This is a genomic window from Phyllobacterium pellucidum (assembly GCF_013327855.1).
In the GTDB taxonomy this organism is placed as follows: Bacteria; Pseudomonadota; Alphaproteobacteria; order Rhizobiales; family Rhizobiaceae; genus Phyllobacterium; species Phyllobacterium pellucidum.
Map to the genome: position 1 here is coordinate 1,124,073 of NZ_JABUMX010000001.1, position 57,671 is coordinate 1,181,743.

A 57,671-nucleotide genomic window follows, 5' to 3' on the forward strand; every position below is an offset into this window, starting at 1 on the left:
GCCGTCCGGCGTTGCAATGTTGAGATTGAAATCGAAACGGGCTGCCGCCTCGACCAGCGAGTGCAATACATTGTTGCCGTCGCCCGTCCAGGCGAACGTCTTGCCCTGCACCGGCCCGCGATGTTCCTCGAACGTCATGATATCCGCCATTATCTGGCAGGGATGCGTGTCGTCCGTCAAAGCATTGATGACGGGCACCGTGGCGTTTTGCGCCATTTCGGTCAGGCGGTCATGCGTCGTCGTGCGCATCATGATGATGTCGACATAGCGCGATAGCACCTTTGCCGTATCGGCAATGGTTTCGCTGCGGCCAAGCTGCATCTCCGAACCGGTCAGCATGATGGTTTCGCCGCCGAGCTGGCGCATGCCGACATCGAAGGAAACGCGTGTGCGCGTCGACGGCTTGTCGAAGATCATAGCCAATACTTTGCCGGCAAATGGCTTTTCGATATTGCCGGCTTTCAGCCGTGTCTTGCGTTCGCGAGCGTCGTCAAGGATCGTGCGCAGATCGCCGGATGAGAGTGCTGAAAGGTCGGTAAAATGCCGGAGGTCCTGCTTGATTGTCATGGCCCGTCCCTCACGCGCTCTTCTGCCTGGCGGCAACCGATAGGCGTTCAGCCGCCGCCTCGATGCGTGAAAGCGCCTCGCGCGCCTCTTCTTCCGATGCAACCAGAGGTGGAAGCAGGCGAATGACGTTGTCACCGGCGCCGACCGTCAGAAAATGCTCGTCGCGCAGTGCCTGCACCAGCGTCGTATTGGGCACGACGCTCTTAAGGCCAATCAAGAGGCCGCGGCCGCGCACTTCCGAAATGACGGCCGGATAGCGGTCGGCAATTGACGCAAGGCCCTGCTTCATCGTGAGGGCAATCCTCTGCACGTGTTCAAGGAAGCCCTCCTCCAGGATGACGTCGAGCACGGCGTTGCCGACGGCCATGGCAAGCGGATTGCCGCCGTAGGTCGTCCCATGAACCCCCGCGGTCATGCCCTTTGCGGCTTCGGCCGTGGCAAGGCAGGCGCCAAGCGGAAAGCCGCCGCCGATGCCCTTTGCGACCGCCATGATATCCGGCCTGATGCCCGACCACTCATGGGCGAACAGCTTGCCGGTTCGACCGACGCCGGTCTGCACTTCATCGAGGATCAGCAAAATACCCTCATCGTCGCAGAGCTTGCGCAGAGCGCGCAGATCTTCATCCGGGACGGGACGTACGCCGCCCTCGCCCTGGATCGGCTCGATCAAGATGGCAGCAGTCTCCGGCCCGATGGCAGCCTTCAAGGCCTTTTCGTCACCGAAAGGCACCTGGTCGAAACCCTCGACCTTGGGTCCAAAACCTTCAAGGTATTTTTCCTGGCCGCCAGCCGCGATCGTTGCCAGCGTGCGGCCATGGAACGCGCCTTCGAACGTGATGATGCGAAACCGTTCGGGATGGCCGTTGACATAGTGGTAACGCCGCGCGGTCTTGATCGCGCATTCAAGCGCTTCCGCACCGGAATTGGTAAAGAACACCTTGTCGGCGAAAGTGGCGTCGACCAGACGCTGGCCGAGACGGCGCTGGCCGGGGATCTCGTAAACGTTGGAGACGTGCCATAGTTTTTCGCCCTGGCTCTTCAGCGCTTCGACGAGATGGGGATGCGAATGGCCGAGCGAATTGACGGCAATGCCGGCGGCGAAGTCGAGATAGCGCTCGCCGGTTTCGGTCACCAGCCAAACACCCTCACCTCGCTCAAAGCGCAAATCCGCACGAGCAAAAGTGTCGTAAAGCGGTTGCGCGATTGCGTCCGTCATGTCGTTACGGGCCTCCAATACCCTGCTTGCCGAAACTGCTGATTACAAAGAAGAAACGGCCGTGTTGAAATCAAAAAGCCGCCCCACAATGCCATTTTGAGGGCGGCCATATGCGAGTAATATCGTCATTCGAACCCCAATTGTCAAATGAACACTTTTGATCCCATTCATCACCAACACGAACCGGATGAGCCGATCCATTAACTACAACTTATGCGCGTATCCGCTGGAATATTTGCCACCGACTCTGCAATTCGTCATTTCTGCAACAGTCTATCGCGCAAGTTGGGGAAAACCCAAAAAAGCACCCCTGGGATCGGCGCCCGACTCTTGTCACAGAGTCATCGCATATTGTAGCTTGGTAATCGAAAAAGCTAGATTTCGTACGGCGTCCTCGTCATCTGAATAGATATGGTATCGAACCAATCTGGAGCAATCCAGATGCGAGGAAGGATTCAGTCCGGAGTCTACACAAACAAGCCCCATATGGAGCTAGGAAAACAATGAACTGGACAGATGAGCGCGTAGAACAGCTGAAGAAACTTTGGGCCGAAGGTCTGAGTGCAAGCCAGATCGCAGCACAGCTGGGCGGTGTCAGCCGCAATGCGGTCATCGGCAAGGTTCACAGGCTGAAGCTGTCCGGGCGGGGCAAGACCACGTCCACCCAGACACGCAGCAAGAAGATCAATACAGGGTCATCCGGCGCCTCGCGCGGCGGCGGCTCCTCGGGGCATGTCGCGACCCGCGTCGTCAGCCGCAGCATCGGCGCGACCGCTTTGCAGACCGAATACAGCACGGAACTCGTGCCGGTCATGAAAACTGTCACGGATGTCGTCGTTCCGATCTCGCGGCGCCTCGAACTGGTGCAGCTCAACGAGCGTACCTGCAAATGGCCGATGGGAGATCCGCTGCAGCCGGACTTCAATTTCTGCGGCAACGATGTCGGCGAGTCCGGGCCCTATTGCGGCTATCACTCCCGCCTAGCCTATCAGCCGGCGTCCGATCGCAGGCGCGTCCGCTAATCTTAGCTCCTTCTGACTGGGGCGCCATTCGGCGCCCTTTTTTTGTTTGCCGTGCGCCAAGCTTAACGATCGGTTGGCGTCAGGCCTTCTGAGGCCCGAAGACGACGGTGAAGGTAGAGCCCTCGCCGACCCGCGAGCGAACGACGAGGCGCGCACGATGCCGCGTCAGTATGTGCTTGACGATCGCGAGCCCGAGGCCGGTGCCTTTCTGGGCCCGGCTGGTTTCAAGATTGACGCGGTAGAAGCGTTCAGTCAGGCGCGGGATATGTTCCTCCGGTATGCCAGGGCCGAAATCCTGGACCATGGCCTTGATGCCATCGTCGCCGCGCTTGAGCTCGACGACGATGCGCTTGCCCGACTGGCCGTATTTCAAGGCGTTTTCGACAAGGTTCTGAAAGACTTGCGTCAGCTCATCCCTATCGCCAAGCACGATGACGGGATCGGGATCGATCTTGCGTTCGATTTCGACGCCGAGATCATCCGCAAGCGGGCGCAACGAATCCACCACATGATTGATCAGCGTCGTCAGGTCCACCTGGTCCTTGACCGCGATATGCGCCTTCATCTCGATGCGCGACAGTGACAACAGGTCATCGATCAGGCGGGCCATGCGCTCGGCCTGCTTCTGCATGATCTCGAGGAAATTGTCACGCGCCGCCTCATCGCGGCGGGCCGGCCCGCGCAACGTCTCGATAAACCCGGTCAAGGACGCGAGGGGCGTGCGCAACTCATGGCTGGCATTGGCGATGAAGTCGCTGCGCATGCGTTCAAGGCGATGCGCTTCGGTTTGATCGCGAAAGGAGAGGAGATATTGCCGGTCCTTGCCACCGGCCCGGTCGAGGAGGAGGACCGTCGCTCGATACCAGCGCTCGACCGGCACCCGTTCGGCAAAGTCCACCGACCGGGCGACGCCATCGGCCATGACTGACTGAACCAGCGCCTGCAGTTCGGGGGCCCGGAAATGCAGGAGCAAAGCCCCGCCGCGCGCAAGCGGCCCGAACGCGCCATTGGCGACGGGATTGACGTAAAGAATCGTCCCGCCATGGTCGAAGATGATAAGCGGGTCGGGCAATTGCGCGGCAAGCTGCTGGCCGGACAGACGGAAAATTGCCGGATCACTGGCGGGAGATTCCGCTGGTGCATCGCTGCGCGGCAGCGTCGCAGAAAGCGCAACGACCGCCAGGAGGACGAGCATGAGGACGGCAAAGCTCAGCCACCATGTCGCCTGAGTGCTGAGGACCAGAGCGGTAATGAAGGCGGCGGCGCCGAGCACGAAGCGTGCCTGGATCACACGCTCGACGGCCTTTTGACGAAACGTACGGCCCTCCTGCCCCAAAATGCTCATGCACTAAACTCCTGGCCCGGCGTCCTTTTTTGGCTCTGGACGATACAACGCTCTCTCAATAACATGCCATTGTGTCAATTGAGGACGATTGCTGTGGGTAAAGATTCGAAAAAGAAAACCGATAAACCCGTAGCGGGCGTAGATACCACTCTCAAACTCAAGATCGACGGTAAGAAACGCACTTTCAATATAGACGATCCCAAACTGCCGGACTGGATCGATGACGGCGATCTTGCTTCAGGGGGCTATCCCTATAACGACAAGATGCCGAACGACGAATACGAGAAGACTGTCGAGCGGCTGCAGATCGAACTCGTCAAAATGCAGTACTGGCTGCAGGACACCGGCAATCGCGTCATCTGCGCGTTCGAGGGGCGTGATGCCGCCGGAAAGGGCGGCACAATCTTCACGCTGCGCCAATATATGAACCCGCGCTCGGCCCGCAATGTCGCCCTGCCGAAGCCCAGCGAGATTGAGCGCGGCCAATGGTATTTCCAGCGCTATATCTCGCATTTTCCGACGACAGGCGAGTTCGTCACGTTCGACCGTTCCTGGTACAATAGGGCCGGCGTTGAAAAAGTGCTGGGGTTCTGCACGCCCGAGCAGCATGAATCCTTTTTGGAAGAAGTGCCGGGATTTGAACGCCTTCTCGTTGCGGATGGCATTCATTTCTTCAAGTTCTGGCTGGATATCGGTCAGCTCATGCAGCTGAAGCGATTTCACGACCGCAGGCACAGTCCGTTGAAGAACTGGAAGTTCTCGCCCATTGACATCGAAGGGGCCAAGCGCTGGGACGACTACACGAAGGCGCGCGACGAAATGCTGGCACGCACGCACACGGCCTATGCCCCATGGACGATTGTCAGGTCCAACGACAAGCGGCGCGCGCGCATCGCCGTCATCCGCAGAATTCTCTTGAGCCTGCCATATAAGGGCCGGGACATGGATGTGGTCGGCAATGAAGACGCGTTGATCATCGGCTCCGGCCATGAGTTTCTGTGAGGGCGCCGGCTGATCGGCTTGGGCAACACTATCCCTGAAGGATCGTGCGGCGTCTTTTCCCAAAGCGAAGGGGCTCTGCCGAGCTGCCAAATGGCACGCCATGAAGCCATGGCGGTAAGCAGCCAATAGAGCGGCAGCCACTGCAGGATCGGTCCGGGAATTGCCTCGGCGACCGGTGTTCTTCGGCCAAGCCTGTGGAATGACAGGAAGCCCATGACAACGCACACGAGATCGATGGCGAGTATCGCATTGTGCCAGGTAAAGGCGTCATCGCGCGCGATGTGGACAATCCCAAAGCCTGTCCAGAGCAGCATGAACGGATAGGCGATCGATGAGACGACGATCCCCGCAACGAGCGTCTGGAACACCATGAAGCGTTGCAATCCTACGTCGCGCAGGAAAGCTCTCGGATTGCGCATTTCAACGAGCCATGTGTGCGCCCAACCTTTCAGCCATCTCGTCCTTTGCCGCAGCCAGATATCGACGCGGACCGGCGCGTCTTCAAGGGTTGGTCGGGAGATCACACCCACATCGTAGCCACAGCGCGCCAAGCGCGCGCCGAGCTCGGCATCCTCGGTGACGTTGTATGGATCCCAGCCGCGAACCGCTTCAAGGCAGTTACGCCTGAAGTGATTGGAGCTTCCTCCGAGCGGCAGAATGAAGCCGTGGCGGGCCAGCCACGGAAGCAAGCCGCCGAAATGGGCCGCATATTCGAAGGCGAACAGCCGCGCCAGCAGACAGCTGCCTGCATTCGAAATGATCAGCGGCGCTTGCAGGCAAGCGAGCCTCTGGTGGGACATGTCGAAGCGGCGCCAGGCCTCCAGCAACTGATCGGGATGCGGACGATCTTCCGCATCATAGACCACGACAAAATCGCCCTTCGCCAATTGCAGCCCATAGTTGAGCGCCTTTGGCTTGGTTCGTGGGCCGAAATTGGCAACAGGGACGATCTTGAAACCCGGCGGTAACGTCTGGTTTGCCAAAGCCTTCAATGTTGCCGTGTCGTCTGCCTCACAGAGAAACAGGACTTCAAGCCTCGACTTTGGCCAATGGAGCCGGTGCATCGCCCTTACAAGTTGGGGTACCACCGCCGCTTCCTTATAAAGCGCGATCATGACGGTGTAGAACGGAAGTTCACCATGTCGTTGTGCAAGGCAGCCGGTTTCGGCGGGAATTTCGCCGGTCCTGCCTGCTGCCAGGAAGCGAAGCGCGATGCATGCAAAGAAGAAGGGCAACGAAAAATAGTGATAGCCATCCCAGAGGGTGGAAAGATGGAAAATCAGTCCGATCATGCCGAGGCTTATCGCAATGCCCAGGATGATCCCCTGAGTGCCGCTCAGGACCACCCGGGACGTACGTTCAAGCCCGCCGATCTCCATCCTGTTCACGCACTTCAGCAACAGTTCGCGCTCGCGGTAGGAACGGATGAATTCATGCAGCTGTGTTGGCGTTGTTATTCTCGTACGGGCTTTCGCGGCCGGATCGAAAGACAGGCTGTGCTTCAGGTCGCCTATCTCGGTAAGCGTCGGGGCCGCAAAATGCAAAAGTTCGCCTTCTGCTGTCACCACCATCAGCCGGCGTGAATGCAGATCCGGTGCAACAGCCGAACTTTTGCCGATGACTATCGCTCCCTCTGGAATTGCCGCAAAGCTCAGCCCGAGTTCCGCCGATATGGCCTGGCCAATTGCCGCCTCGTCCGCTACGCCGGATGCCGCAACTTCTTCGAGCAGCGAGGTGCGGTTGGAAACCGCTTCGCGGAAGGCCGCGATAATGGCGTGTTTCGCCGTTCCCGCCTGGCATAGTCTTGCAGCGAGGGCAGCCTCGATTTGCCGCATGGCGGCGCCCGCCTAAAGTAAAGGCTGATGATCAGGCCGACCGCTCTCGTTTCGCGATACAATTCGCAATATATACAATAATACCATGATTAACTCTTTCAATTATAGATTGAGATTATAAATTGAAGTATACTTATGGTAGTAATATGTGCGATATAGTGCAAGTAATAGAGATCAATGCGTGAACCACGTCAATATACCCTTGAGTTTTTGCTTGCGAAGGCTCAGCCGCCAATTGCGCTTTTTGAGGTGAAGAGATCGTGTTAGCTTGGCCCCAAATCAAATCGCATCACGGTATCGCATGCCTTTCCGCAAGATCGCCTCGTTTCTCGCCGCCTTCATTTTGGCAGTGCTGCCAGCTATGGCCGCGCAATCCGATTTTCCGCACTACTGGGATGGACGCGAGCATGTCGCCAAGCCCGATCTTTCGACCGTCGAGCGCATTCGCTTCGTGACGACCGTCGATTATCCGCCGTTCAACTTCGTCGATGCGACGGGGCGCATCTCGGGATTCAATGTCGATCTGGCGCGGGCACTCTGCAACGAACTCGGCGTGACCGCCATCTGCCAGATTGAGGCTCGTCCGTGGGACGAGTTGCAACCGACGCTTGAAAGCGGCGAGGCTGAGGCGATCATCGCCGGGCTAAAGCCGACCGCAGCGCTGCGCGAGAAGTTTGCCTTTACGGCTCCCTATATCCGCCTGCCTGCGCGCTTCATGGCGCTCAAGGAAACGTCCTTTGCCGAACCGTTCGCAGATACGCTGAAGCAAAAGACTATCGGCGTGATTGCGGGTTCAGTGCACCAGGCGATTTTTGCCGATTATTTTCCAAACAGCCATTGGGTTGGTTTTCCGACGCGCGAACTCATGTTCAGGGACCTGCAGGCCAAGAAGATCGATGCCGTATTTGGCGACGGCTCGGACCTTTCCTTCTGGATCGGCAGTCCCGAGGCAAAGGATTGCTGTGCCTTTGTCGGCGGCCCCTATATTGCGCCGCAGTTCTTGGGTGAAGGGATGATGATCGCAACCACGCTCGAAAATCAAAAGCTTGTCGATGCATTCGATTTCGCACTGAAGGCGATCGAGGAAAAAGGCATCACATCCGAACTTTATCTTCGGTACTTTCCCGTCGATTTCTACTAATCGATCGTCTTAACTCCGAAATCATTGCCGATTGCGCCTCCGCGCGGCCCATGCGATTGACGCGGACGACCCGCGGACGTAGAGCGTTTCATCAAATCCAGCGTTAACAGGAATAACGAATGAACCCGCGCCTAAACACCGAAATCGAACTGACCCCCGAATTGATCGCGGCGGCAGCAGAGGCCAAAGCATGGCCTTTCGAAGAGGCGCAGAAGATCATCAAGCGTTACGCCAAATCCGGCTTTCCTGAAACGGTATTGTTCGAGACCGGCTACGGCCCTTCGGGACTGCCGCATATCGGCACCTTCGGCGAAGTGGCGCGTACCTCAATGGTGCGCCATGCTTTCCGCGTTCTGACCGGCGACAAGGTAAAGACCAAGCTTCTCTGCTTTTCCGACGACATGGACGGCATGCGCAAAATACCGGACAATGTGCCGGATCCAGCATTTCTGGCGCCGTACCTGCACATGCCGCTCTCGGCAGTGCCTAACCCGTTCGGCGGCGACTACAAGAGTTTTGCCGACCACAACAATGTCATGCTGTGCCGGTTCCTCGATACGTTCGGCTTCGACTATGAATTTGCGAGTGCAACGGAATATTACAAAGCGGGCCGCTTCGACGCCGTCCTGCTGCGTGCCGCCGAGCGCTATGACGATATCATGAAGGTCATGCTGCCGACGCTCGGCGAAGAGCGCCAGGCGACCTATAGCCCATTCCTGCCGATTTCGCCGACAAGCGGGCGCGTGCTCTATGTGCCGATGAAGAAGATCGACGCCGGGAACGGCACCATCACCTTTGATGATGAGAACGGTGAAGAGACGACGCTCCCGGTCGCCGGCGGCAACGTCAAGCTGCAATGGAAGCCCGACTTCGGCATGCGCTGGGCAGCGCTCGGCGTCGATTTCGAGATGTTCGGCAAGGACCACCAGACAAATGCGATCATCTATGACCGCATTTGCGAGATACTGGGTGGCCGGGCACCCGAACATTTCGTCTACGAGCTTTTCCTCGATGAGATCGGCCAAAAGATTTCGAAGTCGAAGGGCAACGGCCTCAGCATTGACGAATGGCTGACCTACGCCCCGACCGAGAGTCTCGGCCTCTACATGTTCCAGAAGCCGCGCACGGCAAAACGGCTCTATTTCGACGTCATTCCCAAGGCGGTCGATGAATATTTCACCTATCTTTCGGCCTATGGGCGTCAAAGCTGGAAGGACCGGCTGAACAACCCTGTCTGGCATCTCCATGACGGCAACCCGCCGACCGTGGACCTGCCGGTGCCCTTCGCACTGCTGCTGAACCTCGTAAGCGCCTCCAATGCCGAAAACAGCAGCGTGCTCTGGGGTTTCATTTCGCGCCATGCCAGGAATGTGACTCCGGCAAACAATCCGGAACTTGACGCGTTGGTTGGCTATGCGATCCGCTACTTCAACGATTTCGTCAAGCCGACCAAGAAATTCCGCGCGCCCGACGAGGTGGAACGCGGCGCCCTCGCCGCCATGGACGAGAAACTCGCGACGCTCGCGGACGATGCCGACGGGACCGACATCCAGAACGCCATTCTCGATGTCGCGCGCAGTATCGAGCGCTATCAGGACCACACGAAGAAGAGCCCGGAAGGTGGTCCAGGCGTCTCGGTGTCGTTCTTCCAGATGCTCTATGAGGTACTGATCGGCCAGGAGCGCGGCCCGCGCTTCGGCTCCTTCGTCGCCCTCTATGGCATCCCGGAAACGCGTGCCCTCATTGAAAAGGCCCTGGCCGGCGATCTGTCGTAGTCAGGGGCAAACCAGCGGGAGTCCTCTATGCTTGATCATACTGGAGTTTCAGTCAGCGATTTCGAAAAGAGCAAGGCGTTCTATCGCCAGTTGTTCGCGTCAATCGGCTATGAGTTGATCCTCGAATTCCCGGCCTCCGTGACCGGCAGTTCGGATGTTGCGGGCTTTGGTGAAGGCGGCAAGCCGGATTTCTGGATCGCCAGCGGCGAACCCAACCGGCCAACGGTCCACGTAGCGTTTCGTGTTGGCAGCCGGAACATCGTCGATGCCTTCTATAAAGCGGGAATTGCCGCCGGCGGAACCGACAATGGCGCGCCGGGGCTGCGGCCGCACTACCATCCCAACTATTACGGCGCCTTCGTTCGCGATCCCGACGGGCATAATATCGAGGCTGTCTGCCACGAGGGTTGATCGGCGGGTGGTTATAAAAGCTCGCCGACACCCCCTCATGGCTGCCCCCATTTCCTCACAAGGGTCCTAAGAAAAAATCGAGCCGCAAGTCTTTACCCGGGGGCCTCACGGCTTGATCGACCTTGGATCCCTACTGCTGCGGTGGCGGCGGGAACGGTGCGTCCGGGACCGGCAACGGCGCGGGGACGGCCGGCGCCGCCAATTCCTCCGGCGGTAAATTATCCTGGAGCGCAGGCACCGGCAGTTCCTGCGTAATCGGCAGCGCCGGCGGTGGACTGCCGAATATGCCGAGCTTCGCCTCTTGCGCCTTCTTCATCGTTTCCGACTGGGGCGAACCGTCCGGTGTGCGAGCCCAGCCGTTCTCGACCAGCCATTGCGCAAGATCGACACCACCGAGCCGGCAATGGGTCGCAATGACAGCTTCGGGCGGCTGGCCCGGCACGTCGCATTCGACCGCACGCTGGCGCAGCCAATTGCGAAACGCGGTGCGGGCCGCCATTCCGCAGGGCCAGGTCGTACCCTCGCTGGTGCAAGTCTCGTTCGGCTTGATTTCCTCGATGCCCTCGAGCGTGATGCGATAGCCCGAAACTTCGAGCGAACCGGCCGCGATTGCAACGGGCCGGTAGAGCAAGGTCGGCTTTGCCGTATCGTCTACCGGCACCGGCGGTGGCGGGGGTGTGAGCGATGGCGGCGGTTCCGGTGGCGCAGGCGGTTTAGGGGGCAGGGCTTGGCCGAGTTCGCTCAAGGGTTGGCGCGGCGCGACCCTCTGCAATGGCGTTGCGTCACCGATCGAAGGCGACATTAGGTCCGGCTTGACCGTACGGGCCGCCTTCGGCGCTGCCTTTGGCTCATCCGGCGCCGGGCTCGCCTCATCGCTTTGCGCGTCCTGCATTTCCGAGGGCAATTCGAAATTCTCGGTCGTTACCGTTGGCTCGTCCCCGCTGGCTGGCCGCGCAGTCTCCAGCGCGCCGTTGAATGGGGCAACGAAGGCGTAAACAAGCGTCAGGGCAACCAGAACCGTCAGGATATAAAGCGGCAGCTGGCGCATGCGGATCAGTCCTACTGGCTTGCCCACAGGATCCTCGCGATCCAGTCGATATGGACCGCGTCAAAGGTGCGATTGGGATGTTCGGGATTCATCGACTGCAACTCGATCGTGCGGGCGGTCTGGCGGGCCAGAATCTTGGCCATGACTTCGCCGTCCCTGGTGCGAACCACGACGCGGTCGCCGCGGCGAACCGCAGCACCCGGCGCAACAATAATAGTATCGCCGTCACGGTAAAGCGGCAGCATCGAATCCCCCGACACCTCCAGTGCATAGACGGAGTCGCCGGAGCCCACGGGAAATTCGACCACGTCCCAACCCTGCCCGACCGGAAAGCCGCCATCATCGAAGAAGCCGCCGGCGCCGGCCTGCGCAAAGCCGAGAAGGGGTATCGAGCGGATGGCCGTGCCGCCCGCCCGTACAGCCTTGCCCACGACCAGCATCATGAACTCATCGAGCGAGGCACCCGTGGCCTCCATGATCTTGGCGAGGGATTCGGTCGAGGGCCAGCGAGCCCGCCCGTCGACCGCGAAACGCTTTGATTTGTTGAAGGTCGTCGGATCAAGCCCCGCGCGCTTCGCCAATCCTGAAACGGAAAGCGAATGGCGTTCTGCCAATGCGTCTATGGCCGCCCAAATGCGGTCATGTGAGAACATGTTGGGTCTCGGATAAAAGGAAAAAATACCTTCAGAGGTGTTTTAAGAAGGAATTTTGGAAAAGTCGAGGGGAATTACGGAAAACTTTCTTATTATCCAAAGAAAAGTGGGCATAAGCTGCCCACTCTTTTCAGATTCATGCAGACGCCGTCAAGCAGCCTGCTTTTTCTCCTCGACCGGATAAGGATTGAACCTTTCGTAGAAGGTCTCACCCTTTTCCGCCATGTCGAGAAGGAGTTTCGGCGCCTTGAACTGGGCCCCGTACTTTCGCTGCAGCCCCTTGGCGATCTCGACGAACCTGGCAGCGCCCATCCCGTCGATATAGGAGAGCGTTCCGCCCGTATAAGGGGCAAACCCGAAGGCGAGGATCGAGCCGACGTCCGCTTCACGCGGGTCGGTAACAATGCCTTCCTCCATCACGCGGGCAGCTTCCAGGGCGATCGCAACGAGGAAGCGCTGCTTCAGCACCTCGATATCGATCTTGTCCGGGTCCTGCTGCGGGTAGAGCGTCTTCAGTTCCGGCCAGAGCTGCTTCTTTGCGGGCTTCGCAGGATAGTCGTAAAAGCCCTTGGCGTTCTTGCGCCCGCGGCGGTCGTACTTGTCGACTAAGGTATTGACCAGTTCAACGTGGCGGGGATCGATCGCCTTGGGCCCTAGATCGGCGAGCGTCGCCTTCAGGATCTTCTGCGACAGATCAATGGCCGTTTCGTCGTTGAGCGCCAGCGGCCCGACCGGCATGCCGGCCATGCGCGCGACGTTTTCGATCATCGCCGGCGGCACGCCCTCGATCAGCATGTTGTAGGCCTCGGCCATGTAGCGCAGCACGCAGCGGTTGACGTAGAACCCGCGCGTGTCATTGACGACAATCGGCGTCTTCTTGATGGCACGCACGTAATCCAGCGCCACCGCAAGCGCCTTGTCCGAGGTCTTCTTGCCGAGAATGACCTCGACCAGCATCATCTTGTCGACGGGCGAGAAGAAATGGATCCCGACGAAATTCTTCGGGCGCTGCGAGACCTTGGCAAGCCCGGTGATCGGCAGCGTCGAGGTGTTGGATGCGAATACCGCGGCAGGCTTCAGTACGGCCTCGGCCTTCTCGGTCACCACACGCTTGACCTCACGGTCTTCAAACACCGCCTCGATGACGAGGTCTGCGCCTTCAAGATCGGCATAGTCGGAAGACGGCGTTATCAAGGCGAGAAGCTTCTCCTTTTCCTCGGCTGTCGCCTTGCCCCGCTGCACGTCCTTGGTGACGAGATCGGCGGAATGGGCCTTGCCCTTCTCGGCGGCATCGAGGCTCTGGTCGAGAAGCACCACTGGAATGCCGGCCTTGGCGGTGACATAGGCGATGCCGGCACCCATGAACCCGGCGCCGACGACGCCAACCTTCTTGAACTTTGTGGGCTTCACATCCACCGGCCGGCGCGCGCCCTTGTTCAGTTCCTGCAGCGAGACGAAGAGCGAGCGGATCATCATTCCGGCTTCGGTCGATTGCAGGATCTTGGTGAAATAGCGCTGTTCGATCTTCAAGGCCGTATCGAACGGGACCAGCAGTCCCTCATAGACAGCCTTGAGAATGGAGGCTGCGCCCGGATAATTGCCGTAGGTTTCACGGCGCAGGATCGCAGTTGCGGCTGGCCACAGATTGGCGCCTGCCGGCGAATAGATGGCCCCGCCTGGAAGCTTGAAGCCCTTTTCGTCCCAGGGCTGAACCGGCTTCAGGCCGCCCTTAATCATCTTCTTTGCTGCCTCGACAAGCTTCTTGGCCGGAGCGATCTCGTGCACCAGGCCCATGGCCTTGGCGCGCGATGCGGTGAGGCTGGAGCCAGTGGTCATCATCTGCAGGGCATCTTGCTGGTTTGTCAGGCGCGGGACGCGCTGCGTGCCGCCGGCACCCGGAAAAATACCGACTTTGACTTCCGGCAGCGCCATCTTCACCGACGGATCGTCGGAGACGACACGGCCATGACAGGCCAGCGACATTTCGAATGCGCCGCCCATGCAGGTGCCGTTGATCGCCGAGACCCAGGGCTTGCCACAGGTTTCGAGCTTGCGGAAGAGCCCGCCCATCCTGCCGGTGTTCTCGAACAGCAGTTCGACCGCTTTCTTCGGGTCCCTTGCCTTTTCGGCCTGGAACATCTGGAACATGCGCTTGAGCATGGTGAGGTCGGCGCCGCCGGAAAAGGTATCCTTGCCGGAGGTGATCACCGCGCCCTTGACCGAATCGTCCTTGGTAACGCGATCAACGATCTGATCGAGTTCCTTCATCACCTCTTCGGTGAAGACGTTCATCGATTTGTCAGGCATGTCCCAGGTGACGAGTGCAATGCCGTCCGCGTCGACGTCGAATTTGAAGTTGATGTAGCTCATAAGTCCGTTCTCCCTCAGACGCGTTCGATGATCGTTGCCGTGCCCATGCCCGCACCGATGCACAGGGTAACGAGGGCGACATTGAGATCGCGGCGTTCGAGTTCATCGAGAACCGTGCCGAGAATCATCGCGCCGGTTGCACCGAGTGGATGGCCCATGGCAATGGCCCCGCCATTGACGTTGATCTTGTCGCGGGGGATGTCGAATGCCTGCATGTAGCGCAGCACGACTGCGGCAAAGGCTTCATTGAGTTCGAAGAGGTCGATATCCGAGATTTTCATCTTGGCGCGCTTCAGGAGCTTGTGCGTCACATCCACCGGGCCGGTCAGCATCAATGCAGGGTCGGAACCGATATTGGCAAAGGCGCGGATGCGGGCGCGAGGCTTGGCGCCGAGCGCCTTGCCGGCACTTTTCGAGCCGAGGAGAACGCCGGCCGCGCCATCGACGATACCGGAGGAATTGCCCGCATGGTGCACATGGTTGATCGTCTCGACCTCGGGGTGCGCCTGAATGCCGACCGCATTGAAGCCGCCCATTTCACCGGGCATCACGAAGGAGGGGTTGAGTGCCGCGAGCGCCTGCATATCGGTCGACGGGCGCATGTGTTCGTCGTGATCGAGAATGGTCAGGCCGTTCTGATCCTTGATCTCGAGCACCGAATTCTTGAAATAGCCTTTCTTCCAGGCCTCGCCTGCACGCTTCTGGCTCTCGACGGCATAGGCATCCACATCGTCGCGGCTGAAACCGTATTTGGTGGCGATCAGGTCGGCGGAAACGCCCTGCGGCATGAAATAGCCGGGGAGCCCTACGGACGGGTCCATATACCAGGCACCGCCGGACATGCCCATGCCGACGCGCGACATCGATTCGACCCCGCCGGCGATGACGATATCGTCCGCGCCCTGCACGATCTTCGCAGCGCCGAAATTCACCGCATCGAGGCCGGAGGCGCAAAAGCGCGATATTTGCATGCCGGGTGCCTTGAAATCATAGCCGGCTTCAAAAGCCGAGGAGCGCGGAATGACGGCGCCCGCTTCGCCGACCGGATCGACGCAGCCATAGATAATGTCGTCGACCAGCCCCGTGTCGAGGCCGTTGCGGTCGCGCAGCGCCTCGAGAACATGGGCGCCAAGGCGGACGGCGGGCACTTCGTGCAGGCTGCCATCCTTCTTGCCTCTGCCGCGCGGCGTGCGCACGTGGTCGTAAATATATGCCTCAGTCATTTCATTCTCCCTGTTCGAACCCGCGGCTCATAGGCTGCGGGCGATCAAAAGCTTCATGATTTCGTTGGTGCCGCCATAAATCCGCTGGACGCGCGCGTCGCGGAACATGCGGGCGATCGGGAAATCGTTCATGTACCCATAGCCGCCGTGCAGTTGCAGGCATTCGTCGACGACCTTGTTCTGCAGATCGCTCAGCCAGTATTTCGCCATGGATGCGGTAAAGGGGTCGAGACCGCCGTTCACATGCCGCTCGACGCAATGATTGTAGAAAACCCGGCCGATGGTCGCCTCGGTCTTGAGTTCGGCGAGCTTGAACTGCGTGTTCTGAAACTCCATGACCGACTTGCCGAACGCCTTGCGCTCCTTCACATAATCGATCGTCAACGCGATGGCGCGTTCGGCCATGGCAATAGCCGAACCGCCGATCTGCAGGCGCTCCTGCGGCAATTGCTGCATCAACTGGACGAAGCCCTGCCCTTCCTCGGTTCCGAGAAGGTTGGAGGTCGGCACACGCACATCGTTGAAAAACAGCTCCGAAGTGTCGTTGGACTTGAGACCGACCTTGTCGAGGTTGCGGCCCCGCTCGAAGCCTTCCTGGCCATCGGTTTCAACGACGATGAGCGACGTGCCCTTGGCGCCCTGCGACGGATCGGTCTTGGTGACGACGATGATCAGATTGGCGAGCTGGCCATTGGTGATGAACGTTTTCGATCCATTGATGACGTAGTGGTTTCCGTCCTTCTTGGCGCTGGTCTTGACGCCCTGGAGATCGGAGCCTGCTCCCGGTTCCGTCATTGCGATGGCACCGATAAGCTCACCGGTCGCCATTTTCGGCAGCCATTTCCGCTTCTGCTCTTCCGAGCCATAGTGGAGGATATAGGGCGCGACGATGGAATTGTGGAGTGCAATGCCAAAACCGTCGGTCCCGACGTGACTGATCGCTTCGAGGATTGCGGTTTCATGGGCGTAGGTGCCGCCGGCGCCGCCATATTCTTCCGGCATCGAAGCACAAAGCAAGCCATTCTGCCCGGCGAGTTCCCAGATGGACCGGTCGAAAATCTCCTGCTTTTCGAAGCGGTCGTAATGGGGCACCACCTCGGCCTCAAGGAACCTGGTGGCCATATCCTCCAGCATCACGACATCATCGGTCTTCCACGTAGGCTTGGGAACACCCAATACTTCTTCCGGTCGCAGACCCATCACTAACCTCCCGATTTCGGTTACAGGAGCCGCGTGAGGCGCGGCTCGGAAAAGCGTTCGCCGGCAGCTTAGAATGCTTCGGCGGGCAGCGCCATCATCGTATCCGCTCCGGTCTGGATGCGGGCAAGATGCGCCGATGTCTCCGGCATCACCCGCTCCATGAAGAATTTGCCGGTGGCGAGCTTCGTCTCGAAGAAGGCCTTGTTCTCGGTGCCTTCCGCGAGCTTCGCATGCGACGCCTTGGCCATGCGGGCCCACATATAGCCGAGGCTTACGAAACCGAAGAGGTGCATGTAATCGGTCGATGCCGCGCCGGCATTGTCCGGATTGGCCATGCCATTCTGCATCAGCCACATGGAGGCGGCCTGCAGGTCGTTCAAGCCCTTCTTCAGGTGCTTGGTGAAGAAGGCGAGATTATCGTCGCTGCGATTTTCCTCGCAGAAGTCGCCGACTTCCTTGAAGAAGGCCATGACGGCGCGGCCGCCATTGAGGCCGAGCTTGCGTCCGACCAGATCCATTGCCTGAATGCCGTTCGCGCCCTCGTAAATCATGGCGATGCGCGCGTCGCGCACATACTGGCTCATACCGTGTTCTTCGATGTAGCCGTGGCCACCGAACACCTGCTGCGCCATGCAGGCATGTTCGAAGCCCTTGTCGGTAAGAACACCCTTGAGAACCGGAGTCATCAGGCCGAGCATGTCATCGGCAAGCTGGCGCTCGGCCTCATCGCCGGAGCGATGCGCGACGTCGGATTTCAGCGCTGACCAGAGGATGAAGGCGCGGCCCGCTTCGTTGAATGACTTGATCGTCAGGAGGATACGGCGGATGTCGGGGTGGACGATGATCGGGTCAGCCTTCTTGTCCGGCTCCTTGGGGCCGGTCAGCGCGCGGCCCTGAATACGGTCGCGGGCATAGATGGCGGCATTCTGGTAAGCGACTTCACCGATCGACAGACCCTGGAGCGCGACGCCGAGCCGTGCTTCGTTCATCATGGTGAACATGGCGCGCAGGCCCTTGTTCTCCCCGCCAAGGAGGTAGCCGGTCGCCTCATCATAATTCATGACGCAGGTCGAATTGCCGTGAATGCCCATCTTTTCTTCGATGGAACCACAGGAAACGCCGTTGCGCTCGCCCGGATTGCCGTTCGCATCGGGAATGAACTTCGGCACGATGAACAGCGAAATGCCCTTCACGCCCTCCGGCGCTCCTTCGATGCGGGCGAGAACGAGGTGAATGATATTCTCGGCCATGTCGTGTTCGCCAGCCGAGATGAAGATCTTCTGGCCGGAAATCTTGTACGAGCCGTCGCCATTCGGTACCGCCTTGCTGCGCAAGAGCCCGAGATCCGTTCCGCAATGCGGTTCGGTGAGATTCATCGTGCCGGTCCAGATGCCGTCGGTCATCTTGGGAAGGTAGGCCTGCTTCTGCTCGTCGGTGCCATGCGTGACGATGGCAGCAATCGCGCCCTGGGTGAGGCCGGGATACATGACCAGCGCCATGTTGGCGGATGCCATGTATTCGCCCGCCGCGACGTGCAGCGTATAGGGAAGGCCCTGGCCGCCGAATTCCTGCGGAACGGCAAGTCCAACCCAACCACCTTCGCGATAGGCATCGAAAGCCTGCTTGAAGCCCTTGGGCGTCGTGACCGAACCATCGTCGTGGCGTACGCAGCCCTCATGATCGCCGATCTGGTTCACCGGAAACAGCGTGTTCTCAGCGAGTTTAGCGCCTTCGCCTAGGATGGCTTCCACGATATCCGGCGACGCATCGGCAAAACCCGGGAGGTTGTTGTAGCGTTCAAATCCCAGGACATCGTTCAGGATAAACAACGTATCTTCAACGGGCGCGCGGTAACTCGGCATCAGGTTTCCTCCAAAACATAAACGAGCAGATGCGGCGCCCATAAGCGGCACCGCCATATTTATCTTTATCTAGCAAACTTTGACGTTTCCGTAAACGTCAAAGTTTGTCGAAGTTCACAGGCAGCGCCAAGACTTGGGCGCACCCCCTACAATTCCCAGTTGCAAAACAAGGCCGCAACCGCGGCAGCAGCAGGCGAGCAGATTTTTAACCTTTTAGCGCCTTATCTTAACGAGTTGTTTACCACGTTTCGCCAATGTCAACGTGTCGGTGATCCGTGTCTATGTGTGGTTGGTTTTTCACGGCTTGTCGGACTGTGTGGGGCAAAGGTCCCGGCTTTCCGAATTGGCCCGAATGATCGTCTTGCGGCGCATTCGCTTTTCGGCAGACCAAGGCCACCTTTTTCCGCCCAGTCGAAACTGGAAGCGCCAGGCCGGCGCGTCAACTCGGGCAGCAGACATCCATGACAAACCAAAGGTCATTAATGGAACAGGTCAATGTGAACCGCGCACGCCGCGATGCGACGTCGCTCGACAGCCTCAACCGCACCCTAGAAACCCTTGAAGCGCAGTTGCGCGGCTCGATGCAGCCGGAGGTCGGCGAGGAAACGCCCGACATCGCCGATCGTTTCGCCGCCCTCGCCTCCCGCGCAGGACAATCGGCCCTGCCCGAACGCATCGCGCAGGCAGCACAACCTGCAACCTCTTCCGCGAGCCTAGCTTCGGAAGAGAAGCACGATCTGTCCGCCATCGCCGCCCAATTGAAGCAATTGCGCGACGAGATGCGCGACGATATCGAGACCACTTCGCGCGGAGAGCTTCATGGCGAGACCATGAACCGGCTGCGCCATTCGACCACGCATGAGCGCGCGCCCTATGGCCGCAGCACTTATTATGCGAATGAGGCCGAGGCTGCGCTCGGTTCCCTGGAACGCCGCCTCAACGAAATCCATCGCACCGTCGATGCGCCCTCGCACATGCTGCCGCTGCACAACGTCGAGGAAAAGCTCAATCTTCTCACCGGGGCCGTTGAGCAGATGTCGCGTCGCCACGGCTCCGGCATCCCGACGCAGTTCATGCAACAGATGGACGAGCGCCTCGACGAGATCAGCCGCGCCATCGTCGCCACCGCGCGGCCGGCAGCATTGCAATATGCCGAGGCCGATGCCTTCGAACGCGTCGAGGCACGTATTTCGTCGCTTGCCTCGACAATCGAGTCAGCCACGCACGACAGAACCTCGGACGTTATTCTCAAGCGGATGGGTGAACTCGCGCATCATATCGAGCAACTCAACAAGCAGCATGGAACGACGACGCAGAACCTCGACATTCTTGCTGAACAGCTTTCGGCCGTGGCGCGGCATTTGCAGAGTGCGCCCGCCGCGATCAGCATTTCGGACTTCCGCGACCTGGAGGGCCGCGTACTGCAGATCATAAGCAAGCTCGATGCCGCGCCCCAGCCGGCGGCGGTTGACCCGGCCTTCATCGAGAAGATGGATCAGCGCTTCGAGGAACTCACCCGCCGCCTCGACCAGCATCATACGCTCGTCGAGCACAATGATATCCGCCTGACCGACAATCTCGAAGCACGCTTCGATGACATGGCCCGCTACTTTGCCGAGAACCTGCCGCAAGCAGACGGCACCAAGGACGCCATACGCAGTCTCGAACTGCAGATTGCCGGTCTTGCCGAACGTCTCGCCCAATCCAACGATCGCGATGCTGAAATCGCGAAGATTTCGCCGCGCCTCGAAGCCATCGAAGTCGCCATCGCCGGCAATCGCGATCTGGTCGTCGAGGCAGCACGCAATGCGGCGGCCGAGGCAATCCGCAATACAGCGAACTTCGGCAGCGATCATGACAATTCGATCGCGCGCGAGCTCGCCGACGACCTGAAGACGCTGGAGAAGCTGGCGCGACGGTCCGACGAGCGCAACGGCCGCACCTTCGAGGCCATTCACGATACGCTGCTCAAGATCGTTGATCGCCTGGCTTCGCTCGAAAGCGGCGCCGTTCCGATCTACAAGAATTTCGGACCTGCCGAAAGCACGGCGGTCGTCGCTCCGGACGCGCCGCTGGCCGAAACAGCAACGTTCACCAAGGAGCCTGTCGCAGAAAGTGCGCCTGCCTTCAATGCGCCGCTTGTATCCGCCCGGGAAGAACAGCCTGCGTCTGACGAAATCGTCGACGCGGAAATTGCAACGGAAACGCCGCGGGAGCGTAAATCACTGTTCGGCAGCCTTACACGCAGCCTCAAGGTACGCGGCAAGCGCGAGGCAGCGGCACAGGAACCTTCACTCGACCTATCGGACGACATCAAGGAAGAGCCGGCGACAGAGATCGACGCCGACATTCTCAACCGCCCGCTCGAGCCCGGGTCTGGCATGCCCGACCTCAATTCCATCCTCAAACGCGTCCGTGACGAACGGCGCGACATGTCGGCTGCGACTGACATCGCCGGCGGCAAGGCGGATTTCATTACGGCGGCCCGCCGCGCAGCGCAGGCAGCAGCCACAGAGGCCGAAAATCAGAAACGCGGCATCGCATTCGGTGACGGCGCGACCGACGGCGCGGCCAAGAGCGGAATCTTCTCGCGTCAGCGCAAGCCCATCCTGCTCGCGATTGGTGCGATCATGATCGCGATAGCCGGTCTGCAGCTGAAAAATGCCTTCGTCGATCATCCGGGAACGGACCTCGCCTCCAAGGCACCGGAGCCAGCCAACCCGGAAGAGCCAGCTATCACGCAGGAGCAGCCACAGGCGGAGCCTCACACCAACGCTGCGCCCGAAACACCTGCCGAAAACAATGCGTCGGCAGTGTCGCAGCCTGCGCCCGTCCAGGACCCGGTGGCCGGCGTCATCAATTCCGAGCGCATGATCGATCCGGTGCCCGCGACCGTGCCGGCAACCGGTGCGTCCTCCGCCGTGCTGCCGTTCATCCCGGTCGAGGCGGGACCTGAGCCGCTGCGCGACGCTGCGACCAAGGGCGACAGCCGTGCCCTGTTCGAGATCGGCAACCGCTACATGGAAGGTCGCGGCGTCGAGAGCGACTACGCCAAGGCCATCGAGTGGTATGACCGCGCTGCGGAGCGTGGCTTTGCGCCGGCCGAATACCGGCTTGGCAACTTCTACGAAAAGGGCCTCGGGGTCACGCGCGATCTTGCCAAGGCGAAGTCCTATTACGAATTGGCGGCCGGAAAGGGCAATGCCAGCGCGATGCACAATCTGGCGGTGCTCTTTGCAGGCGGCGCCGATGGCGCCCCTGACAACGAGGCAGCCGCGCGCTGGTTTGCCCAGGCGGCGGAACTCGGCGTCAAGGACAGCCAGTTCAACCTTGCCATCCTTTCCGCCAAAGGCATGGGCGTGCCCCAGAACCTTGAGGAAAGCTACAAATGGTTCGCGCTCGCAGCCAAGGCCGGAGATGTCGACGCCGCACAGAAGCGTGAGGATGTAGCGAAAGTCATGAGACCCGAGCAGCTCGAGCGAGCCCGGGCTGCTGTCGAACTCTGGAACGCCAAGCCCCTCAATCCCGACGCGAACGCCACCAATGTTCCGGCGGAATGGCGCGATTCCCCAGCTGTTACCGGCTCGGTGACCTCAGGAGCGCTCGACATGGAGAAGGCCATCCGCAACGTTCAGCTGATCCTCAACAAGAACGGCTATGATGCGGGCGGCTCGGATGGCAAGATCGGCACGAAGACACGTGATGCGATCATGGCCTTCCAGAAGGACAACGGCTTGAAGCCGACGGGCAATATCGACAAGGATTTCGTCAGGAACCTTCTGCAGAAAAACAAGCAGATCTGAACTGCGTTTCCCCTCCCGGTTCGACCGGGAGGGGGCGCCTTTCAAGCGGCCTGCAAGTCAACCGGAAATGCGCTTCGTTTTAACGAAGCGACACGCATCTTCGCATTTGAACCGGCCCAATGCGCGCCGTTAAGTCAAAGTTTGACGTGAAGCCCGCAAGTGGGCAAGAAACCTTAAAGAATTACTGTCATTGTGCTGTCACGCCGCAGGCGTAGCACCGCAATGGTTCCGGGGTTTGAATTGGGCGTCTACCTGCCAATAGCCGAGATTTCGGTCAACATCTTCGTGCTTTTCTTCATGGGCGCGGCGGTCGGCTTTCTGTCGGGCATGTTCGGCGTTGGCGGCGGATTCCTGATCACGCCGCTGCTCATCTTCTACAATATTCCCCCCGCCGTCGCGGTGGCCACCGGCGCCAACCAGGTCATCGCCTCGTCCTTCAGCGGCGCGCTTACCCATTTCAAGCGCGGCTCGCTCGACGTGAAACTCGGGTCGCTGCTCGTTGTCGGCGGTATCGTCGGCTCGGCGATAGGCATCTATGTCTTCGTACTCCTGCGCCAGCTCGGTCAGCTCGATCTCATTGTCTCGCTGCTCTATGTCGTGTTCCTGAGCACGATCGGCGGGCTGATGCTCTATGAAAGCATCAAGGCGATGCGCCGTACCCGCGCTGGCCAGCTTGCGACGTTGAAGCGGCCCGGCCAGCACAACTGGGTGCACAAGCTGCCGTTCAAGATGCGTTTTCGCGCCTCCAAGATCTATGTCAGCATCATTCCGGTACTCGTGCTTGGCGGCGCCATCGGCTTTCTTTCCTCGATCATGGGCGTTGGCGGCGGCTTCATCATGGTCCCCGCCATGATCTACCTCCTCAAGGTCCCGACCAATGTCGTCATCGGGACCTCGCTCTATCAGATCGTTTTCGTGACTGCGTTCACCACCGTCATGCAGGCGACGACCAACCAGTCGGTGGATATCGTTCTCGCGATGCTGCTGATGAGCGGCGGTGTCGTTGGCGCGCAATATGGCACACGCATAGGCCAGAAACTCAGGGGCGAACAGCTGCGCGCACTGCTTGCAACGCTGGTGCTGGCAGTCGGTCTTCGCCTCGCCATCGAACTCTTCGTCACCCCGGACGATATCTATTCGGTAACGCTGGCCCTGGTCTCGGGAGGCTCATAATGCGCCTTGCCGTGATCCCGCTCATGATGCTCTGCCTGGTTGCCGGCCGGGCTGCCCAGGCGCAACAACCGGTACCGGCCAGCAAGGAAACGATCGAGATCGGACTTTCCACCGACACGATCTCGATCACGTCGGGATTTCGGGGCACTGACCTTACCGTCTTCGGCGCGCTCGACAATGCGGATCCACTCATCCAGCGGCAGGGCCGCTACGATGTGGTCGTCATTCTTGAGGGTCCTCCCCGGAACTTTGTCGTCCGGCGCAAGGACAGGTATTTCGGCATCTGGGTAAATACGGAATCCGTTTCGTTCCAGAACATTCCCGCATCCTATTCACTGGCATCGACGCGCAGCCTGCAGGACATCACGACGCCGAAGATCTTCGCCCAGCTAAGCCTTGGCGTAAACAACATCTATTACGAACCGATGCCGGAGGGTTTCGATTCGAGCGCATCGTTGCGGGAGTTCACCAAGGAATTGCCGCGACTCAAACAGAAACAGCTGCTCTACAACCAGCGTGTGGGGGATGTGCAGTTTCTATCCTCGACGCTGTTTCGCGCGACGCTGTCGCTCCCGGCCAATGTGCCCGTTGGCAAGCACGTGGCGCGCGCCTACCTCTTCCGCAACGGCGAGTTCCTGCGTGAAAGCTCGACCAGCCTCAACATCGTCAAGGCCGGACTGGAATTCCGCATCTTCCGGGCCGCCAACCAGCACAGCCTGCTCTATGGACTCTTTGCGGTGTTTCTTGCTGTCGTCACCGGCTGGGCCGGACGCCTTGTCTTCCGCAAAGATTGATCAAAGGTGTTTCGCAACGACAATGAGCCCGCTAAGGGGCTCGCCACGATCCATGCGGATGGTCTGGCGGTCAATGCTCACCGGCGTCATCGAATGGACCGCCACAAGCCGGCGCACATAAGCTTCGGAGTGCGTATAGCGCAGCGATTGCTGCAGCACCAACCCGTCATCGCCGTCATGCGTCTCGACCGAGAAGGCGAATAGCCCATCAGCCGCAAGAGCAGAGGCAATCTTCGCGAAGGCGCGGTCGAGCACTCCGACATAGACGAAGACATCAGCGGCGATGATGAGATCAGCTTCATTTGCTGGAACATCGAGTTCGTTCACGTCGCCCTTGGCGAGGCTGTCGTAGACGTTCTTTTCCGCGGCACGCTGCAGCATGACCTCGGATAGATCGATCCCGACGAGATGTTGGCACCTGGCACGCAGCAAAGGGCCCATCAAACCTGTGCCACAGCCGAGGTCGAGCACCGAGGCGAAGTGTCTGCCGGGCGCGGCGTCTTCCACCGCCGCTGCCAGAAGCCCCGGCACCCTGTAGTCGAGCTTTTCGAGGAGTGCGCTCTCGAAGGTTGGCGCATAGGCGTCAAAAAGTGTTTCGACATAGGCAGTAGGCGGCGTAACCGGGATGTCGCCCCGGCCGGAAGCGGCCAGCTTGAGGCCAGCCCCGAAACGGTCTTCGACGTCAAGTTCGACCAGCCTTTTCCAGACGATGGCCGCAGCATCGCCATTTCCGGCAGCTTCTTCCATTTCGCCGAGGCGGAACAATCCCGCCGCCCATTCGGGGACAATCTCAAGCGCTTGCCGCATCAGGTCGGCGGCGGCCGCATGCTCGCCACCGTCGAACAGCATGTCCGCGTAGGAAGCACGACGATCCGCGATCAGATCGCCGGACGAAAGAAACGCCCGCGCCAGCTTGCTCAATTGGCGACCTGGGCGCGAATGGCGATGATATTGACGGATTTCCCTGACTGCGTGACATCCGAATTGATCGTGATCACGCCGCCTTCGGCAGGCGCATTGCCCTGCGGGAACTGCACCTGCACCAGATATTCCTTGCTCGCATCCGAGACATCAAAGCGCTTGCGTCCGCAATCGCCGAGACTGCCGAAATCGCAACTCACCGCAATCTGCGAGCTCTTGCCGTCGTCAGTCTTGGCAATGATATCGAACACGGCGGTCTTGCCGGCGAGTTGGTCGAGTACGCCCTGTCCGACCTTGAAGCTGATCGTATCGGCATCCTCCGGCGACTGGATGCGCACGAATTTCTCCAGTTGGTCGCCGGCGATCGTCGCCGTCGCGCGGCCCTCGAGGGCAACCTGCGACATGTCAGCGGGGTTGAACACCTCGATCCAGTTGCCCGTCGCCGACATTTGGCCTTCCTTCATCGGCTCCTGGCTGTTGCTGGAGGCCGGCGCGCTCGTGGTGTTCGATGCCTCCATGTTCGGAACCGGTTTGATAATGCCGGAAGCGACGACCCAGAAAAGGCCGATGGCCACAGCCAGCAGGGCCAAAAGGATTAGCGCCTTGGAAAAGCCGCTCGCCTTGCGCCGCTCGGCGTCGCGACGCACTTTCCGGCGTGTCTTGCCCGGTCGATAATTGTCGGGGCTCGGCTCATCGGACCCAAGAACAGGCCCTTCCACTTCTGGCGGATCCATGTCGATCGATGGCTCGATCCGCTCATCGGCCCCGTGTTGCGGCGCGGGATTTGCGACGAACATCGGTTCGCGCGGCTCCGCAACGGGCTCGAGCGCCGGCGGCGGGGTAGTCGCGCCGGTTGCCTGCACTTCGTCCTCGATCCGCGTAATGGCCGCCTTCAGCATTTCGCGACGGTCGTCGCGCTGGCTTTCTTCGAGCGCGCCATTGGCCGCGAGCGAGCGCTCATGCGCACCCCATGCTGATTCGTAGATTTTCTGACGAATGGCAGGGTTCCTCGCGTCGGCTTTCGCCAATGCGTTCCGGATCGCTTGTTCGATCGCTTCCAACAGCCGCTTCCTTCAAATCATTTCGTAATGAATGGCTAGCCATAGCGCATTCGACTGCTTATTCAAGACTTTGACGGCGCAATGATGGCACTTCGCCGCTGCCTGGAGGGTACAGGCCGCAGAGCCCCAGATACACCCCATAAAAGGGTTGAGGTGCCTTGCGACAAGAACAGACGCTTATTCATTAAGATCGCTGCCTGCGGCGGCGCGGCTCGATCACATGGTTCTGGTTTCGCTTGCCGAATATTGCAGGTCTGGTAAAAGAGTTACGTTTACGCAAACGTCAAAATTTTCTGGGAGTGGTCGATGGCTTTGCCGGATGTACTTAAGTCGAAATTGCGCATTCCGGTCGTTGGTGCGCCGCTGTTCATCGTTTCGCATCCGCCACTGGTTCTCGCGCAATGCAAGGCCGGCATCGTCGGCTCATTTCCGGCGCTCAATGCGCGACCCGAGGCGCAGCTTGACGATTGGCTCGCGGAGATAACCGAGGAGTTGCGCAATCACGACGAAAAGAACCCGGACCGCCCCGCCGCGCCGTTCGCTGTCAACCAGATCGTCCATCGCTCCAACAAGCGCCTCGAACATGACCTCGGCATGTGCGTCAAATACAAGGTTCCGATCGTCATCTCATCCTTGGGAGCAGTCCCCGAGGTAAACGACGCGATCCACTCCTATGGCGGCATTGTCCTCCACGACATCATCAACAACCGCCACGCCAATTCCGCAATCCGCAAGGGCGCTGACGGGCTTATCGCCGTTGCGGCAGGCGCCGGCGGGCATGCCGGCCCGCTGTCGCCATTCGCCCTCGTCCAGGAAATCCGCGAATGGTTCGACGGTCCGCTGCTGCTCTCGGGCGCGATCGCCAATGGCGGTGCAATCCTCGCCGCACAGGCCATGGGCGCGGATCTCGCCTACATCGGCTCGCCATTCATCGCCACGGACGAAGCGCGGGCCATCGACGGCTACAAGCAAATGATCGTCGATTCGACCTCGACGGACATCGTCTATTCCAACTATTTTACCGGCATCCATGGCAACTATCTCAAGCCCTCGATCGCGAAGGCCGGAATGGATCCCGAACACCTGCCGGAAGCCGATCCGTCGAAGATGGACTTCGAAGCGGCAACGACAGGTGCCAAAGCCTGGAAGGACATCTGGGGCTGCGGCCAGGGCATCGCCGCCATCAAGGAGATCGTTCCTGCCGGCGAACTTGTCACGCGGCTGGAGCGGGAATACCACGCAGCGAAGGCGAAGCTCTGCGCCGGGTGAATATGGCACCCGCCGCAACGACCCCAATGGGTTGAAGGCAAGCAGCCTACATCGGCCGGCTGGCGATTTCGGCAACGGCGCGCTTAGCCATCACCTTCACAAGATTGGCACGGTATTCCGCCGAGGCGTGCAAGTCGGACAGCAATCCGTTCGGATCGACTGTCAAATTATCCAGCGCCGATGCGTGAAAATCCGCCGCAAGCGCCGTCTCGGCATCTTCGAGGCGGAACACACCGTTCTCGCCGGCGCCCGTGACCGCGACCCTGACCGTATCGCCGGATTTGGCGACGAAGACGCCGGCCATCGCGTAGAGCGACGCTGGGTTGGGGAACTTCTTGTAGGCAGCCCGGTCCGGCGCCGTGAACTCAACTGCCGTTATAATTTCGTCGGGTTCCAGCGCTGTTTCGAAGAGGCCGATAAAATAGTCCGCGGCGGCTATCGAACGGCGGTTCGTCACAATCGTCGCATCCAGCGCGAGAAGCGCCGAGGGATAGTCCGCGGCCGGGTCATTATTGGCGATCGACCCGCCGATCGTCCCCATATTGCGAACCTGCGGATCGCCGATATGGCCGGCAAGGCTGGTGATCGCCGGACAGATTTTTGCCAGTTCCACGTTCGTCGATACGTCATAATGGCTTGTGACCGCCCCGATACGGACGGTGCGGCCTGTGATCTTCACGCCCTTCAACGCTTCGATGCGACGCAAATCAACAAGATCGCTCGGTGACGCCAGGCGTTGTTTCATCGTCGGGATGAGCGTCATGCCGCCGGCAAGATACTTGCCATCCTCGGCCTCGCCCATCTGCCGGGCAGCGCCTTCGACGGAGGTGGCGCGATGATACTGTGTCTCGTACATGGCGTGCCTCCTTATTTCGCCGCCTGCAGTGCGGCCCAGACATTTTGCGGGGTCGCCGGCATGGCCAGATTATTGTTGCTGATGGCATCGGTTACAGCGTTGATGACCGCCGGGGGCGAGCCTATGGCGCCCGCTTCCCCGCAGCCCTTGACCCCTAGCGGGTTGGAAGGACAGGCTGTCACGGTGTTCGTGACGGTGAAGGACGGCAGATCGACGGCGCGGGGCATCGTATAGTCCATGTAGCTTGCCGTCAGAAGCTGCCCGCTCGCATCGTAGTGCGTGGCTTCGAGCAATGCCTGGCCTATGCCTTGCGCAAGACCGCCATGCACCTGCCCCTCTACGATCATCGGATTGATGATGTTGCCGAAATCGTCGGCAGCCACAAACTGGACGATTTCGGTCGTGCCGGTCTCGGGGTCGATCTCGACCTCGCAGATGTGGCAACCGCCCGGGAAGGTGAAATTCGACGGATCGTAGAATGCGCCTTCCTTCAAGCCCGGCTCCATGCCGGATGGAAGGTTGTGCGCCGTATAGGCGGCAAGCGCCACCTGGAACCACGGCACGCTCTTGTCCGTGCCGGCAACGCGCACATCGCCGTTCTTGATTTCGATGTCGGCTTCGTCAGCTTCAAGCAAATGGGCGGCAATCTTCTTGGCCTTGGCTTCGACCTTGTCGAGCGCCTTGGCGATCGCCGACATGCCGACGGCACCCGAGCGCGAACCATAGGTGCCCATGCCCATCTGCACCTTGTCCGTATCGCCGTGGACGATGGAAACACTATCGATGGGCACGCCGAACCGTTCCGCCGCTAGCTGGGCGAAGGTGGTTTCGTGGCCCTGCCCGTGCGAATGCGATCCGGTCAATATTTCGATCGTGCCGACAGCATTGACCCTCACCTCCGCGCTCTCCCAGAGCCCGACGCCCGCACCCAGCGAGCCGACAGCGGAAGAGGGCGCTAGGCCGCAAGCCTCGATATAGCAGCTCATGCCGATGCCGCGCAGCTTGCCGCGTTTTGCTGCCTCCTGCCGGCGATTCTCAAATCCGGCATAATCAGCGGCATTCATGGCCGCGTCGAGCGTCGCATCGAAATCGCCGGCGTCGTAGCACATGATCACCGGCGTCTGGTGCGGGAATGATTTCACGAAGTTTTTGCGCCGCAGTTCGGCAGGGGAAATTTTAAGTTCGCGGGCCGCTGTCTCCATGATGCGCTCAAGCACATAGGTCGCCTCCGGCCGCCCCGCGCCGCGATAGGCGTCGACGGGCGCAGTATTCGTATAGACGGTCTTCACATTGGCGTGGATTGCCGGAATGGCGTATTGCCCGGAGAGCAGGGTTGCATAGAGATAAGTCGGGACGCAGCTCGAAAACAGCGACATATAGGCGCCGAGATTGGCGATCGTCGCAACCTTGAGGCCAAGAATCCTGTGGTCGCTGTCGAAGGCGATTTCCGCGTGGGTGACGTGATCGCGCCCATGCGCATCGGTGAGAAAGCTCTCAGTGCGGTCAGCCACCCATTTGACGGGAACGCCGGTTTTCCTTGATGCCCACAGGCAGGTGATTTCTTCGGGATAAATGTAAATCTTCGAACCGAAACCACCACCGACATCCGGCGCAATCACACGCAGCTTGTTTTCTGGCGCGACATTATAAAATGCACTCATCACCAGGCGGGCAACGTGCGGATTTTGCGAGGTCGTCCAGCAGGTGTAGTGATCCTCACCGGAATCGTAGACGCCGAGCGTTGCCCTCGGCTCCATCGCATTTGGCACAAGGCGATTATTGACGATGTCCATGCTGGTGACGTGTGCCGCCTTGGCGAAGGCCGCATTCGTTGCTGCTTCGTCGCCAAGATCCCAGTCGAAAATCAGATTGTCAGGCGCTTCCGCATGAATCTCCGGCGCGCCCTGCTGCATCGCGTCGAGCGCGTTGACGACGACAGGCAATTCCTCATAGCTCACTTCGACTGCCTCGGCAGCATCGCGCGCCTCACCTTTGGTGTCGGCGATGACAATAGCGACTGCGTCGCCAACATAACGCACCTTGTCGGTTGCGAGCGGCGACCAGGCGCCCATTTTCATAGGCGTGCCGTCCTTGGAGTGGATCATCCACCCACAGATGAGGTTGCCTATGCCGTCGGCCTTGAGCTCGCTGCCCGTCAGCACCGCGACGACGCCGGACATCGCCTTCGCCGCATCGACATCGATGCCGGTGATCCTGGCGTGGGCGTGTGGGCTGCGCACGAACGTCGCGTGCTTCATGCCGGGGACGACCATGTCGTCGGTGTATTTGCCCTTGCCGGTGATAAACCTCTTGTCCTCCTTGCGAAGAACCCGTGCTCCGATACCTTCAACGCCCATGGTTAGTTCTCCCTGTCGCAGGCGGCCTGGCTGGAGAGATAATAGCGCTCCGGGGCGATGCCGCTGCTACACTTGAATCCGCTGATCAGGCAGCCTTTTCGGCGCCCTTCCCCATTTTTTCCGATGCGTCGAGCACGGCCTTGACGATGTTATGATAGCCGGTGCAGCGGCAGATATTGCCTTCAAGTTCGAGACGCACAGTGGCTTCGTCGAGGCCGTCTGGATGCCGCCGGATCAGGTCCGCCGAACTCATGAGCATGCCCGGCGTACAGAAGCCGCATTGCAGCGCATGATGCTCGCGGAAGGCGGCCTGCAACGGATGTAACTCGCCATTGAGACCGAGCCCTTCGATGGTGGTGACCGTAGAGCCCGACGCCTGCGCCGCCAGCATCGTGCAGGATTTGACCGCCCTGCCATCGACATGGACGATACAGGTACCGCATTGCGACGTGTCACAGCCGACATGGGTGCCGGTCAATCCGAGATTTTCACGCAGGAAATGTACGAGCAGCGTTCGGTCTTCGGCTTCGCCCTTGACGGCGCGCCCGTTCACGACCAGTTCAACCTTCGCCATAGGTTCCTCCCAGACCGTTGACTTGGCAGCAGACCGGCCTTCTCCCGAGGCCTGTCTGCGCGAAGAAGAGATTAATCGCTCCTACGCACTTGTCTATCGGCAAATAGAAAAATTCCAATGTGCGGCTCGTTGCATGCATCGCATGGCGGAATCGCGCGCCGGAACTTCGAACGCCCCAAAAAAGCAGCGATCTCAAGGCTTGCATTCGGCGCGCAATGCGGGTATCAGGCGCGTCATCCTTCGGCATGATCGTCTCTGCCGAATTCAGGGATCGGGAAGCATCTTCCCTGCCGCTTTAGCTCAGTCGGTAGAGCACATCATTCGTAATGATGGGGTCGCGTGTTCGAGTCACGCAAGCGGCACCAGTTTCTCCTCGCCGCGCTTCTGTTGCACACGATAATCACGTTCAATTTATCGAGGGGCTTCTATCAAATCGCCGCGTGCTCTGGCTTCATGCACGAACAACAGGGGGCGGAGTTCGGCATGCGCCATTTTCCACGGTCGATCATGGCGCTGATTGCGGGTTTCCTATTGGTGTTGGGCCTGATTGGCGCCGCCGCGGCCCCCACTGGAAACGCTGCGTCGAACGCGGCCGGCACCAGAAATGCAGAACCGGCGGATTTTGGTTTTCCCGTTCCGAACCCCGAACCGTCCTTGCCACCCGAAATCGATCGTTTTGCGCCACCGGCATTTGCCGCCGGTGCGGGCGCGCCCGCAATTGCGGAAATCTCGCGCACTGCCGGACCCGATGAAATCATCTCGATGACGGGTATCGGGTTGGATAAGCAAACCGGCTATGGAATTTTCGCGCAAGCGCCCACCGCAATCGAGGGCAACCTCTCCTCGTCCAAGCCGCTACGCGCCGATGCGAGCGCAGCAACACTGCTGCTCCCCGCCTCCCTGCCGGCATGGTCGATGTATCTCGTTTGGCCGGAACGCGACGGGGCGCGCGGCAAGCCCTTTGCCGTCAACCGTACCGAAGCCTGGTGGCTCGGCCCGAACAATACGACGGCAGGGACGGCCATTTCGCTCTACGGACGCAACCTTGCGCATATGAACGGCACGTCGACGGCCTTTATCTACATCAAGCCTGCGAACGCGCCCGGCCTGTTTGTCGCCCCCATATCCGTCAACCCCTTCCGGGTCGAATTCAAGGTCCCGGATCTCGTGGCTGGCTCCTACGAAGTCTGGGCTCATAACGGCCATGGCGGCCGCTTCGGCTGGAGTGGGCCGCTGCCGCTGCGGGTACTCGGCAAGTCGCCCTGGGCGGGGCAGGAAGCGCGCATCCTTGAGGTAAAATCGTTTGGCGCGACAGGCAATGGCACCAGCGACGATACCAGCGCTATCAGAGAGGCGCTCGAGGCTGCAGCAGCAAGCGCGCCCGCAACGGTGCATCTTCCGGCCGGGACCTATCGCGTGTCTTCCGCGCTGAGCGCGCCAGACAATGTCCGTTGGCTTGGCGACGGCCTGGACCAGACCGTCATAAGGCTCGATGCCGATACGGGCGCGAGCATGATCGACCAGGCGGAGCGCAATGTGCAGTTCGAACGGCTGACCTTCGACGCCAATGGCAATACCGGCTCGAAGCCGCTCATAAACCTCGGCGCCGTCTCCAACTTGCGGCTGCAATCGGTGCGGCTCATTGCATGGAACATTCCGGCGCTGGAAACGGACCGTTCGTCCGGCATCTACATCGATGGTTCCGAGCTCATCGAGAATGGATCATTCTATGGCAGCAGCAACCAGCTGTTCATGACCAATAACCGGTTCCGCATGACCGGCTATGGCGAATCGGTTGTTGCACTTTGGGGCGGCCGCGACTTTTCGATGATCGGCAACGATCTTGCCAATGCCGATGAGACCCGCGACGACGGCCACGGCATCGGCCGTTTCTTCGTCGCGCAGGGGCATTTCGGCAACCTCCGTAACATGTATTGGGAGGGCAATCGCTCCCACAATGCCGCGCCGCACGACTGCGACACCGTCGATTGCAACAAGGGCGAACAGATCTGCTTCGAAATGGTCGGCAGTGAGCTCAAGGATGGCTTAATCGGAGCGACGCCGACCAGCGTGACGCTCGCAGGGTTGGCTGCACCCGATGAGCGGAGCGGCCGCGATCTGGTGATCGTCGGCGGCGCTGGCGCAGGGCAACGTCGCCATATCGTTAACGTGAAAGCCAACACGGCGATGTTGGACCGACCCTGGAACGTCGTTCCCGACCGGTCGAGCCGGTTTGCATTCGCCGCCACCGCATCGCAGATCGCCATCTACAAGAACAGCTTCGAAGGCCGCGCGAGCTATGCCGAGCACGACTCGGATTCGACGGCGGTCCTGCTCTACGGCAATGTTTACGATGCAGTGGTGGACAGCAATCGGATTTCGCAAATGCGCCACGCCATGATGACCGTCGCATTGACGTCAACGTCGGGCCTCAGCCCCTACTTCCTGCAATATTCGAACAACACCATCTCCGACAGCAATAGTGGGCTATATGTCGGAACGACATTCACGGATGCAGGAACAGCCGGGGTCTGGGGCGGTCTCGGCAATATCTACCGCAACAACACATTTGATCGACTTGCCCATATCGGCGTCGAATACGAAAGCTGGAGCTACGAGGGCGCCGACTATAATGGCACGGTGTTCGAGAAGAACAGGTTCACCAACCTTCCCTTCGGGTTCATCGATGGCTTCCGCCTGATGTGGACCTATAATGGAAATTTTAAGGAAGCGCCGCCGCGCAGTTCGCGCAAATACAATACCATTCTCTATCGCAACAGCTTTGATCGCGGGTCCGCACCCCTGCCGCGCAGCGTCGGTTTCAAGTCGCTGCAGCCGGCCAACACATGGCTGAATATCGATTCCACCTGGACCGGCTTTGCTGCCGGCAATAGCGGTCCATCCCAATGAGACCTAATCCGAAAATAGCGGCTGGCGCTCGAAGTTTTTCCAATCGCTCAGCAATTGATCTGCCTTGCCGATTTGATAGCAGCGCTGCCAGCCTGCCACGGCACCAATCGCGCGGTGAACGCCGGGATCGGTCGTTGCCTCGGTGAGTTGGTGCAACAGTTCGCGTGACGTCGCGATATCGTTTTCGGCGCCAAGGGAATCCTGCAAATGCGAGAGGCGCTTCAGATACTTGCCCGTCGCTCCATGACCCGCATAGAGCGGCAGGAAGAACTCCAGCGCATAGCGCAGCTTTTTCAGCGTGATTCGCACTTTGTGTCTTTGCTCGGGCGCCAAATGGCGGAAATGACGGCCAAGCTTGAGCGCCTTGCGCTCGATGCGGCCAAGGACGCGCGCACCGAGCTTGCCCACCGGCTCCGACAGAACGCCAAGCGTGCCGGCGCTGATGTTATTGCGCCAGTTGCGCTGCTCGATCACGAGACCGAGTGAAAGCAGGAAGCGATTGACGACCGGCGAGGCGAGCACTTCACGCACCTTCACATAGGCCTCGTCCCTGAATGGGTACGCAGCCATCCTCAGGCCGGAAAAGTCGATATCTTCGAGTTCGGCCATCTCGAGGTTGGCGACGGTCGATGAGATGAACACCTCCCAGTTGCGGGCAGGTCCAAGATTGCTGGCAAGCTGCTTGGCTTCGGCTTCGAGTGCAGCCAGCGCCGGGGCACCGATTTCGTGGCGCAGCAGCCAAAGCAATGTGCGCAGCCGGCGCAGTCCCACCCGCAACTGATGGACGCCATCCGGCACTTCGGAGAGCTCGGCGGGAACGAGATTGGCGAGTATCTGCTGATGGCAATTGCCCAGGAGAGCGGCGATGGCATCGTCAACAATATCGTCGCGGCCAATTCCGGACTGCGTTGCCTTGAATGCCTTGGGCGTCTTGATGCAGGCGAGTGCATAGCCGCGATCCGATTTCGTCTGGACGCCGAGCCGGAGCGGCTCGGTTTCCATGAGGCTGAGGCCAAGTTCATAAAGCGCCGCCGGGCGCCCCTGCTTCAACTCAAGTTCCACTTCCGAGATCGGCTGCTGCCAGGCGCCTGCCTCGACTTTCCCGTCATCGAAGGCGACCTCGATCTGGGCGCCCGGAACATCGACCATGAGCGCGTGCCGCCGCACATTGGTGGCGAATGCAGGAAAGAGCGATTGCGGATCGAGCTTATCGAACGGGGCGCCGATTTCCAGAAGCGGCAATGAACCCAGATCGGGGGCCATCGCATGGACTGGCGATTCCCATTCGTGGCGCGACAGGGCTCCGTTGGAAGCCGTGCGCTTGACCGTCTGGGTAAAGCTCCGGCCGGTGCGCCTGACGCGTAGCGTCAGTCCCGCGTCGAACAATGCATGATCTGGCGTGTCGAAGTAGATCGCTTCGAGCCGGCGGATGATCCCCTTGTTCCGCGCGGAAAGGCGCTGCAAGGCACTTTCGCGGAAGGCAGCGAATCGTTCGACTGCCACAAGCAGCTTCAATTCGGTCTCGACCGGCGGCTTCTGCTCACTGGTCCAAGGTTTATCGGTGATTGTTTCCACGCTTGCCACTTTCACGCCTTTTGGACCGAAACTAAACATATCACCGGTTGAACGACAATGCCGCATACCTCCGGTTGCAACTCACTTGCCTAAAGCCGACGACCCATTATATGTTGTCACCGACAACATTGAGGTCCAACCATGAATGCCATCGAAGAATTCCGACAGTTCAACCGATTTTTCACCAAGGAGATCGGCCTTCTCGACAAGCACCTGCTGGCCAGCGATTATACGCTCGCCGAGGCGCGCGTGCTTTACGAACTCGCCAATAATGGCGAGCAGACCGCGGCAGAGCTCGGTCGCAGCCTGGGTATGGACAAGGCGCACCTCAGCCGGATCGTCGCCCGATTTGCCAAGCGCAAGCTCATTGGTGTGCGCGTCAGTCCCGCACACGGCAAGCACCGCTTGATCGCTTTGACTCCGGCAGGAAAGAAAGCGTTCGCCGCGCTGGACCTCGGCTCGCAACAACAGATCGAAGGGCTGCTGGCGCCACTCGCTGCGGACGCGCGCACGCAGCTCGTCGCCGCGATGCGCCATATTCATGCGCTTCTCGATCGGAGCGAGGCTGAGCGAAATGCCGTTACATACCGTAGCCTGCGGCCGGGCGATATCGGCTGGATCATCCACCGGCAGATGGCGCTTTATCATGCCGAGTATGGCTGGGACTGGACCTATGAGGGGCTTGTCTGCGACATCCTCGGCAAGTTCGTCGCGCATTTCGATCCGGAGCGGGAGGCTGCGTGGGTGGCCGAACATAATGGCGCGATCGCCGGGTCGATCTTCCTCGTCAAAGGCGATGAAGAAGGCGTTGCCAAGCTGCGGCTGCTGTATGTCGAACCTTCCGCACGTGGCTTGGGCATTGGCCGCGAACTCGTAGCGAAATGCACTGAGGAGGCGCGGGCAAAGGGATACCGCCAACTCAAGCTCTGGACCAACGACGTACTGGTTTCAGCACGCCGCATCTATGAAGCTGCCGGCTTCCGGTTGATCAATGAGGAGAAGCACCATTCGTTCGGCCACGACCTTATCGGGCAGACATGGCTGCTGGAACTCCACCAGGACTGACCGTCCACCCGAGTCCCCGGCTGGCTTTCACAACAAATTGAGGGCAAAGCCCAAATTTTTGCAGGCTGAGGCAAGCTGTCATCTTTTTATTGCCTAGCATCATTGTTATATGCACCAATGTAATAAGCACCCTTATGAAATGCTTTCACACCCATGAACAACACAAAGACCCTTGGCTTCCTGCTGCACGACGTCGCGCGCCTGCTACGCAAGCGCTTCGAACAGCGTGCGAAGCATCTCGGATTGACGCGGTCGCAGTGGCAGACGCTGGCATACCTTGCCAATAATGAAGGTATCCACCAGGCAGGCCTTGCCGAGATACTCGAAATCGAACCGATCACGCTTGTCCGCATTCTTGACAAGCTGGAAGAGCGCGGCCTGGTCGAGCGCCGCCGGCATCCGACGGATCGGCGCATATGGCTGCTCTTCCTGCGCGACGAGACCCGCCCGCTTCTCGCCGACATGCGCGTGATTGGTGAAGCCACGCGCGGCGAGGCACTCGCCGGCGTTTCGGTGGAAGACCGCGATCACCTCATCCGCACCCTTACCCTTATGAAGACGAACTTGATCGACGCATGCCAGACGCCGGTCGATGACAGAGAGAAAAATCATGGCTGATGGTTCACCTTCCATGCGCATTCCCGCCAATTCGGATCAGGCCCCTGCTCCTTCACAGCGCAGCGAGACTGTCCTTGAAAAGCGCGACACGACAATCGAGACGCCAGCAATCCCGGTGACCAAGGAAGCGCCGCCAGCACCGGCCCGGCCGCGCCGCAGCCTGAAGCGGCCGCTCCTGTTCGCGGTGCTGCCGCTCGCATTGATCGTCGGCGGCTACTTCTACGTTACCGGCGGCCAGGTCATGTCCACGGACAATGCCTATGTGCAGGCCGATATGGTCGGCGTCTCCACCGATGTTTCCGGGATGGTGCAGTCGATCGAGGTCCACGACAATCAGGTGGTCAAACAGGGCGACGTGCTCTTCCGGCTCGATCCAAGCGCCTATGAAATCGCCCTTGCGGGCGCGAAGGCTCAGCTTGGTGTCGTCCGCAACCAGATCCTGAACCTCGAGGCGAGCTACAAGCAATCGCTCGCCGAAATCACTCAGGCGGAAGCCGACATCCCCTTCTACAACAAGACGCTGCAGCGGCAGCAGGATTTGACCGCAACGGCGGCGGTCTCCAAAGCTGCCTACGACCAGGCCAAGCACGACCTCGACGCCGCCCAGCAGAAAGTGGACGTCGCCAAGGCGGAAGCTGCTGCTACGCTGGCACAACTCGGCAATGACCCGAACCAACCAGTCGAACAGAATCCGTCCTATCTTCAGGCTCAGTCGGCTGTGGACAATGCCCAGCGCAACCTCGACCGCACCATCGTCCGCGCGCCGTTTGACGGTATAGTCACCAATGTTTCCGCGCTGCAGGTCGGCGCCTATCTGCAGGCATCGCAGGCCGGGTTCAGCCTGGTCTCGACCACGCATATGTGGGTTGCGGCCAGCCCGAAGGAAACCGAACTCACCTATGTTCGCGAGGGGCAGCCGGTGACGATCAGTGTCGACACCTATCCGGGCGTAGAGTGGAAGGGCAAGGTTGCCAGCATCAGCCCGGCATCGGGTTCGAGCTTCTCGCTTCTGCCTGCCCAGAATACTTCGGGCAACTGGGTGAAGGTCGTCCAGCGCATTCCCATGCTCGTCAGTATCGACGATCTTTCCGGCAAGCCGCCGCTGCGCGTCGGCATGAGCGTCACCGCTGACGTCGAAACCGGCCACGCCCGCGGCATGCCTAAATTCATCTCAGATCTCTTTGGGGGCTTTGGTAGCAAGAGCCATGGCTAACACTGTCGCGCTTTCAGGTCCGGCCCCCGTGGTGGCGAACCGCGGGGCAATCACGGCCTGCGTTATCCTCGCCGTCATCATGCAGGCGCTGGATACGACGATCGCCAACGTTGCGCTGCCCTATATCCAGGGCAGCGTCTCGGCGAGCGCCGACCAGATCAATTGGGTTTTGACGTCCTATATCGTCGCCGCCGCCATCATGACGCCGCCCTCAGGGTTCCTCGCGGCACGCTTCGGCCGCAAGAATGTGCTCCTGACGGCGATTGTCGGCTTCGTCGTTGCGTCGGTCCTGTGCGGGCTCGCTCAGACGCTGCCGCAGATTGTGGTCTTCCGCCTGATGCAGGGCCTGTTTGGCGCGGCGCTGGTGCCGCTCTCCCAAGGCATTCTCCTCGACATTTACGAAGTGCACGAGCGCGGCAAGGCGATGGCACTCTTCGGCGTCTCGGTCATGGTCGGTCCAGTGCTTGGCCCCGTCATCGGCGGCTGGCTCACCGACAATATCAGCTGGCGCTGGGTGTTCTATATCAACGTGCCCATCGGTATGCTCGCCTTCTTCGGTATTGTCGCCTTCGTCTCCGAGACCAAGCGCGACATCGGCGCCAAGCTCGACTGGTTCGGCTTCGGCATGCTCAGCCTTGCGATTGCCACGCTGCAGCTTTTCCTCGACCGCGGCGAGCAGCTGAACTGGTTCTCCTCCGGTGAAATCCAGGTTGAGGCGCTGATCAGCGCCGGCGCCTTTTATCTTTTGCTCGTGCATACGTTCACGGCGAAGAATTCCTTCGTCAATCCGCGCCTTTTCCTCGACCGGAACTTCTCCGTCAGCATGTTCTTCATCTTCGTCATCGGCGTCACCTACCTCGCTTCGCTCGCCCTGATGACGCCCTATCTGCAGACGCTGATGGGTTATCCCGTCATTACCGCCGGTATCGTCATGGGCCCGCGCGGCGTCGGCACTATGATTTCGATGTTCATCGTCGGGCGCCTCATCGGCAAGATCGACACGCGTGCGTTGCTGATCTTCGGCTTTTCGCTCACCGCCTGGGCAATGTACGACATGACCGGCTGGACACCCGACATTTCACAATGGACGATCATTTCGGTCGGCTTCATCCAGGGTGCCGGGCTTGGCTTCCTTTTCGTGCCCTTGACGACGATCGCCTTTGCCACCCTGCCCGCCCATATGCGCGGCGAGGGCACGGGTCTCTATAACCTATCGCGAAATATCGGATCGAGCGTCGGCATCGCCATTGTCTCGGCGCTGTTGACGGAGAACGTCCAGATCAACCACGCCTCCATCGCCGCCTATGTGACGCCGTTCAATCATGCCTTCAATGCACCGGCCGTGATGCAGCATCTCGACCCGATGAAAGCCGCCGGCCGCGCCGCGCTTGACGGCATGATCACCGAGCAGGCGACGATCATCGCCTATATCGATGATTTCAAGCTGTTGATGATCATGTCGATCATCTCCATTCCGCTGGTAATGCTGCTGCGCAAGCCCGGTTCGGATGCGGCCCCGCCGGACCACAGCGCCGTCATGGAATGACCTTGCCGAAGCTGCAGATGCCCTATCAAGCAGGCTTCAGGTCGCCAAGCAGTGTCGGAATGAGCTCCGACACTGTTGGATGGATCGGCACCGACCATTTCAGCTGCGGATAGCCGACATCGGCATTCATCGTGTCGAGTATACCGTGTATCGCTTCGTCGCCGCTGGTGCCGAGAATCGCCGCGCCAAGAATCTTTTGCGTTTCGGCGTCCGCTATCACTTTCATGAAGCCCAGCGTTTCATCCCTTTCTACAGCGCGCCCAACACGCGTCATCGGACGCTTTGATACGAGGATGGGTCGGCCAGACGCGCGGGCCTGGCTCTCGGTCACGCCGACGCGGCCAAGCGGCGGATCGATATAAAGTGCATAACCTGGAATACGCTCGCTGACCTTCCGGTTCTCACCGTCCAAAAGATTGGCCGCGACGATTTCATAGTCATTATAGGCCGTGTGGGTAAACGCTCCGCGTCCGTTGCAATCGCCGAGCGCCCAGATGCCATCGACGTTTGTCGCAAGATGATCATCGACCTTGATAAAGCCGCGCTCGTCCAAGGCGACGCCCGCCTTGTCGAGGGCAAGGTCATCCGTGTTGGGACGGCGGCCGATTGCCATCAGCACGTGCGACCCAACGACGCTCGGCGCGCCATTTGTGCAATCCACGCCGACCTCGACGCCGTTCGGATGCGGCTTGAACGATATGCACTCCGCATTGAGCCGCATGGCGATGCCTTCGGCCTCGAGAATATCCTTGATGGCGTCGGAGATGTCCTCGTCCTCGCGGCTGACAAGGCGCGGTCCCTTTTCGACCACCGTCACCTCGGCGCCAAATCGGCGGTACATTTGCGCAAATTCGAGGCCGATATAGCTGCCGCCAACGACGACCAGATGTTCGGGCACCTCATCCAGTTGAAGGATCGAGGTGTTGGTAAGGTACTCGATATCGTTGATCCCCGGCATGTCGGGAATGTTCGCCCGCCCGCCCACATTGAGGAAGATGCGGGGCGCCGTATACGTCTCGCTGCCGATTGCGATTTCGTGTGGAGCAGTGAAGCGCGCGTGGCCCTCGATCACCGTACAGTTTTCCATGCCGCGCAACCATTTTTCGACGCCGGTGCGCGCGTTGTAGGAGACCGTGTCGGCTCGCTGCTTCACCCGCTTCATATCGATACCAACTTCGGCGCCGACCAATATGCCAAAGTCGGAGGCGCGTCGGGCAAGGTGGGCAGCGTAAGCGCTGGCCACGAGGGTTTTGGTCGGCATGCACCCGGTGTTGACGCAGGTGCCGCCAAACAGCTTGCGTTCGACCATCAGCACTTTCATGCCGGCTCCGGTGAGCTGGCCGACAAGCGATGGGCCAGCTTGTCCTGCCCCGATGACGATGGCGTCGAATGGCTTGCTCATGCCGGAACCTCCCTTGCCTGTGTGCTTCAAAAGCGATGGATCATACAATTTTGCGCGAAGCATAGATCAGCGGCGTTTCAGCGTCACGTGCGGTGCGCGCAACGGGGGAAGAATTCGGCAATCATTTGAACCGCCAGGTGAATGGATGGTTCAGCCAGCGTTCAGATGCCCTTGTCTATTTTCAAGAGGTCACTGGGGAAATTTTGTCATGCTTGTTCAACGTCTTGGCATCGTATTTGCCATTTTCCTTGTCTTCGCATTGGGGTTTGGCAGCTTTATCAATTACACGAAATCGGGGCGCATCGCCCATCCGGACATGCACGGCAACCTGGTCTATCGTCAGGGGTAAGCGATCAGCTGCGTTTCTTGTTGCGGGTTTCGGCGATGTCGAGTTGTTCCAGCAAGTCCAGGAATTGCTTGGGCATCTTCTTTTCGACCCTGGCGGCGCTGGTGGTGCGGATAGCGTGCTGGAATTCCGGGCGCTGAAGCTGGTCGCGGACGACGCTTGCCGTAGGATGAGGCTTAGCCACTCGTTTTCCAGTCATAATACTTCCAATCGGCTCTGAAGCTGGCGCCATCATTTTCACTCCATGCTTCGACATCCATGACCCTATAAAGGGGTCGGAAGGCTTTTGTTTCAAATCCTATGGGTCTATGGTCAATAAATGCTGAATATGACCGGCGGGACCGGAATCCGAGCCGCATTCGCTCTTCAGCTTGCCATCGTATTTTAATGATTGGACGCGGAACTCTAACGGAAAAGCGGCGTTGTCCTCCAAACATTAAAGGATATGCCAATGTTGATACGTGTCGGTTATGAGATTGCCATTAGGTGCAACCAGCCCACTCCAATGACCACCTATCTCAATCTCGAATCGGCGCGGACTGCCGACATCAAGTGCGAGAATGGACCGGTGGCCAGCCCGGATCTGAAGCTTGAAAAATTCAAGGATCTGTTTGGCAATACCGCTATCCGCCTTCTCGCTCCGGCTGGAAATCTCACCTTGACTTATGATGCCGTGGTCAAGGACGACGGCCTCCCGGATCCGGTTCATGAAGATGCTGCCGAGATCACGGTCGACAAGCTTCCGACCGAATGCCTCGCCTACCTTTCCGCTAGCCGCTATTGTGAGACGGACGAACTGAGCCAGCTTGCGTGGAACCTTTTCGGCCATATAAAGCCGGGCTGGACCCGCGTTCAGTCGATCTGCGACTACGTCAACCAGCGGCTCACCTTCAGCTATGGCTTTGCCCGCTCGACACGCACCGCGGCCCAGGCACATGAGGAACGGGTTGGCGTTTGCCGTGACTTCGCCCATCTTGCCGTTGCGCTTTGCCGCTGCATGAATATTCCGGCACGATACGTGAACGGCTATATGGGCGATATCGGCGTGCCGGCCGACCCGGCGCCAATGGATTTCAACGCCTGGATCGAGGTTTTCCTCGGCGACAGGTGGCACACGTTCGACGCCCGTCACAACCAGCGTCGCATCGGGCGCATCGTGGTCGCGCGCGGCCGCGACGCCGCCGATATTCCGTTGATCCATACGTTCGGACCGCATGAGTTGACCAATTTCAAGGTCTGGACGTTCGAGGAGCACGACCCTTCCTTCAACCGCCAGCGCTTCGATAAAGTGTCGTTGCTGACCCCATGGTTCAGCCCGCGCTGGTCGCGCCTGTCGCGTGCCATCCGTGAGCGCAGCGAAGCCGAGCCGACGCTTTAGCGTCGGTTCCCCTTGTAATCAATTCGATTGAATGAGCGCGTCTGCCACATTTCGCAGCGCGCATTTCATTGCTGCTCTGCGGTAAGCCCTTTAAATGACCTGAAAATCCGTTTCGATTTGCCATGCCACAATCCAGCGATTACGATTCTCGCCGTCGCTGGAGCAATAATAATGAAGAGGAACACCTCCATGGCTTTCGATAACCCTCTGAATCCAATGTACTCTCAAGATGACTGGGACATCATGCAAGCAGCCTACGACAAGGCCGCTGCGACGCTCGTGGTCAAGTCCAGTTCGGATGAAGAGGCGAAGGTCATTGCCGAAACCGTAATGACGGCTTTCAACCGCGGCAATCGCGATATCAATTCGCTTGCCGCGCTGGCGGTTGTGATTGCGGTGAACTCGCATCCAACGGTCAGCGGGACCAAGGATGGCACCGAGCAGCGCGTCGCATAATGCCTTCAAGCCCACCTTGGGTAGAGGGCGCTACTAATTGCAACTTTGACTTTCAACGCAGTTTCCGGCTATCAGGCTGCGAGGAATCTTGCAGCCGAGGCCGAGAATGAAATTCATGACCCTTGCCACTTTGCTCAGCAGTCTCGTCTTGAGCGCCTGCGGCGGTGGAACCTATGCGTCCTGGTCGCCGCGGCCGCCGGATGTGGCCCAGTCAAGCCCGGTCGATTGCCAGCGCGGCATCGGCATCTGCCCTGGCGCATACGGGCGCGCCGGCCAAATGCGCCGGAACATGTAGCCCCTTAAGCCGAGAAGCTCTCCCGGAACAGTCGGTTCAGATCCGCCACGAAGGCTGCCGCCTCATGTCCATTCATGAGCCCCGCATTGATCCGGTCGGACGCCTTCTGCTGAAAAGCCATGTAGCCATTGTGCCGGGGCCTGACCCAGGCGGTCTCGAGCGTCTTTCGGGTTGCGGCATAAAAATCGGTCGTTGCGGCATTTACCGCAGCATCCTCCCAGGCCGCGGCGTGGCCCGGTTGCCCGCCGGCCGCGGCATAGGGACCGCGCTGAACGTCGCCGCTTGCGATCCAATAGGCAAAGTCGCTCGCGGCATCGCGATGCGCAGAAAATGCGGAAACAGCAATGCCGGTACCGCCAAGCGCTGATCCAATAGGACCATTTCCACCCGCATCTGCGATGTCGGCGAAAGCAATCAGCGAGGGCCTGAAACCTTCGATCGCATAACTGACATAGCCGTAAATCAATGGCGAACATGCAATGTCCGCCTCCAGTAGCGCCATCCGTTCGAGTACCGCGATCGGATCCATATCGAAGCAGGCGGGATCGATCAGCGCTGAAATCTCGCGCATCATCTCGAATGTCCTGGCACCCGCCTCTGGTGCTACGAGGTCACCGAATGTGGTCGCGCAAGGTGAACCCAGATTGGCGCAGAACGTATAGTACGTCATCAGCGTATGCGGCGGTCGCAGCGGCAGCAGCACCTTGCCTTCGCGGGCGAGCCGCATCACCTCTGCCCATGTCGTTGGCGGCCGCTCGAGCAGGTCCGGGCGCCACGCCAGAACCTGGCTCGCCGTATCGATCGGGAACGCCCATTGGCGATCCTGCCAGCAATAGCTCTGGTAGGATTGTCCGACGCTGCCGGCAATGAGCGCGTCCCGCTCAGCCTGACGGCCCGAAACATCCAGCGGGTGGAGGCAGTTCTCCGCGGTGATCTGCCCGACATGCGGATGGTCGATCACGATCAGATCGTAGGCGCGGGCAAGCTCATCCACGGGAAAGGATTCGAAATCCTGCAGCGAGCGTTTTTCCCACTCGACGGTTACGCCGGACTTCTCCTTCCAGAGCTGCGAGCAAGCCACCATCGGGTCATAGCCGCGCGGATGGCTCCACGTCATCCCCTTGAGAACAATGTCGCTCACAGCCCGAATTCCTTGCGAATGCGGTCGCTATGCTCACCGATCCGTGGCGCAGCCCGATCGAACTTGGCGCGCTTGCCATTGACGCGGATCGGCGATCTCGTTGTCTCGATCGACACATTGTCGTCGCGCTCGACCGTTTGCAGCATGTCGAGCACCTTGAACCCTTCGCTTTGCAGGAGTTCTTCCCAGTTCAGCACCTTGGCGCACCATATATCCGCAGGTTCGAGGATGGCGAGCCAGTAGTCGGTTGGCTCGCTCGCCAGCTTCTCCGCGATAATGCATTTGATCGCATCACGTGCCGTAAACCAGGTTGCAGGTTGATCGCGGTAGGGAGCAAGCGCATCGAGACCAAGGAGATCCGCGAGCTTGGGCAAAGGTGTCATGGCGAGCGCGAGATAGCTGTCTTTTGTCTGATAGACGCCATAGGGTGCCGAGAGATAGGCGTGCGCGCTGCGGAAATCGGAGCGTTTCGGCAATCGCCGCCCATCATTGAGGTGTGTCGTCAGCACCTCGAACTGGAAATCGATCAATGATTCCATCAGGCTCGTCTCGATATGGGCGCCTTGGCCGCTGATCCCCCGCCGCACGAGGGCCGCGAGTATGCCCTGCACGATCGCCGCCCCCGCAAGCATGTCGCCGACGGCGAGGCCGAAGGGCACAGGCCCCTGGCTTTCATCGCCGTTGAGCCACATCAGGCCGGAACGCGACTGGGCCAATAGGTCCTGACCCGGACGCGAGACCCACGGTCCCTCCTCGCCGTAACCGCTGATGCTGGCATAGACCAGACGTGGGTTGATCGCCTTTACTGCCTCATAATCAAGGCCCAGCCGCTGGATGACGCCGGGCCTGAAGTTCTGGATGAGCACATCGGCACGCGCGAGCAACGCCTTCAGCGCCTTAAGGTCAGCCTCGTTCTTCAAATCGATCGCGAGGCTTTCCTTGGCGCGGTTGATTGCATGGAAAATCGTCGAATCCCCGCCGATTTCGGTGTCGCTGAGATAAAGGCGCCGTGAAAGGTCGCCCCCATCGGGCCGCTCGATCTTGATGACACGCGCGCCAAGATCCATCAGGCGCAGGGAGGCATAGGGTCCCGACAGAAACTGGCTCATATCGACGACAAGCAGGCCTGTCAGGGGCAATTCGTTCGCAGTCATTATTTTTCGGTCTTTCCAACAAAATCAGCAGGATTCTTGTATTTCACCGTTTGCAGGTGTTCGCAGTAGAGGACGAGCTCGCCCTCATTCTTGAAGACTTCATAGCTGGCGCGGATAAGGCCAAGGTCCTTGTAGCGCGGCCGTTTGTCGAGGTTGGTGCGGATCGTATAGATCGTGTCGTTCAGGAAGACGGGCTTGATAAACCGCAGCTTGTCATAGCCGTAAGAAAAAGCGTTGACGCAATTGGTGGCTACCAGACCGAGGCCAGCGGAAAAGACGAAGGCACCTGCGACCAGACGCTTGCCGAACATGCCCTCGCTTTCCGCGAACATCTGGTCCTGGACATAGGGATGGATGTCGGTGACGAGGACGTTGAAGAGGTGGCTGTCGCTTTCGGATATTGTCCTCCGCAGCGATCGTATCTTCTGACCAACAGGCCAATCCTCATAATACCAGTTTTCCGCGTTCCATACGGGCAGCGCTGCATGGGCCTCCGGCATGTTTCTTGGATGCGTCGAGGAAACACCGACTGTCGACGTAAGGCCGGTCATTGCCGCACGCTTTCCACGTGCGGATTGCTCAAGCTGCGTTCCATAACTGCCTCCCACATCTTCTCTTGTGAATAATATTTTCACATATGGGTGGAAATGGCAAGCGGTCTGGCTTACGATCCTTTGAAAATGCCCTTGCCCAAAAGGTGCTCGCGGTCGTGCGGCGCATCGAAGTTCTGGTCCGGTCCAAGCGGAACAATGAGTGTCGGGTTGATGTGGGCAATCGAATAGTAGCCGGCCTTGATGTGGTCGATCTTCACAGTCGTGCGCACGTCCTGCCATTGGTAAAGTTCGCGCATATAGTTGGAAAGGTTGTGGTAATCGGCAATCCGGCGGATGTTGCACTTGAAGATGCCATGATAGGCAGCGTCAAACCGCACAAGCGTTACAAACAGGCGCCAATCCGCTTCAGTGAGATATTGCCCGGCGAGATAGCGATGATCGGCAAGATGCGCCTCGATCTTGTCGAGGGCCTTGAACACGCTTCTGGCGGCATCTTCATAAGCCGACTGCGATTTGGCAAAGCCGGCGCGATAGACGCCATTATTGACATTGTCATAGACGAGCCCGTTCCAGCGGTCGATTTCCGCGCGGAGAGGTTCGGGATAGAAATCCTGGTGGTCGCCGGTAAGTTCGTTGAATGCCGTATTGAGGATGCGGATAATGTCGGCTGACTCGTTATTCACGATCCGCGCTTCCTTGCGGTCCCAAAGCACCGGAACGGAAACCTTGCCGGTATAGTTGGGCTCGCTCGCCGTATAGAGCTGGTGCAGATCGCGAATGGGCGGCGCCTTCGGCCCTGCGTCCTGCGGGTCCGCGAAGGTCCAGCCATTTTCGCCAATTGCCGGCTCCGCGACGGACATGCGGATGATTTCGCGCAAGCCCTTCAAACTGCGGAAGATCAGTGTGCGCGACGCCCAGGGGCAGAGGTAAGAGACAAAAAGCTGATAGCGTCCGGGTTCGGCAGGCAGACCGGGTTGGCCGGACGGACCCGGCGCGCCATCCGGCGTAATCCAGCTATGGAAATGGGTCGCCTCGCGATGGAACGCGCCATCCTTCATTTCGCTGGCGGCAACGTCGCCCTTGACCCATTCTCCATTCACCAATGCCGGCATGTGCTAAATCCTGGTCTTCTGTTGAAAAGACCAAGATTGCACGTCGCGCATGCGTTTCCTACCGGCGCCGCTTTGACAGACTGTATTCCGCCAAGGAACAGTGGCTGCTAACCGGTTACCGCGCCTTCGCTTGCCGATTTCGCCAACTGTGCGAATTTGGCGAGGACACCGCGCGTATAACGCGGCGGTGGCTGCTTCCAGTTGCTGCGCCGGCGTTCGATCTCGTCGTCGCTGACCTCGAGTTGCAGCAACTGCTTATGCGCATCGATCGTGATAGTGTCGCCTTCCTCGACAAGCGCGATGGTGCCGCCTTCGAAGGCTTCCGGCGTCACATGCCCGACCACCATGCCCCAGGTTCCGCCCGAAAACCGCCCATCCGTAATGAAACCAACGCTTTCTCCGAGGCCCCGACCGATGATTGCCGATGTGGGTGCCAGCATTTCCGGCATGCCTGGACCGCCGCGCGGGCCAAGGTAGCGCAGCACAAGGACATCGCCCGGTTTGATTTTGTCGGAGAGTATGGCGTCCATCGCCGATTGCTCGTCGTCGAACACCCGTGCAGGTCCCTCGATGACGGGATTTTTCAGCCCAGTGATCTTGGCGACCGCTCCGCCCGTTGCAAGGTTGCCCTTGAGGATCGCAAGATGGCCCTCACTGTAGAGTGCCTTGGCGATCGGCCGGATGATGTCCTGGCCCTCGGGGGGCGCGTCCGGAACATTGGCGAGTTCCTCGGCCAATGTGCGCCCCGTGATGGTCAGGCACTCGCCGTGCAACAGGCCGGCATTCAGCAACAGCTTCAGGACCTGCGGTATGCCGCCGGCCTTGTGCAGGTCGACCGCCATGTACTGGCCGGAGGGACGCAGGTTGCACAGGACCGGAACCTTGCGGCGCACGCGCTCGAAATCGTCGAGCGTCCATTCGACTTCCGCAGCATGGGCAATGGCAAGAAAATGCAGGACGCCATTGGTGGAACCGCCTGTCGCCATGATCAGTGCGACCGCATTTTCGATGGACTTGCGGGTGATGATGTCGCGAGGGCGAATATTCTTGCGCACCGCCTCGATGAGCACCCGCGCTGATTCCGCCGTGCTGTCGATCTTCTCCGCGTCGGGATTCGCCATGGTCGATGAATACATCAGTGACATGCCGAGCGCCTCGAAGGCCGAACTCATTGTGTTGGCCGTATACATGCCGCCGCATGAGCCCGTCGACGGGCAGGCATGACGCTCTATGCCCTCGAAATCCTCCTCGCTCATCTTGCCGGCCATGTATGAGCCCACCGCCTCGAAGGCCGAGACGATGGAAAGATCCTTGCCCTTCCATCTGCCGGGCTTGATCGTACCGCCATAGACATAGATTGCCGGGACATTGGTGCGGGCAATGGCAATCATGCCGCCCGGCATGTTCTTGTCGCAGCCGCCGATGACGAGCACGCCATCCATCCACTGGCCGTTGACGCACGTCTCGATGCAGTCGGCGATAACCTCGCGCGATATCAGCGAATATTTCATCCCCTCGGTGCCCATGGCCATGCCGTCGGAAATGGTCGGCGTGCCGAACAGTTGCGGATTGCCGCCTGCCGCCTTTACTGCGGCGACGGCCGCATCGGCGAGCGGCTGGAGGCCGGCATTGCAGGGCGTGATGGTCGAATGGCCATTGGCGATGCCGATCATCGGCTTGGCGAAGTCTGATTTTTCATAGCCGAGCGCATAATACATCGCGCGATTGGGCGACCGCGCTATGCCCTCGGTGATGTGCTTGGAACGCTCATTGGCTGCCATTGCCGCACCTCCTGTTCAGGCAAGCGATTTGACGCTCCTTGAGGACGGCTGTCAAACGGCAGACCGGCAATGTGCGATGGCATTAGCGGATCGCAGCAACCAGCGCCTTGTCGGGGAAGCATGTGGCCGCCATGCCCTGCTTCGATTGCCAATCGCCAATCGAGCGGCGCGTCTTGAACCCTGGAAATCCGTCGGCGCCGCCAGCGTCGTAGCCCTTTTTCTCCAGCGCCCGTTGCAGGGCCACAATGTCGGACCGGTAGAGCCCGCCGACATCGCCCCACCCTGCGGTAAAGTTCGCGGCGCCATTCGCGATGCGGTCGCTTACATGGCCGATGAACAGCGCATAGAGATCGCTCATATTGTACTCCTTGAGTACGTAGAAATTCTTCGTGACGATGAATGCAGGGCCGTGCCTTCCGGCCGGCATCAGCAGAAACCCTTCGCCCTTGGCCTCCGCCGCAGGAAATGGCCTGCCATTGACACGCTTGATGCCAAGCTTTCCCCAGGTGCTGAAGGGCTTGCCCTGGTCGGGACCTTCCAGTGCGCAACTGACACTCTCGGGGACGGTCACCTCATAGCCCCAGTCACGACCACGCTGCCAGCCATATTGGGCAAGGTAGTGCGCGATCGAACCCAGCGTATCGGGCACCGAGTTCCAGATGTCGCGCTTGCCGTCGCCATCGAAATCAACGGCATGCTCGAGGTAGGACGTCGGCATGAATTGCGGCTGCCCGAGAGCGCCTGCCCAGGAACTCTTCATGCTGCCGGCGCCAATATAGCCTTTCTCGACAATTTCAAGCGCAGCAAGCAGCTCCTTGCGGAACATGTCCTTGCGCGTTGCGAGGAAGGTCTTGGTCCCCAGGACGGCAAAGGCATTATACGGAATCTTGACGCTGCCAAAGCCGCTTTCGCGGCCCCATATGGCGAGGACAATCTCGCCGGGCACGCCGTATGTCTTTTCGACCGACTGCAATATCCGTGCATATTGGCCAGCACGCGCCGTCCCGCCGGAAGTTACGTTGTTGACGGTCTTGTCGTTGAAGTACTTTCCGGGGGAGCCGAATTCGCTCTGTGCCTGTTTTTGCGGTGTCTGCGGCTTCTCGCCGGGCATGACAAGATCAGGCAGATCGAAGTTAAGCGTCACGCCTTTGAGGGCCTCGTCAAATGTCGCCCTTGATATCCCCTTGGCCTTGGCTTCCGGCCATAGATCGTTGTCCAGCCATTGTTGGAACTGCGCTTCGACCTGGGGCCTGGACGCAGCGAGGCTTGCCGGCGTGTAAAGCATGACGATCAGTCCGATCAGCGCCCAGAGGGCATTCATCCATGGGCGCATGATCAAGTCGTCTCCTATAGCGACGTTCGGGCCCGCAAGGCGGCGGCCAGGGTTCCTTCATCAAGGTAATCGAGTTCGCCGCCCACCGGAACACCGTGGGCAAGACGGGTAATCCGCACATCGAAGCCGGCCAGTTGATCGGTGATGTAATGGGCGGTGGTCTGTCCCTCTACCGTGGCATTGACGGCGAGGATGACTTCCTTGATTTCGCCCTCAGCGACCCGCCCGACAAGCGAGGCGATGTTGAGATCATCGGGGCCAATACCATCAAGTGGGGACAGCCGTCCGCCGAGCACGTGGTATCGCACGTTCATCGAACCCGCCCGCTCGAGCGCCCAGAGGTCGGAGACGTCTTCGACGACGATTAGCGTCGAGCGTTCCCGACGCGGATCGGTGCAGATCATGCATGGATCGGCGGTATCGACATTGCCGCAGGTCGAGCAGACACGCACCTTTTCGGCGGCGTCCTGCATCGCCGAACCCAACGGGATGAGCAAGGCTTCCTTCTTCTTGATGAGATGCAGCGCCGCCCTGCGCGCCGATCGTGGCCCTAGCCCCGGCACCTTGGCGAGGAGCTGGATCAGGCGTTCGATTTCGGGACCGGCGATTCGTTTCGACATAGCGTCGGTTTAGAGCAATTTGACGATTTATGGAATTGGCGGGCGCACAACCTCGACGGCCGGAATGCCAAAAGCGATACAACCCTGCATTCGTTGCCATCTCGAAATTACACCACGATGATGCCGCGGTTCGAAGGCGAAAGCAGCAGCGCCGCACCAGCCGGCGCATCGGGAGAATGGGCTCCCCGACTGCGGCAACAGCCTTGCTTTCGAACTTGGAGTGAAACGATGCGGAAATTTCCGTGGAGTATCAGCCTTATCATGAAGAAAACCCGGACGAACTGGTCATGGACCGTCCGGGTTCAATTCAGATAAGAAACGGGGACGGGCGAAAGCTCGTTCCCACTCCAAACTCAATATAGCTGAGTTGATCTCGCTTTCCAATAAGCTTCCAGTTGTAGACTACGCTTAGAAGGGAAGCTTGAAACCGGGAGGTATCGGAAGCCCGGCCGTCAAAGCCTGCGTCTTTTCAGCCATGATCGCCTCGACTTTCGACTTTGCCTCATTGTGCGCGGCAATGATGAGGTCTTCGATGACTTCGATATCGTCTTCCTTGAAAAGGGACGGATCGATGCTGAGCGCCGTCATCGCGCCCTTGCCCGAAAGCTTGACGGTGACAAGGCCGCCGCCAGCATGACCTTCGGCCTCCAGAGCCGCGATCTCTTCCTGCATGGCGGCCATCTTGGCCTGCATTTCCTTGGCCTGCTTCATCATGCCCATAATGTCACGCATGGGGAAAACTCCTGTTCGTCAATCGTCTTCTTCGACCGGTGCGAGTGTATCATCTCCCGCTGCGACGGCATCATCCATCTGTCCGGCCGGGGCCGTAATGCGCACGTTGATGATCTTGGCGCCCGGAAATTTTGCAAGGATCGCGGCGACATCCGGGTCCGAGCGCGCATCGCTGAGCAGCGTATCGCGTTTGGCCGTTTCTGTCTCGTTGACCGTAGCGTTTCCCGGTTCCCGCGACAACGAGACCATCCAGCGAATACCGGTCCATTCGCTGAGCTTTTGCGAAAGATCCGTCAGCAAGGACTTTGGAGCGTTTTCGGTCAGGTTGATTTCGAGCCGCCCGGGCTTCATGCTGACAAGCCGTACGCAATTCTTGACCATGATCTTGAATTGCATGTCGCGGTGCTTGTCGGCAAGCGCCACGATATCTTCGATGTTTTCAACGGGTACGGCTGGAGACTGCGGCTGCTCGACAACCAATGGAGGAGCGACGCTCGGTTCGGACTTCGGCGCAGGCTCGACAAGACGCATCGTCGCGCCGCCATTGGACGTGACGACACCACGTTGCGTTGCCATCGCATCCACCTGGCCTGCGCGCGCGGTCGGCGCACCACCATTTCCCGGACGTGATCCATCGCTGCGATTCGGCGATGCCGGAACGCCGCCGTCCTCAAGGGACTTCAGCGCCTCGTCGAGTGTCGGAAGATCGGCGGCATGGGCAATGCGGATCAGCAACATCTCCGCCGCCTGCACTGGACGGCTTGATTCCTCGACCTCGGTGATCCCTTTCAGCAGCATCTGCCAGGTACGCGAGAGGACGCGGATCGACAGCTTTTCGGCAAAATCCCTGCCACGCAGCCTCTCGTCTTCCGAAAGCGAAATGTCGTCGGCGACATCGGGCGTGAACCGTATGCGCGTTACCAGGTGATTGAAATCGGCAAGGTCCGTCAGCACCACGGCAGGATCGGCGCCGACATCATACTGGGCACGAAATTCCCTTAGTGCCGAAGCGACGTCGCCGCGCATCAGCATTTCGAAGAGATCGATGATGCGGGCGCGATCGGCAAGGCCGAGCATCGAACGCACTGCTTCCGCCTCGACACGGCCCGCACCATGGGCAATGGCCTGATCGAAGATCGACAATGAATCGCGCACCGAACCCTCGCCGGCACGCGCGATCATGCTGAGCGAAACGTCATCGACGGCAATCGATTCAAGGTCGGCGATTTTCTGCAGGTGGCGAACGAGGACGCTGGTATCGATGCGCCGAAGATCGAACCGCTGACAGCGCGAAAGCACGGTAATCGGCACTTTGCGAATTTCAGTCGTTGCAAAAATGAACTTCACATGCGGCGGCGGTTCTTCAAGCGTCTTCAACAGGCCATTGAAGGCCTGGTTCGACAGCATGTGCACTTCGTCGATGATATAGACCTTGTAGCGCGCCGAGACCGGGCGATAGCGCACCTGCTCGATGATCTCACGAATGTCGTCGATGCCCGTGTGCGACGCCGCGTCCATCTCGATGACATCGACGTGACGGCCTTCCATGATCGCCTGGCAATGTTCGCCCGGAACGGTGAGGTCTATCGTCGGCTTGTCGATATCGGCAGTCTGGTAGTTGAGTGCACGCGCCAGAATGCGCGCCGTCGTCGTCTTGCCAACGCCGCGTACACCGGTGAGCATCCAGGCCTGGGCAATACGCCCCGTCTCGAACGCATTGGTCAGCGTGCGGACCATCGGCTCCTGGCCGATCAGATCGTTGAAATTCTGCGGGCGGTATTTGCGGGCGAGCACGCGATAGGCGCTGTCTGGCGTTCTTGTATCCATCGCGTCCTGTTTGGCTCCTGCGCTAAGGCTCCCGACCCTTGCCCTTCACGAAGTCTAACCGCATGCGCCGCAGCGTCAATGCCGCGGACGGCTTTGACACAGGCAAGGTGACAGGAAAAGGTGGGAGGCTGGCACGGCGACCCGTGCCTGGCTCGTTGGGGCTGCTTCCTTCCGGACCTGACCCGGTTGGCGAGTGGCTCGTCCACCACCAACCTCCCGAGGCTCATATCGTCAATCCGCGCGCAAAAAGCAAGCGAAACCGCGAAAAAACTGTTATCTCTTATCGATCATGACTTTTGTTCTGGATAACAAACTTGCAGCAGACACCTATTCAATTGCAAGGCTGGGCCTCTGCGATCTGCGCCTTATGAATGACCGCCGCTGGCCGTGGCTCATCCTCGTGCCGCAGCGGCCGGGGATATGCGAGATTCATGAATTGACCCCGCTCGACCAGACCATTCTGACTTTCGAGGCTGGCATTGCCGCGCAAGCCCTGAAATCGGTCGTGAATTGCGAAAAGATCAACACCGGCGCGCTCGGCAATATCGTGCGTCAACTGCATCTTCATGTGATTGCCCGCAACAGTGGCGATCCCGCCTGGCCCGGCCCGGTCTGGGGTCATGGCACTCGTGAGCCCTACGGCGAAAAAGATGCCCGGGCCTTTGCCAGCGCCATACTCAACGCTATTTAATCCGTCAACATCATCAATGCCCTGTCCCCCGGGTCCGTTTCTGGAGCTCCAAGCATGTCGTTTCGCCTTTTCGATGTCCCGGAAAAGGAACCCAGCCATTTCGTCGGATTTGCCGGCAACCGGATCAACCGCCACGCTGAAAAGCGCAGCGACGACGCCGTCGATGTTGCGCTAGCCAATGCCGATGCACGGATGCTCCTGATCGGGCAAGGTAAGGTGTTGGTGGCTGACGGCAATGCTTTCTTTACGCTAAAGGACGCAGCGCCTTTTCTGCCTGCGCGGTCTTCCACGGTTTATCTCGGCCTGCAGGACGACGCGCCCATTCTTGCTGCACCGAGCGCTTTTGATTTTTCTGCGCTGCCTGGGGCAGTCCAGGCAATCGACTACCGCTCCGTTTATACGCAGGGCATCATCCCGCCCGACCAGCTCGGCGCGATGGCCCAGGCGGTTTCGCTCCTGACCTGGAACGAGAATAACAAGTACTGCGGGCGCTGCGGCACAAAGACCCTGATGCGCGACGGCGGCTACCGGCGAACCTGCCCCAACTGCGAGGCGCAACACTTTCCCCGGACCGATCCCGTGGCGATCATGATGGTGGTGCGTGGCGACAAGTGCCTCCTGGCGCGCGGGCCGCATTTTGGTCCGGGCATGTATTCCTGCCTGGCCGGCTTTATTGAACCTGGCGAGACGATCGAAAATGCCGTGCGACGCGAAACCTTCGAAGAAACGAACCTCAAGATCGGCCGGGTGCTGTATCACGCGAGCCAGCCCTGGCCATTTCCCTACTCCCTGATGATCGGCTGTCATGCCGAGGCGCTTTCGGATGACTTTATCCTTGACCGGGCCGAGCTGGAGGACGGGCGCTGGTTCTCACGCGACGCGGTGGTGTCGATGCTCGACCGGACCCATCCGGACGGCCTGATCACCCCTCCTCCCGGCGCCATCGCCGCTCATCTCATTCGCAGCTGGGTGGAAGGTTGAGGGTACGCTACTCTTCCTCGGCCTGCGAACTGCGGAAGGTGGTGTCGGCCGGATAGACACCGAGGATGCGGACTTCCTTCGAGAAGAATTCGAGCTCATCGAGCGCATGTGCCACGTTCTTGTCGTCCGGATGACCCTCGATATCCGCGTAAAACTGCGTCGCGGTGAACTTTCCGTCGATCTGGTAGCTTTCGAGCTTCGTCATGTTGACGCCGTTCGTCGCAAATCCGCCCATGGCCTTGTAAAGCGCCGCGGGCACGTTGCGCACGCGGAAGACGAAAGTCGTCATCATCAGTTCATCAGAGCCCCGCGGGGCCCATTTCTTGGTCTTGTTGAGAACGACGAAGCGCGTGACGTTATTTTCCGTGTCCTCCACATCCTCTTCGAGAATATCGAGGCCGTACAAAGAGGCGGCGAGGCGGGGGGCGAGCGCCGCCATCGTCTTGTCCTTGACATCGGCAACGAGCCGGGCTGCGCCGGCCGTGTCGCCGGCGATCACCGGCTTCCAGCTGTTCTTGCGGATGTATTTCCGGCACTGGCCGAGCGCATGGATATGACTGTGCACGGAAGTGATGTCGCTGCGCTTGGTGCCGGGCAACACCATCAATTGAAAATGAATGGGCAGGAAGTATTCGCCGACGATGTGCAGCCGCGATTCCGGCAGGAGGTGATGGATATCGGCGACGCGCCCCGCGATCGTGTTTTCGATCGGAATCATCGCAAGGTCGGCGGCACCGCTCTCGACTGCATTGAACGCATCTTCAAAAGTCGGGCATGGCAGTGGTTCCATGTCGGGAAACATGTTGCGGCAGGCCGTATCGGAATTTGCGCCGGGTTCGCCCTGGAACGAGATGCGGTTGGTCGTTGCCATTATTATCTGCCTTTTGAGGAAGTAAGGATTTCTCGCGCCCGTTCGAGATCTTCCGGCGTATCGACGCCGAGCGGCACCGAATCGACGATCTCGACGTCAATGCGCATGCCCGCTTCGAGCGCGCGCAGCTGTTCAAGGCGTTCCCGGCGCTCCAGAGACGAAGGCCCGAGGCTCACAAACCGCTCGAGCGCAGCTCTCCGGTAAGCGTAGAGCCCAATGTGATGGTAGAGCGGCCCCTCACCCCACGGCGCTGTTGCGCGGGTGAAATAGAGGGCCCGCATCTGGTCGGGACCAATCGGCGAACCGATGATCTTGACCACGTTCGGATTGGTCTTCTCGTCCTCGCGGCGGATTTCGACGCCGAGCGTCGCGATATCGGCGGGGCCGGACTGCAGGGGCTTGAGCGAGCGCCTGATGATATCGGCCTCGATGGTCGGAAGATCGCCCTGGACATTGACAACTGCATCGACGCTGCCGTCAGGGTCGAGTGCGAGAAGCGCCTCGTGGATGCGATCCGAACCCGATTCGTGGTCGGCCCGCGTCATGATCGCCTCGATGCCGTGCGCTTCTATGGCCGATTTGACGTCGGGAC

At 59.7% G+C, this 57,671-nt stretch carries 47 protein-coding genes, 1 tRNA gene, 1 other RNA gene and 2 pseudogenes (2 of these 51 cut by a window edge); 21 read left to right on the plus strand and 30 right to left on the minus strand.

Annotated elements, in window-relative coordinates; all coding sequences use genetic code 11:
• Positions 1–567: the 5' portion of an ornithine carbamoyltransferase gene (argF, locus tag HQ945_RS05590; RefSeq protein WP_027230345.1), read on the minus strand. 372 nt of this gene lie to the left of the window's left edge; 567 of the gene's 939 nt are visible here — the first part of the coding sequence; it begins with the start codon at positions 565–567; its stop codon lies off the left edge, out of view.
• A 10-nt stretch (positions 568–577) separates the two neighbouring features.
• Positions 578–1,783: an aspartate aminotransferase family protein gene (locus tag HQ945_RS05595; RefSeq protein WP_091919817.1), complete on the minus strand. Its 1,206-nt coding sequence runs from the start codon at positions 1,781–1,783 to the stop codon at positions 578–580.
• 503 nt (positions 1,784–2,286) lie between these two features.
• Here HQ945_RS05595 and HQ945_RS05600 point away from each other — a divergent pair.
• Positions 2,287–2,805 carry a GcrA family cell cycle regulator gene (locus HQ945_RS05600; RefSeq protein WP_027230347.1) on the plus strand — a complete coding sequence of 173 codons (519 nt, stop codon included), beginning with the start codon at positions 2,287–2,289 and terminating at the stop codon, positions 2,803–2,805.
• Positions 2,806–2,884: 79 nt separating this feature from the next.
• Here HQ945_RS05600 and phoR read toward each other — a convergent pair whose 3' ends face one another.
• On the minus strand, positions 2,885–4,150 hold the full coding sequence (gene phoR / locus HQ945_RS05605; protein WP_113279770.1) for a phosphate regulon sensor histidine kinase PhoR: 1,266 nt from the start codon (positions 4,148–4,150) through the stop codon (positions 2,885–2,887).
• A gap of 63 nt (positions 4,151–4,213) precedes the next feature.
• On the opposite strand from phoR, the gene ppk2 reads away from it, so the two are divergent.
• Positions 4,214–5,152, plus strand: coding sequence for a polyphosphate kinase 2 (gene ppk2, locus HQ945_RS05610; protein WP_113279769.1), 939 nt, complete (start codon positions 4,214–4,216; stop codon positions 5,150–5,152).
• A 248-nt stretch (positions 5,153–5,400) separates the two neighbouring features.
• Here ppk2 and HQ945_RS23095 read toward each other — a convergent pair.
• Positions 5,401–6,987 (minus strand): annotated as a pseudogene (locus HQ945_RS23095) (glycosyltransferase); the annotation flags it as partial.
• Positions 6,988–7,288: 301 nt separating this feature from the next.
• Here HQ945_RS23095 and HQ945_RS05615 point away from each other — a divergent pair.
• The 3 genes from HQ945_RS05615 to HQ945_RS05625 all read left to right on the plus strand — a co-directional run bounded on the left by HQ945_RS05615 (position 7,289) and on the right by HQ945_RS05625 (position 10,314).
• Positions 7,289–8,128 carry a transporter substrate-binding domain-containing protein gene (locus tag HQ945_RS05615; protein ID WP_113279767.1) on the plus strand — a complete coding sequence of 280 codons (840 nt, stop codon included), beginning with the start codon at positions 7,289–7,291 and terminating at the stop codon, positions 8,126–8,128.
• A gap of 119 nt (positions 8,129–8,247) precedes the next feature.
• Positions 8,248–9,903 (plus strand): lysine--tRNA ligase, encoded by a 1,656-nt coding sequence (locus HQ945_RS05620; protein WP_174207784.1) that lies wholly within the window; start codon positions 8,248–8,250, stop codon positions 9,901–9,903.
• Between the two features lie 27 nt (positions 9,904–9,930).
• Complete coding sequence (locus tag HQ945_RS05625; RefSeq protein WP_113279765.1) at positions 9,931–10,314, plus strand: VOC family protein; 384 nt, start codon at positions 9,931–9,933, stop codon at positions 10,312–10,314.
• Between the two features lie 130 nt (positions 10,315–10,444).
• Here the strand turns inward: HQ945_RS05625 and HQ945_RS05630 are convergent, their stop codons facing one another.
• From HQ945_RS05630 to HQ945_RS05655, 6 genes are all read right to left on the minus strand, one after another.
• Positions 10,445–11,389, minus strand: a complete 945-nt coding sequence (locus HQ945_RS05630) for a thermonuclease family protein (RefSeq protein ID WP_113279764.1) — start codon at positions 11,387–11,389, stop codon at positions 10,445–10,447.
• Positions 11,374–12,015: a LexA family transcriptional regulator gene (locus HQ945_RS05635; RefSeq protein WP_027230353.1), complete on the minus strand. Its 642-nt coding sequence runs from the start codon at positions 12,013–12,015 to the stop codon at positions 11,374–11,376. The genes HQ945_RS05630 and HQ945_RS05635 overlap by 16 nt, the downstream gene beginning before the upstream one ends.
• A gap of 150 nt (positions 12,016–12,165) precedes the next feature.
• Entirely contained in the window at positions 12,166–14,385 is a 2,220-nt protein-coding gene (locus HQ945_RS05640; protein ID WP_091950530.1) for a 3-hydroxyacyl-CoA dehydrogenase NAD-binding domain-containing protein, read from the minus strand.
• Positions 14,386–14,399: 14 nt separating this feature from the next.
• Positions 14,400–15,608, minus strand: a complete 1,209-nt coding sequence (locus tag HQ945_RS05645) for an acetyl-CoA C-acetyltransferase (RefSeq protein WP_027230355.1) — start codon at positions 15,606–15,608, stop codon at positions 14,400–14,402.
• Positions 15,609–15,635: 27 nt separating this feature from the next.
• The gene (locus tag HQ945_RS05650; RefSeq protein ID WP_113279763.1) at positions 15,636–16,808 is read right to left on the minus strand and encodes an acyl-CoA dehydrogenase family protein; all 1,173 of its coding nucleotides are present in this window, start codon (positions 16,806–16,808) and stop codon (positions 15,636–15,638) included.
• A gap of 68 nt (positions 16,809–16,876) precedes the next feature.
• Positions 16,877–18,670 (minus strand): acyl-CoA dehydrogenase C-terminal domain-containing protein, encoded by a 1,794-nt coding sequence (locus HQ945_RS05655; RefSeq protein ID WP_113279762.1) that lies wholly within the window; start codon positions 18,668–18,670, stop codon positions 16,877–16,879.
• Positions 18,671–19,131: 461 nt separating this feature from the next.
• On the opposite strand from HQ945_RS05655, the gene HQ945_RS05660 reads away from it, so the two are divergent.
• From HQ945_RS05660 to HQ945_RS05670, 3 genes are all read left to right on the plus strand, one after another.
• Positions 19,132–22,473 (plus strand): SEL1-like repeat protein, encoded by a 3,342-nt coding sequence (locus tag HQ945_RS05660; protein ID WP_174207785.1) that lies wholly within the window; start codon positions 19,132–19,134, stop codon positions 22,471–22,473.
• Positions 22,474–22,695: 222 nt separating this feature from the next.
• Entirely contained in the window at positions 22,696–23,646 is a 951-nt protein-coding gene (locus HQ945_RS05665; RefSeq protein ID WP_174207786.1) for a sulfite exporter TauE/SafE family protein, read from the plus strand.
• 23 nt (positions 23,647–23,669) lie between these two features.
• Entirely contained in the window at positions 23,670–24,440 is a 771-nt protein-coding gene (locus HQ945_RS05670) for a TIGR02186 family protein (RefSeq protein WP_425500627.1), read from the plus strand.
• Here the strand turns inward: HQ945_RS05670 and HQ945_RS05675 are convergent, their stop codons facing one another.
• Both HQ945_RS05675 and HQ945_RS05680 read right to left on the minus strand, forming a co-directional pair.
• Entirely contained in the window at positions 24,441–25,361 is a 921-nt protein-coding gene (locus HQ945_RS05675; protein WP_343051175.1) for a class I SAM-dependent DNA methyltransferase, read from the minus strand.
• Positions 25,358–26,422 (minus strand): hypothetical protein, encoded by a 1,065-nt coding sequence (locus HQ945_RS05680; RefSeq protein WP_174207787.1) that lies wholly within the window; start codon positions 26,420–26,422, stop codon positions 25,358–25,360. The genes HQ945_RS05675 and HQ945_RS05680 overlap by 4 nt, the downstream gene beginning before the upstream one ends.
• A 306-nt stretch (positions 26,423–26,728) precedes the next feature.
• Between HQ945_RS05680 and HQ945_RS05685 the strand changes: the two genes are divergently transcribed.
• Complete coding sequence (locus HQ945_RS05685; protein WP_027230363.1) at positions 26,729–27,691, plus strand: NAD(P)H-dependent flavin oxidoreductase; 963 nt, start codon at positions 26,729–26,731, stop codon at positions 27,689–27,691.
• Between the two features lie 46 nt (positions 27,692–27,737).
• Here HQ945_RS05685 and HQ945_RS05690 read toward each other — a convergent pair whose 3' ends face one another.
• The 3 genes from HQ945_RS05690 to HQ945_RS05700 all read right to left on the minus strand — a co-directional run bounded on the left by HQ945_RS05690 (position 27,738) and on the right by HQ945_RS05700 (position 31,478).
• Entirely contained in the window at positions 27,738–28,547 is an 810-nt protein-coding gene (locus HQ945_RS05690; RefSeq protein WP_174207788.1) for an FAD binding domain-containing protein, read from the minus strand.
• Between the two features lie 11 nt (positions 28,548–28,558).
• Entirely contained in the window at positions 28,559–30,904 is a 2,346-nt protein-coding gene (locus HQ945_RS05695; RefSeq protein WP_113279758.1) for a xanthine dehydrogenase family protein molybdopterin-binding subunit, read from the minus strand.
• A gap of 85 nt (positions 30,905–30,989) precedes the next feature.
• Positions 30,990–31,478, minus strand: a complete 489-nt coding sequence (locus HQ945_RS05700) for a (2Fe-2S)-binding protein (RefSeq protein WP_091919843.1) — start codon at positions 31,476–31,478, stop codon at positions 30,990–30,992.
• A 289-nt stretch (positions 31,479–31,767) separates the two neighbouring features.
• Here HQ945_RS05700 and HQ945_RS05705 point away from each other — a divergent pair.
• Together HQ945_RS05705 and HQ945_RS05710 are read left to right on the plus strand one after the other, a co-directional pair.
• Positions 31,768–31,843 (plus strand) — tRNA-Thr (locus HQ945_RS05705).
• A 118-nt stretch (positions 31,844–31,961) separates the two neighbouring features.
• The gene (locus HQ945_RS05710; RefSeq protein WP_246272543.1) at positions 31,962–34,388 is read left to right on the plus strand and encodes a glycosyl hydrolase family 28-related protein; all 2,427 of its coding nucleotides are present in this window, start codon (positions 31,962–31,964) and stop codon (positions 34,386–34,388) included.
• Between the two features lie 3 nt (positions 34,389–34,391).
• Here HQ945_RS05710 and HQ945_RS05715 read toward each other — a convergent pair whose 3' ends face one another.
• Complete coding sequence (locus HQ945_RS05715) at positions 34,392–35,963, minus strand: CHAD domain-containing protein (RefSeq protein WP_162737103.1); 1,572 nt, start codon at positions 35,961–35,963, stop codon at positions 34,392–34,394.
• A gap of 141 nt (positions 35,964–36,104) precedes the next feature.
• On the opposite strand from HQ945_RS05715, the gene HQ945_RS05720 reads away from it, so the two are divergent.
• From HQ945_RS05720 to HQ945_RS05735, 4 genes are all read left to right on the plus strand, one after another.
• A complete protein-coding gene (locus HQ945_RS05720; RefSeq protein WP_113279755.1) occupies positions 36,105–37,028 on the plus strand; it encodes a bifunctional helix-turn-helix transcriptional regulator/GNAT family N-acetyltransferase in 924 nt (307 codons plus the stop codon).
• 153 nt (positions 37,029–37,181) lie between these two features.
• Positions 37,182–37,646, plus strand: a complete 465-nt coding sequence (locus HQ945_RS05725) for a MarR family winged helix-turn-helix transcriptional regulator (protein ID WP_027230392.1) — start codon at positions 37,182–37,184, stop codon at positions 37,644–37,646.
• Complete coding sequence (locus HQ945_RS05730) at positions 37,639–38,859, plus strand: HlyD family secretion protein (RefSeq protein WP_113279754.1); 1,221 nt, start codon at positions 37,639–37,641, stop codon at positions 38,857–38,859. The genes HQ945_RS05725 and HQ945_RS05730 overlap by 8 nt, the downstream gene beginning before the upstream one ends.
• Complete coding sequence (locus HQ945_RS05735) at positions 38,852–40,405, plus strand: DHA2 family efflux MFS transporter permease subunit (protein ID WP_113279753.1); 1,554 nt, start codon at positions 38,852–38,854, stop codon at positions 40,403–40,405. Before HQ945_RS05730 ends, HQ945_RS05735 begins: the two co-directional genes overlap by 8 nt.
• A 25-nt stretch (positions 40,406–40,430) precedes the next feature.
• Here the strand turns inward: HQ945_RS05735 and HQ945_RS05740 are convergent, their stop codons facing one another.
• A complete protein-coding gene (locus tag HQ945_RS05740) occupies positions 40,431–41,807 on the minus strand; it encodes an FAD-containing oxidoreductase (RefSeq protein WP_113279842.1) in 1,377 nt (458 codons plus the stop codon).
• Positions 41,808–42,015: 208 nt separating this feature from the next.
• Here HQ945_RS05740 and HQ945_RS05745 point away from each other — a divergent pair, with 208 nt between their 5' ends.
• A complete protein-coding gene (locus tag HQ945_RS05745; RefSeq protein ID WP_153666448.1) occupies positions 42,016–42,156 on the plus strand; it encodes a hypothetical protein in 141 nt (46 codons plus the stop codon).
• 4 nt (positions 42,157–42,160) lie between these two features.
• On the opposite strand, the gene HQ945_RS05750 is transcribed toward HQ945_RS05745, so the two are convergent.
• Positions 42,161–42,337: a hypothetical protein gene (locus HQ945_RS05750; protein WP_153666449.1), complete on the minus strand. Its 177-nt coding sequence runs from the start codon at positions 42,335–42,337 to the stop codon at positions 42,161–42,163.
• 267 nt (positions 42,338–42,604) lie between these two features.
• On the opposite strand from HQ945_RS05750, the gene HQ945_RS05755 reads away from it, so the two are divergent.
• The 3 genes from HQ945_RS05755 (at position 42,605) to HQ945_RS05765 (ending at position 44,282) form a co-directional block, all read left to right on the plus strand.
• Positions 42,605–43,531 (plus strand): transglutaminase-like domain-containing protein, encoded by a 927-nt coding sequence (locus tag HQ945_RS05755; RefSeq protein ID WP_091921429.1) that lies wholly within the window; start codon positions 42,605–42,607, stop codon positions 43,529–43,531.
• A gap of 171 nt (positions 43,532–43,702) precedes the next feature.
• Positions 43,703–43,987 (plus strand): hypothetical protein, encoded by a 285-nt coding sequence (locus HQ945_RS05760; RefSeq protein ID WP_153666450.1) that lies wholly within the window; start codon positions 43,703–43,705, stop codon positions 43,985–43,987.
• 106 nt (positions 43,988–44,093) lie between these two features.
• Positions 44,094–44,282, plus strand: a complete 189-nt coding sequence (locus HQ945_RS05765; RefSeq protein WP_027230398.1) for a hypothetical protein — start codon at positions 44,094–44,096, stop codon at positions 44,280–44,282.
• A gap of 4 nt (positions 44,283–44,286) precedes the next feature.
• Here the strand turns inward: HQ945_RS05765 and HQ945_RS05770 are convergent, their stop codons facing one another.
• The 10 genes and pseudogenes from HQ945_RS05770 to ffs all read right to left on the minus strand — a co-directional run bounded on the left by HQ945_RS05770 (position 44,287) and on the right by ffs (position 54,753).
• Positions 44,287–45,399 carry an extracellular solute-binding protein gene (locus tag HQ945_RS05770; RefSeq protein ID WP_174207881.1) on the minus strand — a complete coding sequence of 371 codons (1,113 nt, stop codon included), beginning with the start codon at positions 45,397–45,399 and terminating at the stop codon, positions 44,287–44,289.
• 20 nt (positions 45,400–45,419) lie between these two features.
• Positions 45,420–46,580 (minus strand): CoA transferase, encoded by a 1,161-nt coding sequence (locus HQ945_RS05775; RefSeq protein WP_174207882.1) that lies wholly within the window; start codon positions 46,578–46,580, stop codon positions 45,420–45,422.
• Positions 46,577–47,128, minus strand: a complete 552-nt coding sequence (locus HQ945_RS05780; protein ID WP_174207789.1) for a MaoC family dehydratase — start codon at positions 47,126–47,128, stop codon at positions 46,577–46,579. The genes HQ945_RS05775 and HQ945_RS05780 overlap by 4 nt, the downstream gene beginning before the upstream one ends.
• A gap of 113 nt (positions 47,129–47,241) precedes the next feature.
• Positions 47,242–48,243, minus strand: a complete 1,002-nt coding sequence (locus HQ945_RS05785; RefSeq protein WP_174207790.1) for a glutathione S-transferase family protein — start codon at positions 48,241–48,243, stop codon at positions 47,242–47,244.
• Positions 48,244–48,350: 107 nt separating this feature from the next.
• Positions 48,351–50,024 carry a dihydroxy-acid dehydratase gene (gene ilvD / locus HQ945_RS05790; protein ID WP_174207791.1) on the minus strand — a complete coding sequence of 558 codons (1,674 nt, stop codon included), beginning with the start codon at positions 50,022–50,024 and terminating at the stop codon, positions 48,351–48,353.
• Positions 50,025–50,106: 82 nt separating this feature from the next.
• A complete protein-coding gene (locus HQ945_RS05795; RefSeq protein WP_174207883.1) occupies positions 50,107–51,357 on the minus strand; it encodes a lytic murein transglycosylase in 1,251 nt (416 codons plus the stop codon).
• Between the two features lie 14 nt (positions 51,358–51,371).
• Positions 51,372–51,977, minus strand: coding sequence for a recombination mediator RecR (gene recR, locus HQ945_RS05800; RefSeq protein WP_027230405.1), 606 nt, complete (start codon positions 51,975–51,977; stop codon positions 51,372–51,374).
• A 408-nt stretch (positions 51,978–52,385) separates the two neighbouring features.
• The gene (locus tag HQ945_RS05805; protein ID WP_027230406.1) at positions 52,386–52,709 is read right to left on the minus strand and encodes a YbaB/EbfC family nucleoid-associated protein; all 324 of its coding nucleotides are present in this window, start codon (positions 52,707–52,709) and stop codon (positions 52,386–52,388) included.
• 18 nt (positions 52,710–52,727) lie between these two features.
• A pseudogene (locus HQ945_RS05810) lies at positions 52,728–54,581 on the minus strand (DNA polymerase III subunit gamma/tau); the annotation flags it as partial.
• 75 nt (positions 54,582–54,656) lie between these two features.
• Positions 54,657–54,753: signal recognition particle sRNA small type (ffs, locus tag HQ945_RS05815), an RNA gene on the minus strand.
• Positions 54,754–54,822: 69 nt separating this feature from the next.
• Here ffs and HQ945_RS05820 point away from each other — a divergent pair.
• Together HQ945_RS05820 and nudC are read left to right on the plus strand one after the other, a co-directional pair.
• Positions 54,823–55,227 (plus strand): HIT domain-containing protein, encoded by a 405-nt coding sequence (locus tag HQ945_RS05820; protein WP_091921432.1) that lies wholly within the window; start codon positions 54,823–54,825, stop codon positions 55,225–55,227.
• Between the two features lie 54 nt (positions 55,228–55,281).
• Positions 55,282–56,208, plus strand: coding sequence for an NAD(+) diphosphatase (nudC, locus tag HQ945_RS05825; RefSeq protein WP_174207792.1), 927 nt, complete (start codon positions 55,282–55,284; stop codon positions 56,206–56,208).
• A 7-nt stretch (positions 56,209–56,215) separates the two neighbouring features.
• Here the strand turns inward: nudC and HQ945_RS05830 are convergent, their stop codons facing one another.
• Both HQ945_RS05830 and HQ945_RS05835 read right to left on the minus strand, forming a co-directional pair.
• Entirely contained in the window at positions 56,216–57,079 is an 864-nt protein-coding gene (locus HQ945_RS05830; protein WP_174207793.1) for a prephenate dehydratase, read from the minus strand.
• Between the two features lie 2 nt (positions 57,080–57,081).
• A protein-coding gene (locus HQ945_RS05835; protein WP_174207794.1) for a 3-deoxy-manno-octulosonate cytidylyltransferase crosses the window boundary here: on the minus strand, positions 57,082–57,671 show its 3' portion. 151 nt of this gene lie beyond the right edge of the window; only the last 590 of its 741 coding nucleotides appear in the window; its start codon lies beyond the right edge, outside the window; its stop codon occupies positions 57,082–57,084.

Bases quoted from the DNA above. Each gene is read 5' to 3' on its own strand.
- HQ945_RS05595 (WP_091919817.1), bottom strand. From the start codon at position 1,783: ATGACGGACGCAATCGCGCAACCGCTTTACGACACTTTTGCTCGTGCG.
- HQ945_RS05600 (WP_027230347.1), top strand. From the start codon at position 2,287: ATGAACTGGACAGATGAGCGCGTAGAACAGCTGAAGAAACTTTGGGCC.
- phoR (WP_113279770.1), bottom strand. From the start codon at position 4,150: ATGAGCATTTTGGGGCAGGAGGGCCGTACGTTTCGTCAAAAGGCCGTC.
- ppk2 (WP_113279769.1), top strand. From the start codon at position 4,214: ATGCCATTGTGTCAATTGAGGACGATTGCTGTGGGTAAAGATTCGAAA.
- HQ945_RS05615 (WP_113279767.1), top strand. From the start codon at position 7,289: ATGCCTTTCCGCAAGATCGCCTCGTTTCTCGCCGCCTTCATTTTGGCA.
- HQ945_RS05620 (WP_174207784.1), top strand. From the start codon at position 8,248: ATGAACCCGCGCCTAAACACCGAAATCGAACTGACCCCCGAATTGATC.
- HQ945_RS05625 (WP_113279765.1), top strand. From the start codon at position 9,931: ATGCTTGATCATACTGGAGTTTCAGTCAGCGATTTCGAAAAGAGCAAG.
- HQ945_RS05635 (WP_027230353.1), bottom strand. From the start codon at position 12,015: ATGTTCTCACATGACCGCATTTGGGCGGCCATAGACGCATTGGCAGAA.
- HQ945_RS05640 (WP_091950530.1), bottom strand. From the start codon at position 14,385: ATGAGCTACATCAACTTCAAATTCGACGTCGACGCGGACGGCATTGCA.
- HQ945_RS05645 (WP_027230355.1), bottom strand. From the start codon at position 15,608: ATGACTGAGGCATATATTTACGACCACGTGCGCACGCCGCGCGGCAGA.
- HQ945_RS05650 (WP_113279763.1), bottom strand. From the start codon at position 16,808: ATGGGTCTGCGACCGGAAGAAGTATTGGGTGTTCCCAAGCCTACGTGG.
- HQ945_RS05655 (WP_113279762.1), bottom strand. From the start codon at position 18,670: ATGCCGAGTTACCGCGCGCCCGTTGAAGATACGTTGTTTATCCTGAAC.
- HQ945_RS05660 (WP_174207785.1), top strand. From the start codon at position 19,132: ATGACAAACCAAAGGTCATTAATGGAACAGGTCAATGTGAACCGCGCA.
- HQ945_RS05665 (WP_174207786.1), top strand. From the start codon at position 22,696: ATGGTTCCGGGGTTTGAATTGGGCGTCTACCTGCCAATAGCCGAGATT.
- HQ945_RS05670 (WP_425500627.1), top strand. From the start codon at position 23,670: ATGATGCTCTGCCTGGTTGCCGGCCGGGCTGCCCAGGCGCAACAACCG.
- HQ945_RS05685 (WP_027230363.1), top strand. From the start codon at position 26,729: ATGGCTTTGCCGGATGTACTTAAGTCGAAATTGCGCATTCCGGTCGTT.
- HQ945_RS05690 (WP_174207788.1), bottom strand. From the start codon at position 28,547: ATGTACGAGACACAGTATCATCGCGCCACCTCCGTCGAAGGCGCTGCC.
- HQ945_RS05695 (WP_113279758.1), bottom strand. From the start codon at position 30,904: ATGGGCGTTGAAGGTATCGGAGCACGGGTTCTTCGCAAGGAGGACAAG.
- HQ945_RS05700 (WP_091919843.1), bottom strand. From the start codon at position 31,478: ATGGCGAAGGTTGAACTGGTCGTGAACGGGCGCGCCGTCAAGGGCGAA.
- HQ945_RS05710 (WP_246272543.1), top strand. From the start codon at position 31,962: ATGCGCCATTTTCCACGGTCGATCATGGCGCTGATTGCGGGTTTCCTA.
- HQ945_RS05720 (WP_113279755.1), top strand. From the start codon at position 36,105: ATGAATGCCATCGAAGAATTCCGACAGTTCAACCGATTTTTCACCAAG.
- HQ945_RS05725 (WP_027230392.1), top strand. From the start codon at position 37,182: ATGAACAACACAAAGACCCTTGGCTTCCTGCTGCACGACGTCGCGCGC.
- HQ945_RS05730 (WP_113279754.1), top strand. From the start codon at position 37,639: ATGGCTGATGGTTCACCTTCCATGCGCATTCCCGCCAATTCGGATCAG.
- HQ945_RS05735 (WP_113279753.1), top strand. From the start codon at position 38,852: ATGGCTAACACTGTCGCGCTTTCAGGTCCGGCCCCCGTGGTGGCGAAC.
- HQ945_RS05740 (WP_113279842.1), bottom strand. From the start codon at position 41,807: ATGAGCAAGCCATTCGACGCCATCGTCATCGGGGCAGGACAAGCTGGC.
- HQ945_RS05745 (WP_153666448.1), top strand. From the start codon at position 42,016: ATGCTTGTTCAACGTCTTGGCATCGTATTTGCCATTTTCCTTGTCTTC.
- HQ945_RS05755 (WP_091921429.1), top strand. From the start codon at position 42,605: ATGTTGATACGTGTCGGTTATGAGATTGCCATTAGGTGCAACCAGCCC.
- HQ945_RS05760 (WP_153666450.1), top strand. From the start codon at position 43,703: ATGAAGAGGAACACCTCCATGGCTTTCGATAACCCTCTGAATCCAATG.
- HQ945_RS05765 (WP_027230398.1), top strand. From the start codon at position 44,094: ATGAAATTCATGACCCTTGCCACTTTGCTCAGCAGTCTCGTCTTGAGC.
- HQ945_RS05770 (WP_174207881.1), bottom strand. From the start codon at position 45,399: ATGACGTGGAGCCATCCGCGCGGCTATGACCCGATGGTGGCTTGCTCG.
- HQ945_RS05780 (WP_174207789.1), bottom strand. From the start codon at position 47,128: ATGACCGGCCTTACGTCGACAGTCGGTGTTTCCTCGACGCATCCAAGA.
- HQ945_RS05785 (WP_174207790.1), bottom strand. From the start codon at position 48,243: ATGCCGGCATTGGTGAATGGAGAATGGGTCAAGGGCGACGTTGCCGCC.
- ilvD (WP_174207791.1), bottom strand. From the start codon at position 50,024: ATGGCAGCCAATGAGCGTTCCAAGCACATCACCGAGGGCATAGCGCGG.
- HQ945_RS05795 (WP_174207883.1), bottom strand. From the start codon at position 51,357: ATGCGCCCATGGATGAATGCCCTCTGGGCGCTGATCGGACTGATCGTC.
- recR (WP_027230405.1), bottom strand. From the start codon at position 51,977: ATGTCGAAACGAATCGCCGGTCCCGAAATCGAACGCCTGATCCAGCTC.
- HQ945_RS05805 (WP_027230406.1), bottom strand. From the start codon at position 52,709: ATGCGTGACATTATGGGCATGATGAAGCAGGCCAAGGAAATGCAGGCC.
- nudC (WP_174207792.1), top strand. From the start codon at position 55,282: ATGTCGTTTCGCCTTTTCGATGTCCCGGAAAAGGAACCCAGCCATTTC.
- HQ945_RS05830 (WP_174207793.1), bottom strand. From the start codon at position 57,079: ATGGCAACGACCAACCGCATCTCGTTCCAGGGCGAACCCGGCGCAAAT.